The 52,659-nt window shown below is 70.5% G+C and carries 37 protein-coding genes and 2 rRNA genes (1 of these 39 running past the window's edge); 19 read left to right on the plus strand and 20 right to left on the minus strand.

The window, feature by feature from the left end; all coding sequences use genetic code 11:
- Positions 1–581 carry the 3' portion of a UDP-glucose 4-epimerase GalE gene (gene galE, locus J2N69_RS13775; RefSeq protein ID WP_230901009.1) on the plus strand. Its footprint begins 418 nt before the window's first position, so the window shows 581 of its 999 coding nt (coding positions 419–999); its start codon lies off the left edge, out of view; its stop codon occupies positions 579–581.
- A gap of 191 nt (positions 582–772) precedes the next feature.
- On the opposite strand, the gene J2N69_RS13780 is transcribed toward galE, so the two are convergent.
- Complete coding sequence (locus J2N69_RS13780) at positions 773–1,441, minus strand: TetR/AcrR family transcriptional regulator (RefSeq protein ID WP_230901010.1); 669 nt, start codon at positions 1,439–1,441, stop codon at positions 773–775.
- Positions 1,442–1,593: 152 nt separating this feature from the next.
- Between J2N69_RS13780 and J2N69_RS13785 the strand changes: the two genes are divergently transcribed.
- From J2N69_RS13785 to J2N69_RS13805, 5 genes are all read left to right on the plus strand, one after another.
- The gene (locus J2N69_RS13785; RefSeq protein WP_230901011.1) at positions 1,594–2,514 is read left to right on the plus strand and encodes an ABC transporter permease; all 921 of its coding nucleotides are present in this window, start codon (positions 1,594–1,596) and stop codon (positions 2,512–2,514) included.
- Positions 2,507–3,298 carry an ABC transporter ATP-binding protein gene (locus J2N69_RS13790; RefSeq protein ID WP_230901012.1) on the plus strand — a complete coding sequence of 264 codons (792 nt, stop codon included), beginning with the start codon at positions 2,507–2,509 and terminating at the stop codon, positions 3,296–3,298. The genes J2N69_RS13785 and J2N69_RS13790 overlap by 8 nt, the downstream gene beginning before the upstream one ends.
- 129 nt (positions 3,299–3,427) lie before the next feature.
- Entirely contained in the window at positions 3,428–7,060 is a 3,633-nt protein-coding gene (locus tag J2N69_RS13795; protein ID WP_230901013.1) for a bifunctional glycosyltransferase/CDP-glycerol:glycerophosphate glycerophosphotransferase, read from the plus strand.
- Positions 7,061–7,083: 23 nt separating this feature from the next.
- Complete coding sequence (locus J2N69_RS13800; RefSeq protein ID WP_230904719.1) at positions 7,084–9,321, plus strand: CDP-glycerol glycerophosphotransferase family protein; 2,238 nt, start codon at positions 7,084–7,086, stop codon at positions 9,319–9,321.
- The gene (locus tag J2N69_RS13805) at positions 9,318–10,994 is read left to right on the plus strand and encodes a glycosyltransferase family 2 protein (RefSeq protein WP_230901014.1); all 1,677 of its coding nucleotides are present in this window, start codon (positions 9,318–9,320) and stop codon (positions 10,992–10,994) included. The genes J2N69_RS13800 and J2N69_RS13805 overlap by 4 nt, the downstream gene beginning before the upstream one ends.
- Positions 10,995–11,108: 114 nt before the next feature.
- On the opposite strand, the gene J2N69_RS13810 is transcribed toward J2N69_RS13805, so the two are convergent.
- Together J2N69_RS13810 and J2N69_RS13815 are read right to left on the minus strand one after the other, a co-directional pair.
- The gene (locus J2N69_RS13810; protein WP_230901015.1) at positions 11,109–11,306 is read right to left on the minus strand and encodes a hypothetical protein; all 198 of its coding nucleotides are present in this window, start codon (positions 11,304–11,306) and stop codon (positions 11,109–11,111) included.
- The gene (locus tag J2N69_RS13815; protein WP_230901016.1) at positions 11,303–11,551 is read right to left on the minus strand and encodes a hypothetical protein; all 249 of its coding nucleotides are present in this window, start codon (positions 11,549–11,551) and stop codon (positions 11,303–11,305) included. The genes J2N69_RS13810 and J2N69_RS13815 overlap by 4 nt, the downstream gene beginning before the upstream one ends.
- Before the next feature lie 254 nt (positions 11,552–11,805).
- Between J2N69_RS13815 and J2N69_RS13820 the strand changes: the two genes are divergently transcribed.
- From J2N69_RS13820 to J2N69_RS13830, 3 genes are read left to right on the plus strand one after another with little or no spacing between them, the layout of a single operon-like run.
- The gene (locus J2N69_RS13820) at positions 11,806–13,167 is read left to right on the plus strand and encodes a hypothetical protein (RefSeq protein ID WP_230901017.1); all 1,362 of its coding nucleotides are present in this window, start codon (positions 11,806–11,808) and stop codon (positions 13,165–13,167) included.
- Positions 13,168–13,177: 10 nt separating this feature from the next.
- Positions 13,178–13,756, plus strand: a complete 579-nt coding sequence (locus tag J2N69_RS13825; RefSeq protein ID WP_230901018.1) for a GNAT family N-acetyltransferase — start codon at positions 13,178–13,180, stop codon at positions 13,754–13,756.
- Entirely contained in the window at positions 13,749–14,078 is a 330-nt protein-coding gene (locus J2N69_RS13830) for a UTRA domain-containing protein (protein WP_230901019.1), read from the plus strand. The genes J2N69_RS13825 and J2N69_RS13830 overlap by 8 nt, the downstream gene beginning before the upstream one ends.
- 57 nt (positions 14,079–14,135) lie before the next feature.
- On the opposite strand, the gene J2N69_RS13835 is transcribed toward J2N69_RS13830, so the two are convergent.
- From J2N69_RS13835 to J2N69_RS13850, 4 genes are read right to left on the minus strand one after another with little or no spacing between them, the layout of a single operon-like run.
- The gene (locus J2N69_RS13835; protein ID WP_230901020.1) at positions 14,136–14,720 is read right to left on the minus strand and encodes an SMI1/KNR4 family protein; all 585 of its coding nucleotides are present in this window, start codon (positions 14,718–14,720) and stop codon (positions 14,136–14,138) included.
- Positions 14,721–14,737: 17 nt separating this feature from the next.
- Complete coding sequence (locus tag J2N69_RS13840; protein ID WP_230901021.1) at positions 14,738–16,243, minus strand: hypothetical protein; 1,506 nt, start codon at positions 16,241–16,243, stop codon at positions 14,738–14,740.
- Positions 16,227–16,727, minus strand: a complete 501-nt coding sequence (locus J2N69_RS13845; protein ID WP_230901022.1) for a GtrA family protein — start codon at positions 16,725–16,727, stop codon at positions 16,227–16,229. Before J2N69_RS13845 ends, J2N69_RS13840 begins: the two co-directional genes overlap by 17 nt.
- Positions 16,724–17,542: a polyprenol monophosphomannose synthase gene (locus J2N69_RS13850; RefSeq protein ID WP_223774944.1), complete on the minus strand. Its 819-nt coding sequence runs from the start codon at positions 17,540–17,542 to the stop codon at positions 16,724–16,726. The genes J2N69_RS13845 and J2N69_RS13850 overlap by 4 nt, the downstream gene beginning before the upstream one ends.
- Positions 17,543–17,954: 412 nt before the next feature.
- On the opposite strand from J2N69_RS13850, the gene J2N69_RS13855 reads away from it, so the two are divergent.
- Entirely contained in the window at positions 17,955–19,013 is a 1,059-nt protein-coding gene (locus J2N69_RS13855) for a serine/threonine-protein kinase (RefSeq protein WP_230901023.1), read from the plus strand.
- A gap of 194 nt (positions 19,014–19,207) precedes the next feature.
- Positions 19,208–20,929, plus strand: coding sequence for a serine/threonine-protein kinase (locus J2N69_RS13860; protein ID WP_269075610.1), 1,722 nt, complete (start codon positions 19,208–19,210; stop codon positions 20,927–20,929).
- Positions 20,930–21,003: 74 nt separating this feature from the next.
- Here the strand turns inward: J2N69_RS13860 and J2N69_RS13865 are convergent, their stop codons facing one another.
- The 3 genes from J2N69_RS13865 to J2N69_RS13875 all read right to left on the minus strand — a co-directional run bounded on the left by J2N69_RS13865 (position 21,004) and on the right by J2N69_RS13875 (position 27,944).
- Entirely contained in the window at positions 21,004–25,947 is a 4,944-nt protein-coding gene (locus J2N69_RS13865; RefSeq protein ID WP_230901024.1) for an NAD-glutamate dehydrogenase, read from the minus strand.
- 455 nt (positions 25,948–26,402) lie between these two features.
- Complete coding sequence (locus J2N69_RS13870; protein ID WP_230901025.1) at positions 26,403–27,077, minus strand: HAD family hydrolase; 675 nt, start codon at positions 27,075–27,077, stop codon at positions 26,403–26,405.
- A gap of 360 nt (positions 27,078–27,437) precedes the next feature.
- A complete protein-coding gene (locus J2N69_RS13875; protein WP_230901026.1) occupies positions 27,438–27,944 on the minus strand; it encodes a DUF6912 family protein in 507 nt (168 codons plus the stop codon).
- 326 nt (positions 27,945–28,270) lie between these two features.
- Here J2N69_RS13875 and J2N69_RS13880 point away from each other — a divergent pair, with 326 nt between their 5' ends.
- Positions 28,271–28,753, plus strand: a complete 483-nt coding sequence (locus J2N69_RS13880; protein WP_230901027.1) for an Rv3235 family protein — start codon at positions 28,271–28,273, stop codon at positions 28,751–28,753.
- Between the two features lie 161 nt (positions 28,754–28,914).
- Here J2N69_RS13880 and secA read toward each other — a convergent pair whose 3' ends face one another.
- Positions 28,915–31,761, minus strand: coding sequence for a preprotein translocase subunit SecA (gene secA, locus J2N69_RS13885; RefSeq protein ID WP_230901028.1), 2,847 nt, complete (start codon positions 31,759–31,761; stop codon positions 28,915–28,917).
- A 212-nt stretch (positions 31,762–31,973) separates the two neighbouring features.
- Here secA and J2N69_RS13890 point away from each other — a divergent pair, with 212 nt between their 5' ends.
- Both J2N69_RS13890 and J2N69_RS13895 read left to right on the plus strand, forming a co-directional pair.
- Positions 31,974–32,546 carry a GNAT family N-acetyltransferase gene (locus J2N69_RS13890; RefSeq protein ID WP_230901029.1) on the plus strand — a complete coding sequence of 191 codons (573 nt, stop codon included), beginning with the start codon at positions 31,974–31,976 and terminating at the stop codon, positions 32,544–32,546.
- Between the two features lie 52 nt (positions 32,547–32,598).
- Complete coding sequence (locus J2N69_RS13895) at positions 32,599–33,762, plus strand: winged helix-turn-helix domain-containing protein (protein WP_230901030.1); 1,164 nt, start codon at positions 32,599–32,601, stop codon at positions 33,760–33,762.
- Positions 33,763–33,773: 11 nt separating this feature from the next.
- Here the strand turns inward: J2N69_RS13895 and J2N69_RS13900 are convergent, their stop codons facing one another.
- The 7 genes from J2N69_RS13900 to mtnA form a co-directional block, all read right to left on the minus strand.
- Positions 33,774–34,517, minus strand: coding sequence for a response regulator (locus J2N69_RS13900; RefSeq protein ID WP_127912053.1), 744 nt, complete (start codon positions 34,515–34,517; stop codon positions 33,774–33,776).
- Positions 34,518–34,715: 198 nt separating this feature from the next.
- The gene (gene hpf, locus J2N69_RS13905) at positions 34,716–35,408 is read right to left on the minus strand and encodes a ribosome hibernation-promoting factor, HPF/YfiA family (RefSeq protein ID WP_391939849.1); all 693 of its coding nucleotides are present in this window, start codon (positions 35,406–35,408) and stop codon (positions 34,716–34,718) included.
- A 331-nt stretch (positions 35,409–35,739) separates the two neighbouring features.
- Complete coding sequence (locus J2N69_RS13910) at positions 35,740–36,663, minus strand: ComF family protein (protein WP_230901032.1); 924 nt, start codon at positions 36,661–36,663, stop codon at positions 35,740–35,742.
- Between the two features lie 132 nt (positions 36,664–36,795).
- The gene (locus J2N69_RS13915; protein WP_408056724.1) at positions 36,796–38,688 is read right to left on the minus strand and encodes an LpqB family beta-propeller domain-containing protein; all 1,893 of its coding nucleotides are present in this window, start codon (positions 38,686–38,688) and stop codon (positions 36,796–36,798) included.
- Positions 38,678–40,948, minus strand: coding sequence for an MtrAB system histidine kinase MtrB (mtrB, locus tag J2N69_RS13920; protein ID WP_230901033.1), 2,271 nt, complete (start codon positions 40,946–40,948; stop codon positions 38,678–38,680). Before mtrB ends, J2N69_RS13915 begins: the two co-directional genes overlap by 11 nt.
- Before the next feature lies 1 nt (position 40,949).
- Complete coding sequence (mtrA, locus tag J2N69_RS13925) at positions 40,950–41,639, minus strand: two-component system response regulator MtrA (RefSeq protein WP_189176211.1); 690 nt, start codon at positions 41,637–41,639, stop codon at positions 40,950–40,952.
- Between the two features lie 500 nt (positions 41,640–42,139).
- Positions 42,140–43,306, minus strand: a complete 1,167-nt coding sequence (gene mtnA, locus J2N69_RS13930) for an S-methyl-5-thioribose-1-phosphate isomerase (RefSeq protein ID WP_230901034.1) — start codon at positions 43,304–43,306, stop codon at positions 42,140–42,142.
- Positions 43,307–43,446: 140 nt separating this feature from the next.
- Between mtnA and J2N69_RS13935 the strand changes: the two genes are divergently transcribed.
- The 5 genes from J2N69_RS13935 to J2N69_RS13955 are packed head-to-tail and all read left to right on the plus strand — an operon-like array spanning position 43,447 to position 49,066.
- Positions 43,447–44,754: a DUF7847 domain-containing protein gene (locus tag J2N69_RS13935; protein WP_230901035.1), complete on the plus strand. Its 1,308-nt coding sequence runs from the start codon at positions 43,447–43,449 to the stop codon at positions 44,752–44,754.
- Positions 44,755–44,782: 28 nt separating this feature from the next.
- Entirely contained in the window at positions 44,783–45,484 is a 702-nt protein-coding gene (locus J2N69_RS13940) for a DUF4129 domain-containing protein (protein ID WP_230901036.1), read from the plus strand.
- Positions 45,481–46,734, plus strand: coding sequence for a DUF4350 domain-containing protein (locus tag J2N69_RS13945; protein ID WP_230901037.1), 1,254 nt, complete (start codon positions 45,481–45,483; stop codon positions 46,732–46,734). Before J2N69_RS13940 ends, J2N69_RS13945 begins: the two co-directional genes overlap by 4 nt.
- Entirely contained in the window at positions 46,734–47,756 is a 1,023-nt protein-coding gene (locus tag J2N69_RS13950) for an AAA family ATPase (protein WP_408056725.1), read from the plus strand. The genes J2N69_RS13945 and J2N69_RS13950 overlap by 1 nt, the downstream gene beginning before the upstream one ends.
- Positions 47,756–49,066, plus strand: a complete 1,311-nt coding sequence (locus tag J2N69_RS13955; protein WP_230901039.1) for a DUF58 domain-containing protein — start codon at positions 47,756–47,758, stop codon at positions 49,064–49,066. The genes J2N69_RS13950 and J2N69_RS13955 overlap by 1 nt, the downstream gene beginning before the upstream one ends.
- 88 nt (positions 49,067–49,154) lie before the next feature.
- Here J2N69_RS13955 and rrf read toward each other — a convergent pair.
- Positions 49,155–49,271, minus strand: a 5S ribosomal RNA gene (gene rrf / locus J2N69_RS13960).
- An 87-nt stretch (positions 49,272–49,358) separates the two neighbouring features.
- Positions 49,359–52,481: ribosomal RNA gene (locus J2N69_RS13965) — 23S ribosomal RNA — on the minus strand.
- Between the last annotated feature and the right edge of the window lie 178 nt (positions 52,482–52,659).

Consider the following 52,659-nt stretch of genomic DNA (forward strand, 5'->3'; position numbering starts at 1 on the left):
TGAGCCCCTACGGCGAGACGAAGCTGGCGGGCGAGTGGCTGGTGCGGGCCACCGGGCGCGCGCACGGCCTGGCGACCGCCTCCTTGCGCTACTTCAATGTGGCGGGCGCGGCCTCGCCCGAGCTGGCGGACACCGGCGTCTACAACCTCGTCCCGATGGTCTTCGAGAAACTCACCGCGGGTGCGGCCCCCCGCGTCTTCGGCGCGGACTACGCCACCCCGGACGGCACCTGCGTACGCGACTACATCCACGTCGTCGACGTGGCCGAGGCCCATGTGGCGACGGCCCGCAGGCTCGCGGCGGCGGCGCCCGGCACTGACCTGACCCTCAACGTCGGCCGCGGCGAGGGGGTTTCGGTACGCGAGATGACCGACCTCATCAACGACGTGACGGGGTACGCCATCCCCGCCGAGGTCACCGGCCGCCGCCCCGGCGACCCGGCCCGCGTGGTGGCCGCGGCGGACCGCGTCGCCACGGAACTGGGCTGGACGGCCAAGCGCGACGTGCGGGAGATGGTCGCCTCGGCGTGGGCGGGGTGGGTGCGGCTGCATCCGGAGGCGGGGGCCCGCCCGGGGGTGTAGCGGGCGGCGGCCGTGCGGGAGGCGGGGGCCGGGCCCGACGCGCTCTCGCTCATCGACGGCGTCGGCCTCGGTGGCTCGGTGAGGCGGCGCTGACCTCACCCTGGCGGTGACGGCGAACGTGAGGCCGGCACACTCCCGGCCGAGGCGGGCGGCAGCTCCTGAGCAGCCGCCTGCGCAGAACGGCGCGCCGCTCAGAGCGCCCGCAGCCCCGCCGCCGTGGCCGCCGCGAGCCGGGCCAGGTACCCCTTGGGCGGCTTCGCCCGCACCACCACCGAGCGCCAGTAGAGCGGCCCCGACACCAGGTCGAGGGCCAGCTCCTGGTCGGCGCCCTCCCGCAGCTCGCCCCGTTCGACGGCGGCCCGCACGATGCCGCTCGCCACCCCGTGCTGCCCTTCGCGCAGCGCCTTCTGGAGCGCCTCGGCGATCTCGGGGTTGCGGGCCGCCTCCGCCTGGAGGTCGGGGATGATCTGCGAGGCCACGGGGTGCCGCAGGGCGCGCGAGGTCACCTCGTACAGCAGCCGCAGGTCGCCCTCCAGGGAGCCGGTGTCCGGCGCGGGGAGCCCCTGGACCGCTATGGCCGACACCAGGTCGAGCACGAGGTGCAGCTTGGAGCGCCAGCGGCGGTAGACGGCGGTCTTGCCGACGCCCGCGCGGCGGGCGATGCCCTCGATGGACATGCGCGCGTACCCGACGGAGGCCAGCTCCTCGAAGACGGCGTCGCGGATGGCCTGGGTCACGTCCTCCCGGAGCACGGCGGCTCCGGCGGGGGCCCTGCGGCGCGGTCGTGCGCCCGTGGGCGTGCCCTGCCGCCCGCCCTCCGGCCCGCCCGCCTGTTCACCCTGTGGCCCGCTCGTCGTCATACGGACAGCATAAGCAGGGGCGAGCGTGACGACGATACGGTTGCGTTCCGACGTAGCGAGGTCCTACGCTCGGCGTTGCGACGATACGGTCCCGTCCCGACGTACGCCGCAGCCTCCGAAGCCTCCCCGAGCCCCGAGCGAAAGCGACGGACGTGAGCCAGGTCCTCGACGCATCCCCGCCCCCACCCCCCACCACGGCGGCGCCCCTCGCCCCCGCCGAACTCGCCGCCCGCCACGGCCTGACCGTCAGCGGCGCCCGCCCCTCCCTGCCCGCGTACGTCCGGCAGCTGTGGCGGCGCCGCCACTTCATCACCGCCTTCGCGACCGCCAAGCTGACGGCGCAGTACAGCCAGGCCAAGCTCGGCCAGCTCTGGCAGGTGATGACCCCGCTGCTGAACGCGGCGGTCTACTACTTCATCTTCGGCGTCCTGATGAACACCAAGCGGGACGTGGAGGACTACGTCCCGTTCCTGGTCACCGGCGTCTTCGTCTTCACGTTCACGCAGCAGTCCGTCATGGCCGGCACCCGCGCCATATCGGGCAGCCTCGGCCTGGTGCGCGCCCTGCACTTCCCGCGCGCCTCGCTGCCCATCTCGTACTGCCTGCAACAGCTCCAGCAGCTGCTGTTCTCCATGGGCGCGCTGGTGGTGATCCTGCTCTGCTTCGGCGTCCCGCCCACCGCGTCGTGGCTCCTGGTGGCGCCGGTCCTCGTCCTCCAGTTCACGTTCAACACGGGCCTCGCGCTCGTCATGGCCCGGCTCGGCAGCAAGACGCCGGACATCGCGCAGCTGATGCCGTTCGTGCTGCGGACGTGGATGTACGCGTCCGGGGTGATGTGGAGCATCGACGCGGTCCTGAAGGACCGGGGCCTGCCGCACGCCGTCCAGGTCCTCCTGGAGTGCAATCCGGCGGCTGTCTACATCGACCTGATGCGCTTCGCCCTCATCGACACCTTCCGCGCGGACCAGCTCCCGCCCCACGTGTGGGCGTGGGCCCTGGGCTGGGCGCTGCTCGCCGGGGTCGGCGGGTTCATCTACTTCTGGAAGGCAGAGGAGACCTACGGCCGTGGCTGAGACAGAGACCGCCCCCACCGTCATCGTCGACCAGGTCGACATCGTCTACCGCGTGCACGGCACCGGCGCGGGCCGCGGCACCGCCACCGCCGCCCTCAACCGCATCATCGGCGGCCGCAGGAAGACCGAGGCGCGGGCGGGCGTGCGCACGGTGCACGCCGTCAAGAACGTCTCCTTCACCGCTCGCAAGGGCGAGGCGATCGGCCTGATCGGCACCAACGGCTCGGGGAAGTCGACGCTGCTCAAGGCGGTCGCGGGCCTGCTGCCGGTGGAGCGGGGCCGCATCTTCACCGACGGCCAGCCCTCCCTGCTCGGCGTGAACGCGGCGATGATGAACGACCTGACGGGCGAGCGCAACGTACGCCTCGGCGGTCTCGCCATGGGCATGAGCCGCGAGCAGGTGGCGGAGCGCTACGACGACATCGTCGAGTTCTCCGGCATCAACGAAAAGGGCGACTTCATCACGCTGCCGATGCGCACGTACTCCTCCGGCATGGCGGCCCGCCTGCGCTTCTCCATCGCCGCCGCCAAGGACCACGACGTCCTGCTCATCGATGAGGCGCTGGCCACCGGCGACCGCTCCTTCCAGAAGCGCTCCGAGGCCCGCATCCGGGAGCTGCGCGAGCGCGCGGGCACGGTCTTCCTGGTCAGCCACAACAACAAGTCGATCCGCGACACCTGCGACCGGGTGCTGTGGCTTGAGCGCGGTGAGCTGCGGATGGACGGGCCGACGGCGGACGTGCTGAAGGAGTACGAGCGGTTCACGGGCGGCGGCAAGAGCTGACCGCGCCTGCCGCGCCGACCGCCCCGGGTATCCCGTACCGCCGTTCCAAAACCGGACAGGTAACCCTTTTGTCGCACCAATACGCGCATCCTTACACTATGGGAGCGTTTAGCAACAGAAGGAGTGCGCGTGCAGCCACGGCTGAGTGTTGTCGTCCCCGTCTACAACGTCGAGCTCTACCTCGACGAGTGCCTGGAGTCCCTGGCGGCCCAGACCTTCACGGACTTCGAAGTGGTCATGGTCGACGACGGGTCGACGGACGGCAGCGCGGCGATCGCCGGGCGCTTCGCGGCGGCCGACCCCCGCTTCCGCCTCATATCCCAGGAGAACAAGGGCCTGGGCGCGGCGCGCAACACGGGCGTACGGGAGATGTCCCCGCACAGCGAGTACCTCGCGTTCGTCGACAGTGACGACACGCTGCCCGCCACGGCGTACGCCCTGATGATCGAGACGCTCGACGAGACCGGCTCCGACTTCGCGGCGGGCAACGTCACCCGCTTCCGCTCCGCCGGGTACGTCCAGTCGCCCGTGCACCGCGTGCCGTTCGCGACGACCCGGCTGCGGACGCACGTCTCGAAGTTCCGCCCGCTGCTGACCGACCGCACCGCGTGGAACAAGGTGTACCGCCGCTCCTTCTGGGAGAAGCACCGGCTCGCGTACCCGGAGGCCATGCTCTACGAGGACGCCCCCGTCAGCGTCCCCGCGCACTACCTCGCGGACGCCGTGGACGTGCTGAGCGAGCCGATCTACAACTGGCGCGAGCGCGAGATCGGCGAGCGCTCCATCACGCAGAACCGCACCAACCCGCAGGGCCTGATCGACCGCGTGAAGTCGATCCGCATGGTGCGCGAGTTCCTGCTCGCCCGCGTCGGCGACGACCCGATGTACGCCGAGCACCTGCGGGTCTACGACAACAACGCGCTCGCCGAGGAGATCCCGCTCTTCTGGCGCGTGCTGCCCGGCTCCGACGCCGCGTACCAGGAGGCGTTCCTGGAGCACGTGGGCCGCCTCGTCCGGGAGATCGGGCAGGACGCGGTGCGCGCGCTGCACGTGCCGCACAAGCTGAAGCTGTACCTGACCGTGCACCGGCGCCTGGACGAGCTGATCGCGCAGCTGGAGTTCGAGAAGGAGCACGGCGGCTCGATCCCGGTCACCGGGACGCTGCACCCCAAGGCCGACTACCCCTTCCTCGACCCGACCGCCCCCGTGCCGGACGCGGTGCTGCGCCTCGACCCCGAACTGCGGCTGCGCAGCCGCCTCGACCAGGCCGCCTGGCACGACGGCAAGCTGTGGCTGTCCGGCTGGGCGTTCCCGCGCCAGCTCGGCGCCGAGTCGCGGAGCAAGGCGCTCAAGTCGCTGATCCTGAAGGAGAAGGGCAGCCGCCGTACGGTGCTGGTGCCCGCGCGCAGCCACCTGGACCCGGAGGCCACCGTGGCCTCGGGGGCGGAGTTCCGGCACGCCGACTGGGCGGGCTTCGGGGCGCTGGTGAACCCGGCGCGGCTGCGGCACCGCGGCAGGTACGTGGACGGTCTGTGGTACGTGCGGGTCGCCGTGGCGGGCACGGGTTCGACGCCCCGGCGCGGGCCGCTGTACGGCGCGGGCACCGGCTCCGGCCAGACGCCGCCCGCGCACTGGGTCACCGAGGACGTCCGCGTCGCCCCGCAGATCCAGGACGGCGAGCTGGCCATCCGCGTGGAGACGGCGCACGCGCGTGCCCTGGAGGTCCGCGCCGAGGGCACCGGTCTCCTCGTACGCGGTGTGCTGCGCACGGCGCCCCAGGGCGCGGCCCGGCTGCGCATGCGCCACCGCGAGTCCGGCACGATCCGCACGGTTCCGCTGGACCTCGGCGTCGCGCGCGAGGGCCGCGTCCCGTTCACCGCCCAGGTGGACACGGCGGTCCTGACGGAGGTCCGCGAGGACCACGAGCGGTTGCGGCCGACGCAGGCGGAGCGGTCGATCGGCCGGTGGGACATGTCGGTGGAGATCGTCACCGGGACCGGGGCTGGGGCCGAGGCTGGGGCTGGGGCTGGGGCTGGGGCTGGGGCCAAGTCGACCCGTCTCGCCCTCATCCTGGACGACCGCGAAGGCTTCTCCGGCGCCCAGTTCCCGCACGGCGACCGCGCGATGTACGCCCGCCGCAGCCCCGGCGGCTACCTCCAGCTCTGCGACCAGCCCGCGCAGCCGCTGGTCGACCGCGTCTCCGTGGCCCCCGACGGCACCGTCACCCTCACCGGCAGCTACCCCGCGCAGGGCGCCTGCGACCTCGAACTGGTCCTGCGCCAGACCTGGTCGGGCCACGAGTACACGTTCCCCGCCCACGCCAGGAACGGCCGCTTCGAGGCGAGCTTCGTCCCCGCCCCCACCCACGCCCACGCCGGCGGCATCCCGCTGCGGGCCGGCTTCTGGTGGCCGTCCGTGCAGAGGCCGGACGGCTCCCGCACCGCCGTGCAGCTCGCCCCGCCCGTCCACGCGCACCTGCCCCTGGAGGTCGTGGCGCACGGCAAGCGCGTCGAGCTGCAGGCCCGGCAGTACGACCAGCTGGCGCTGATGGCCCACTCCGAGCTGCGCCCCGACGAGCGCAGCCGCTACCGCCAGACCCGCCTGCGCACCGAGGCCTACCCCGCCGCCCGCCACGAGCCGCTGCGCGAGGCCGTCCTGTACGACGTCTTCGGCGGCCGCATGTACGGCGACTCGCCCCGCGCCATCCACGAGGAGATGGTCCGCCGCGGCCTGCCGGTCGAACACCTGTGGGTCGTCAAGGACGGGCAGTGCGAGGTCCCGCCGACCGCGAAGGCGGTGCGCGTGCACAGCCCCGAGTACTACGAGGCGATGGCCCGCTCCCGCTACATCGTCGGCAACACGCACTTCCCGCGCTGGCTGGAGCGGCGCGAGGGCCAGCAGATCGTCCAGACCTGGCACGGCACCCCGCTGAAGCGGATCGGCTTCGACTTCGACAACGACCACTTCGCGAGCACCCAGTACCTGCTGGACCTGGACCGCGAGCGCCACCAGTGGACGATGCTGCTCTCCCCCAACCGCTTCAGCACGCCGATCATGCGCAGCGCCTTCCGGTTCGGCGACGACGGTGACGACGCGGCCGGCGAGCTCCTGGAGGCGGGCTACCCCCGCAACGACGTGCTGCTCGCCCCCGACCGCGCCGAGCGCGCCGCCCGCGTGCGCCGCGCCCTCGGCCTGCCCGACGGCAAGAAGGTGATCCTCTACGCCCCCACCTGGCGCGAGGACAAGCAGCGCCACCGCGGCGGCTTCCTCCTCGACCTGCGCGTCGACCTGGAGAAGGCGCGCCACGAACTGGGCGACGACCACGTGCTCCTGGTCCGGCCGCACGCGCACATCGTGGAGCCGGTGCCGGGCGCGGGCGACGGCTTCGTGTGGGACGTCGCGAGCTACCCGGACATCATGGACCTGCTCCTGATCGCCGACGTCCTGGTCACCGACTACTCCTCGGTGATGTTCGACTTCGCCGTGACGGGCCGTCCGATGCTGTTCTTCACGTACGACCTGGAGCACTACCGCGACCGCCTGCGCGGCTTCTACTTCGACTTCGAGAAGCGCGCGCCGGGCCCGCTGGTCACCACCTCCGACGAGCTGATCGCCGCGCTGCGGGACGTGGACGCGGTGCGCGAGCCGTACGGACAGGCGTACGAGGAGTTCCGCGCCGCGTTCTGCGACCTGGACGACGGGCAGGCCGCGCGCCGCGTGGTGGACCGGATGCTGGCCCACCGAGGGACGACGACCGCATGAGTACGGAAGAGGGGGGCACCGCCATGCCCGAGGAACAGCAGGACACCACCGCCGGGCCGCCCGTGCTGAGCGTGGTCGTGTACGGCCGCGACGTCCAGGGCCACCTGGCCGCGGGCCTCGACGCCCTGGCCGCGCAGGCCTCGCCCGGCGTCGAGGTGATCGTCGCCGCGGTGGGCGCCTCGGCGCGGGCGGCCGCCTCGGACCGGCCCGGCTTCACCGTCGTCCCGCTGCCCGAGGGCACGGCCGACGCGGCGGCGCGGGTGGCGGGCGGCGAGCGGGCGGGCGGCCGGTGGCTGCACTTCGTGCACAGCAAGGACACCGTGCCGACGGGCGCGCCGCGCACGGTGGGCGACCGTGTGGCGGACCTCGGGGAGGACGTCGACGTACTCGTGGTCGACCACGTCCGCTCCACATGGCGCCACCAGGGCATGCCGAGCCCCGACAGCAAGCACCTCGCCCGGCAGGGCCGCCGCGACCTGCCGCTCGCGGACTGCCCGGATCTGCTGCGGGTGACGCCGCTGCTCGGCAACCGTGTGCTGCGGGCGGACTTCTGGCGGGAGCACGCGGAACACCTGGCGGGGGACGACGAGACGTACGCGGCGTACGCGGCGCTGCTCCTGGCGGGCCGCATCGCGACGCTCGACCAAGTGGCGCTGAACGTACGCGAGTTGCGCACGGAGAGCCTGCCGCCCGGCCGCCCCGAGGAGCGCTTCGGCGTCATCGACCGCCATGAGTCGCTGCTCACCCTCGCCGCGGACCTCGGCCTGCCTCCCGCCCCGCGGACCGCGCTCTACGACGTCATGGTCGGCGACTGCCTGCGGATCATTGCCCGCGAGAAGCTGCCGGACCCCGTCCGCAAGGAGTTCTTCCACCGTTCCTCGCGGGCGGCCGTCGCGTGGCGCCCCGAGGGGTACCGGCGGCCGGGCGGCCTGGAGGGTGTGCGGCGCCGCATCCTCGAAGAGGACGCGTACACGAAGTACCGCACGTTCCAGACCGCCAACCAGCAGCGGCGCAAGCTGCGTTCGGCGGTCGTGGCGCGCAAGCACAAGGTGGGCCTGAAGGTCCGCGACCTGCGCTACCGCAGAGACCTGGAACGTCCCGTCGACCCCGGCCTCGCCGTCTTCACGGCCTACTGGGACCGGGGCGTGGCCTGCAACCCGGCCGCCATCGCGGCGAAGCTCGCCGAACTCGCCCCGCACATCCGCCCGGTGTGGGTCGTCGCGGCGGCGAACGTCCCGCTGCTGCCGCCCGGCACCGACCACGTCGTGCCCGGCACGCCCCGCTACTGGGAGGTGATGGCGCGCGCCAAGTACCTGGTCAACAACGTCAACTTCCCCAACGCGGTCGTCAAGCGCCCCGACGCGGTCCACGTCCAGACCCACCACGGCACGCCGCTCAAGCGGATGGGCCTGGACCAGCTCGACTACCCGGCCGCGTCCAAGGGCCTTAACTTCCACAGTCTGCTGGCCCGCGTCGACAAGTGGACGTACAGCGTCTCGGCGAACAGCCACTCGACGCGGATGTGGGAACGCGCGTACCCGTCGCGGTACGAGTCCCTCGACTACGGCTATCCGCGCAACGACGTCTTCTACAGCGCGACGGCCGCCGACATCCGCGCGATCCGCGACCGGCTCGGCATCGCGCCCGGCAAGCGGGCCATCCTCTACGCGCCGACCCACCGCGACTACGAGGCGGCCTGGACCCCGCGTCTGGACCTGGCGACGCTCGCCGAACGCCTCGGCGAGGACACGGTCCTGCTCGTGCGCGGCCACTACTTCTACGGCGGCGCGACCTCGCCGCTGGCGGGCCTGCGCAAGAGCGGCCGGATCATCGACGTCTCTTCCTACGACCCGGTGGAGGACCTCTCCCTGGCGGCGGACGCGCTGATCACGGACTACTCGTCGATCATGTTCGACTACGCCAACCTGAACCGCCCGATCGTCATCTACGCCGACGACTGGGAGACGTACGCGAAGACGCGCGGCGTCTACTTCGACCTGATGACCCAGGCGCCGGGCAAGGTCGCGCATACGCAGGAGGAGCTGACGGAGATCTTCACCTCGGGCGCGTGGCGCGACGAGGAAGCGGCCAAGGCCCGCAAGGTGTTCCGCGAGCGCTTCTGCGAGTACGACGACGGGCGCGCCGCCGAGCGGGTCGTGCGCCGCGTCTTCCTCGGCGAGAGCGAGGAGTCCCTGCCGCCCGTGACCCCGGTCGACGAGCGCACGCCGGCCCCGACGCCCGAGGAGGCGACGACCCGATGACGCAGATACCCGACGTCACCGTGACGGTGATCGTCTACAACGACGCGGAGCGGCTGCCGCGCGCGGTGGCGTCCCTGCGCCGCCAGACGCACGCGAACATCGAGATCATCATCAGCGACGACCACTCCACGGACAACACCCCAGAAGTGGCCCGCCGGCTGGCGGCGGAGGACGCCCGCATCACGTACCTGCGCCTGCCGGAGAACAGCGGCGGGTGCAGCGCGCCCCGCAACCGCGCCCTGGAGATCGCGCGCGCCCCGTACCTGATGTTCCTGGACAGCGACGACGAACTTCCGGAGCGGGCGGTGGAGTTGCTGCTGGCGGCGCACCGCGAGCGCGAGGTGGACTTCGCGATGGGGGCGGTTGAGCGGGTCCGGGTGGACACGGGCCGCACGTCGACGTGGATGCCGCACCTGGTGGCGGAACGCCGCACGGTGGAGGGAATCGAGACGGACCCCTCCCTCCTCTTCGAACACCTCTCGACGAGCAAGATGTACCGCCGGGAGTTCCTGGACCGCAACGACCTCCGCTTCCCGGAGGGCATCCACTACGAGGACCAGCTGTTCTCGGCGCAGGCGTACTGCCTGGCGCGGGCCTTCACGGTGATCCCGGACCCGGTCTACCGCTGGTACATAGCGCCGTACGAGGCGGCGGAGTCGGCGTCGATCTCGAACCAGCGCCACAAGCTGTCGAACGTACGGGACCGCATCCATGTGCAGCGCCTGATAGACGCCTTCTTGCAGACGAGCGGCCACGAGGGCATCAAGGAAGCGAAGGACTACAAGTTCCTGAAGCACGACTTCCGGATGTACGCGGGTGACCTGCCGTTCCGTGACGAGGAGTGGCTGACGGGCTTCGCGGAACTCGTGAACCCGTACCTGGCGGAACTGTCCCCCGGCGCGTACGCCCGCCTGCCCCGGGCCGAGCGGGTCGTCCTCCAGCTGATCCGCGACGACCGCCTGGCGGACGCGCGACTGGCGGCGCGGGGCCTGGGCCACGGGGTGGCGCCACGGGAGACGTCGATGGACGCGGAGGGCCGGGTGTACTGGGGCGCGTACGTCCCGGAGTCGGAGAGGTCCCGCGCCGAACTGGACCTGACGGACCAGGGCCTGGACTCCCGCCCCTTCCCCAGCGCGCAGTTCCGCCACGAGATCACCCGGGTCGACCGTGGCCCGGGAGCCACGGTCGTCCTCACGATCCGCACGTACGACCCGGGCCTGCGGCTGCCGGTGGGCCCCCAGGTGGCGACGCTCCTGCTGGCCCCCGGCCGGCGCCGCATGAAGACCCCGTTCCGCCTGACCCCGGTCCGCCCCGGCGTCTTCGAAGGCACGGCCCACCTGGACCTGACGGCGGCCCCCCTCCCGCTCAACGGCTTCGAGGGCACCCGCCACCCGGTCCTCCAACTCACCTCGGGTCCCCTCCGCAACACGTCCCTGCTCCTGGCCCCCCTGACGTTCCCGCCCCTGCGGGCCCGCATCGACTACCGGGGCGGCACGACCCCCCACGAGGTCACGGTGGAACCAGAAGCCCGCGCCTCGGGCCGCCTCCAACTCCGCTGGACCCCGGTGGGGGTGACGGCAAAGGTCGTACGTCCCTTGGCGCGCGGGGTGGGGAGGAGGGCGGGGGCGCGGGTGCGGGGGGTTGCGCGGTTGGTGGCGAGTGTGGCGCGGTGAGACCCTGGGGGGCGGAGGGCCCCGGCAGTCCGCGGCCACGCCGCAGACTGACGCCCTTCCCCCACCCACCGCCCCACCCAGTGGGCGCCTCCCCGGAGGGCCGGGGGGTAACACTCACCACCAGTCGCCATCCGCCCGCCGCTCCTCCCTGAGCTTCGTGCCCCGGAGCCCTTCAGGGTCGGCGGCGGGCCACTGAAGGCCCCCAGGGCCGCGCAGGACCGGTACTCCTTCACGTACGCCGGTCACGACGGCCCGGCAGCCCGGCGCGTACTCCACCTCGTCCCCCACCCTCGGCTTCCGTCCGTCGCTCATTCCGCGGCCTCGATCGCGTCCGGAGAGGTGGTCCACTCCAGGCCGCCGGCTTCCGGCGCGAGCCAGACCACGGGCGGCGTGTGCGGAATGCTGATCACCGGGCGAAGAGCGCCCTTGTCCACCTCGGGGGCGAACGCGCGGAAGACGCCGACGCGGTCTCCATGCGCGTGGTCGACGACCTTCCGGCCGAGCAGCGGATGCGACCAGTGGCCCATACCGAGGGGCCGAGTGCGGGGCTGAGTCATGGCGGAGGGAACTCCCTGCTGTGTCACGGGTGTTCGGGCTGCTACGTTCAGTGACGATGCGGAAGAGCGTGCCGCCGGGGGCGGACGCGCCTCTACCGCCATGGCACCGTCAGATTCCTCGGCACGGGTGACGAGAGCCGCCATCGGACCGCCAACGGACCGTCAGCTTCGGTCTGAACGGCAGGAGTGGCGAGCGGACAGGCGAGCACGGGCCTACCGTCTGCTCAGGGCACCTCGCCGGATCGGAGGTCACCATGCGCACACTGCTCCAGTTGCTCACCGCTCAACGGGACTGGCAGTCCTACCCCACGTTCAAGGCACAGTTCGAGCGGTCAGCGCGTGAGCTGGCCAAGATCGAGGGCACCCCTCACCTCGCCAACCTCGCTCCGTCAGAACGCACCTACGAGCGTTGGTATTTGGGCGAGTCGAAGCCGGTCCCTGACGCGCGTCGCGTCCTGGCCCACATGTTCGGCCACACCATCAGCGAACTCTTGGCGCCCCCGGTCCCTGGAGTGCACCACCCGGTAACGGCACCTTCCGCTCCCGCGCGCCGACCGGCGCGCACCGAGCACTCCTCCCCGGACGCGGATGCCCAACACATGGGAAGGCAGGCAGCAATGGCGGCAAGCAGGGCACTGCGGTACGCGGTGATGGCGGAGACCAACTCGATCGGCCCGGAGACCTTCGATCACCTCCGGGACGAGGTGACGCGGATCGGGGCGGCGTATCCCCGTGTCGCTCTGCACGAGATCCTTTCGGACCTCACCGAAGTCCACGACCTGATCTTCCGGCTCCTGGAGTCCGGGCGGGCCACCCCGGCGCAAGGGGTCGACCTCCAACTCCTGGCTTCCATGGCCTCCGGCATGCTGGCCAAGGATTCCCACGACCTCTCCGACCCCAAGTCAGCCATGGTGCTGGCCCGCGCCGCATACGTCTGTGCCGATCAGGCCGGGCACAACGGCATGCGCGCCTGGGTCCGGGGCCTCCAGTCCCTCATCGCCTATTGGGCCGGGCGTCCCGCCGATGCCGCCGCGTACGCGGCCCGTGGCGCCGCCGCCCTCACCACCCCGGCAGGCAGTGTCAGCGTATGGCTCGCCGCCCTGGAAGCCCGGGCCCATGCACTTCTCGGCGACTCAGAAGGAGTGCAGTCCGCCGTCGTGCGAATCGATGACACACGAGGTGCCACAGTCCGCGATGATCTCGACAGCATCGGTGGCATCCTCACCTTTCCCGCGCCACGCCAGGCCTACTACGTCGCCGAAGCTCACGTTCTCCTTGGAGGGACCGGCGCGGAGGCGGAATGGTCGGCACTGGAAGCGGTGCAGGCCTACGCCACCGCTCCCGACGACGAGTGGGGGTTCGGTGACATGGCCGGCGCCCACACCAACCTCGCCCTCGCCCGCATCGCCCGACGTGACCTCGAAGGCGCCACCGAAGCCGTCCACCCCGTCCTCGACCTACCACCGTCCCAGCACAACCACGGCATCGTCGTATCCGCCCGCCGCGTACACGAAGCCCTCACCGCAAGCCCGCTGCGCGCGGAGAACCAGGCTCGGGAGCTACGTGCCGAACTGGAGCTGTTCACCTCGACCCCGACCCCCGCGCTGCCCAGGTAGGGTCCCGCCCATGTATCCGGTCGAGCACACCAGCACCCGCCTGGCCCTCCGGGAGATCGGTATCGACGACGTGGACGCGGTGCATGCCATCTACGGCGACGCGAAGGCGACGAAGTACCTATCCTTCGAACCACGCACGCGCGACCAAGTGGGCCAGATCATCGCCCGCTCCATGGTTTCGGCCACCGCCGAGCCCCGGGACGAGTACTGCCTCGCCGTCGCCGAGCGCGACAGCGGCCGGTTGATCGGCTACGCCCGCCTCGCCCTCGACCCGCACCAGCCGAAGGGCGCAACGATGGGCTTCGCCCTCCGTCCCTCCGCCTGGGGCGTCGGTTACGGCACGGAGACTGTACGTACCGTTCTGACTCTCGCCTTCGACACCCTGGGTCTGCACCGCGTCTGGGCCGCCCGCGCCCCTTTGAACACCGCCTCGCACAAGACGCTGCTGCGGGCCGGGATGCAGGAGGAAGGGCGGATCAGGCAGCACGTCTTCGTGCGCGGCGCTTGGCGCGACTCGATCACGTACTCGATCGTCGACGACGAATGGAAGGTTGGCCAAAGAGACCTCGCAGGAGAACGCCGTGAGTGACAGCACCTGGGTCAGTACCTCAATGCCGTACCTGACGCCCCGGGAGAAGGGTCAGCCCGACGCCTGGGGCGAAGAAGCCGCCTCCCAGGGCGGCAAGGGCGGGCGGCGCATCGTGTATGCCGGTGAGGGACTCACACCGGAGGAGGTCGCCGCCCGCATGCCCACGGTCGATGAACGCGAAGCCCTGCGCCTGGGCGGCGACGAACCGCTCCTCCGGCTGAACAGGGTCACCCTGGACGGCGACGACCGGCCGATCCAGACCGACCCGATGGTCATGCCCGCCCACCGCCAGCGGCTCCACTACGGGATCAGGATCGGGTGACGGTGCCCCGCACCGCCGACGGCGCGGCGGAAACCACCGCTCCCCCAGGCAGGCCCCTCAGAGGATCTCCCAATCGAGTTCGCCCTCGTCGACCACGACGGGCAGGTACCCGTCCACGGCTTCACCGGTCTCCAGTGCGGTAGCGGTCGCGTCCAGCAGGGTCGTCAGAGAAGCCCACATGGGGTGGGACCGGAAGGAGCACCCCGTTTCGTGGTCGGCGTTCCCGATCCGCCCCCGGCGGCGGTAGGACCGCTGGTCGATGACGAGGTTGTCTCCCGCCCCGTCAGCGGCGAAGGGCGTCCACTGGGCATGCCACCAGGGCCCGTACTCGTCGTCGGGGTCACCTTCCTCGGCGTCAGCCAGCTCCTCACCGTAGATCCGCATACGCAGTTGCCAGCCGGCGACGATGATCTGCGTGCTGAGCAGCATCCAGAACGGAGGCAGCAGGACGTAGTCGCCAGTCCCGTCGTGCCACAGCAAGGACTCCGTCAGGGCATCGGGAAACGGTCGGCCGATGGCCTGCTCCGCCGCGGCGATGGCCGAGCGGTCCGCCGGGGGTTCGAGCGCGGCGAATGTCCTCGGAGCGTGCCGGGCCAGCCACGTCTCGATACGGGTCCAGGACTCGGATATCGGGGTCGTCATGCGGGGGATGATCCCCCTCACCCCACCACCTCATACAACACCTGCCCCCGCGGACCGACGGACGTCCTCCGCAGCGCGGGATCACCGGCGCGCAACCCCCCGTCCCCCGGATACGCCACAACCCACCGCACCCCATACCGCCGCAGGACAGCCAACCGCTCCGCCCGTGCCGTGCCCGGCGCGAAGTACTCCCGTACCGCAGCCACCCGCTCCCCCTCATCCGGCAGGAAGAAGTCCGGGTAGCCGGGGGCCACCGTGTAGGGACCGTACGCCGGGATCTGGCGGGCAGGGAACGTCTTCGCCATGACCACGTCGCCGTAACGCACCCGCACCCGCGACGACGTCAGCCAGGCGTAACCGGTCCACGGCGGCCGGTACTTCGCGGCCACCGGCCCGGGCAGCGCCCCCCGCGGCACCACATACCCCACCGTTCCCGCCTGCGTCCACGCGCCCAGCAGCAGCGCCGCGCCCAGCAGGGCGGCGAAGGCCCTGCGTGCGGCGCCCGCCTCGAAGACCTCCAGCGCCGCCGCCACCTGCGCCGGGAGCAGGGCGGCCGGCAGCACCCTGCCCCACGAGTAGTGGCCGGTCAGGCCGCCCGCCGCGAACATCGCCGCGCCGAGCGCGAAGAAGATCACCAGGGGGTCGCGGCGGTCCCTGCGCCACCGTGCCGCCAGCGCCGCGACGCCCAGCAGCGCAAGGCCGAAGTGCGGCAGCAGGTTCCGGTACAGGGAGCGGTGGATCTCCTCCAGGCCGCCGCCCGCGCCGAACAGGTCGAAGAAGGAGTAGTACGGCCAGAGCGCCAACACCCCGAACCCGAGCGCCAGTCCACCCGCCACCCGCAGCAGCACCGCCCGCCCCGGCCACGGCCGCGCCCCGAGCACCATCGCCAGCGCCCCGAACGACGCGACCACCCCCGTGAACTGGTGGGACAGGAGGATCACCGCCCACAGCACCCCGAGCCCCAGGAACACCCGCCACCCCGCGGCCGAGCGCAACGCCCTCCGCAGCAGCGCCCAGAAGTGGAAGGAGAGACCGAGCGCGAACGTACTCGGATACGAGACCGTCAGCGCCAGGGAGTTCAGCCCCAGGAAACCGCTCCAGTTGAACAGCCCCGGGCCCCAGAGCAGCAGCAGGCACAGCACCGCCAGCGGCATCACCCCGCGGCGCGTACTGAACGTACGTACGAAGTGCCCGACGCCCGTCACCAGCAGCGCCATGCCCACCAGGGCCGCCACCCGCAGCACCACGAACGTGCCGAGCCCGGTCGCCTTCGCCAGGCAGCCGAGCAGCAGGGTCCAGGGCGAGTAGTAGGGGCTCGGGGTGTCCGCGTCGACCAGGGGGTTGCCGGGGTGCAGCGGATCGTGCCGCAGGCGTTCGATCGTCGCCGCGTGGATGCCGAGGTCACCCGCCCAGGGCAGCCGGACGATCACCAGGAGGAGCAGGGCGACACAGAGCAGGGCGCAGGCGTGCGGTACGAGAGCACGCGGCGGGGTCCGTATGACCCCCTTAGTGGCGACGCGCATCGTGCTGGAAGACCCACGTCCGGTAGACCAGGAAGCGGAACGCCGACGCGAGGACGATCGACAGCGCCTTGGCGATGTTCGAGCCGATCGGTCCGCTCATGTCCGCGCCGTGGTACGCCGCGTAGAACAGAACGCTCTCCATCGCGACGCCGATCCCGCTGAAGACGAAGAACAGGGCGATCTGCCGCTTGGTGCGCGAGGCGCGGTCGCGGTACGCGAAGAAGCGGAAACCCAGGTAATTGGTGCCCATGGCCACGCAGCTGGCCAGGACCGTCGCCGTCATCGGGGGCGAATCGAAGCCGTGCAGAAGGAGGTTGAAGACGAGGAGGTTGACGGCGACCCCGCTGCCGCCGACCACCCCGAACTTCACCAGCTCCAGGGCCAGCCTGCGCAGCCGCGCGAGGGGGGAGGCGGGCGCGGCGGGCGGTTCCGGCGGGACGGGCGGGGCGGCGGGCGGCGCCTCGTGCAGCGTGGGCGCCGTCATCCGCGCGCCCCGGAGCCGCGCGCGGAGGCTCTCGCGTCGAGCCGCAGCTTCCACGGCATGACGATCGACTCCAGCTGCACCATCAGGTTCATCTTCGACTCGCCGACCGTGCGGTCCTCGAAGTGGATCGGCACCTCCATGACACCGAAGCCGCGCCGCAGCGCGCGGTATTTCATCTCGACCTGGAAGCTGTAGCCCGCGCTGTCCACGGAGGCCAGGTCGATGGCGCGCAGGGCGTCCGCGCGCCAGAGGTTGAAGCCGCCGGTGATGTCGCGGACGCGGGTGCCGAGGATGGTGCCCGCGTAGGCGTTGGCCCAGCGGGAGAGCAGCTTGCGGTGGGCGCCCCAGGCATCGGAGAGCGTGCCGCCCTGGACGTACCGGCTGCCCATGACGACGCCCGCGTCGGTGGCGAGGGCGACGCCGAGCAGTTCGGCGACCTTGGCCACGGGGTGGCTGCCGTCCGCGTCCATCTGGAGGACGTAGTGCGCGCCCTCGGCGACCGCCCGCGCCATCCCGGCCGCGTAGGCCCGGCCGAGGCCGTCCTTCTCGGTGCGGTGCAGGACGCTCATACGGGCGCTGCCGTACCGCTCGGCGAAGCGCTCGGCGATCTCACCGGTGCCGTCCGGGCTGGAGTCGTCGACGACGAGGAGGCGCAGGCCGGTGAGCGGGAGCGCCATCAGGGCCTCGGCCATGCCGGGCAGGTTCCCCGCCTCGTTGTACGTCGGCATGACGACGGTCAGCGGGGTGGCGGCCCAGGCCTCGGGCAGCCGTGCGGCGAGGTCCTGGGAGAGGTTCTCGGGGGTGTTCACGGTCATGGCTGGAGCCCTTCGGTGGTCCGCGGTCGATGGGTGGTCCGGTTACCTGCGCCTGCGCCAGGGGAGATCCGGTCTCCGTAGCGGATTGCCGTTGTGGTTCTCCGCGGTGGATCTCCGCTGGGGATTTCCGCTGTGTTCTCGTACCTCCGTCAGACAATCTCACCCACCTTAGACCAAATGCCCGAATTGAACGGGTATGGCGAATCTCATCACCCATTCCGCGCCACGGAGGCAACCAATCAGGCCAGGAAGAACTCGGCCCGGGGTGGCCCATACCCCCACCGGACCCGATCGGCGACACGAGCACCGCCATCGAAGACGCCGGGAAGCCCGCCCACGTTGCCCGGCGGCGCCCCCGCACCCCCGCGCGATACGCTCGCCCCGCACACGGCCATGCGACAGGGGGCGACACATGCGCGGCGCGGTTCCGAAGCCGCCGGCGGTTCCGCAGCCGCTGCGGGACGACGACCCCCGGGAGGTGGCCGGCTATCCCCTGCTCGCGCGGATCGGCCAGGGCGGCATGGGCACCGTCTACCTCTCCCGCACCCGCGGCGGCCAGCCCGTCGCGCTGAAGCTGATCCGCCCCGAGTACACCCGCGGCCCGCAGGGGCCCGCCTTCCGCGAGCGTTTCGCCCGCGAGGTGGCCACGGCCCGCCGCGTCTTCGGCTACCACCTCGTCCCCGTCGTCGACCACGACGCCGCGGCGGAACTCCCCTGGCTCGCCACCCACTACGTCCCCGGCCTCCCGCTCGACGACGCCCTCAGGGACCACGGCCCGCTGCCCGTCCCCGCCGCGCTGCGGCTCGCCGCCTGCGCCGCGCACGCCGTGGCCGCCGTGCACACCGCGGGCGTCATCCACCGCGACGTGAAGCCGGGCAACATCCTGCTGGCCTCCGACGGGCCCTGGCTCCTCGACTTCGGCATCGCCCGGGCCGCGGGCGCCGCCACGATCACCACCGTGGGCCGCCTCGTGGGCACCCCCCGCCACATGTCGCCCGAGCACGCGCTGGGCCGCCCGGTCACCCCCGCCTCCGACGTCTTCACCCTCGGCCTGGTCATCGCCGAGGCCGCCTGCGGCCACCACCCCTACGGCCGGGGCAACGGCCTGGCCATCGCCGCGCGCATCGCGGGCACCGACCGCGAGCCCCCGGCCCTGGACGACGTACCCGAACCGCTGCGCACCATCGCCGCCCGCTGCCTGGCCCCGCGCCCCGAGGACCGCCCGACGGCCGCCGAGACGGCCCGCCTCTGCGAGGCCGAGGCGGCGACCCCGCGCCCCCTGCGCGACTTCACCGGATGGCTCCCGGCACCCGTGGCCGAGGACGTACGGCGCATCGAGGCGGCCGCGTCCCGGCCGCCGGGCGCGGGCGTGCCGCTGGCGGAGGCGGAGACGGTCCGCGCCGTGCCGCCGACGGCGCCGCTGACGGTCCGGGACGAGGAGTGGTCACGCCGCGTACGCCGCGCCCCCTGAGCGACCGGAACACGCAGGACGGCCAGAGCGCAGGACGGCGAGCGAAGCCCCCATGTCGCGACCCCCGCGCCGAAGCCCCGCACCGAAGTCCCCGCCTTAGACGGGAACTTCCCCCCGCATAAGCGTGTCGTAAGCTCTGAACGCTTCACGCGCCGCAGGCGACGCGCATCCACCGGGGGAGGCTCCCAACCACCATGAGCAGCACCGACATCCTCAGCCCCCTGGGGCCCCAGGACCCGAGAGAGGCCGCGGGCTACCGCCTCCTCGCCAGGATCGGCGAGGGCGGCATGGGCACCGTCTACCTCTCCCACACCCGTGGCGGCCAGCCCGTCGCGCTCAAGGTGATCCGCCGCGAGTACGGCCAGGACCCCGACTTCCGGCGCCGCTTCGAGCAGGAGGTCCAGGCGGCCCGCCGCGTCCAGGGCTACCACCTCGTCCCGGTCGTGGACCACGACACGAACGGCGAACTGTCCTGGCTCGCCACCGCGTTCATCCCCGGCATCCCCCTGCACGACGCGCTCGCGGCGCACGGCCCGCTGCCGCTGCCCGCCGTCTTCCAGCTGGTCGGCTGCGCGGCCCGCGCCCTGACGGCGATCCACGCCGCGGGCGTCATCCACCGCGACCTCAAGCCCAGCAACATCCTGCTGGGCCCCACGGGCCCGTACGTCATCGACTTCGGCATCGCCCGCGCCGCCGACGCCACCCAGCTCACCCAGTCCGGCGGCCTGATCGGCACCCCGCAGTACATGTCGCCCGAGCACGCGCTCGGCGAGCGGGTCGGCCCGGCCACCGACGTCTTCTCGCTCGGCCTCATCGCGGCCGTCGCGGCCACCGGACGCCACCCCTACGGCGACGGCGGCGCCATCACCATCGCCGCGCAGATCGCGAACACCGCCCACCGCCCGCCGCAACTCACCTCGTACGACGACGAGTTGCGGCCCCTGCTGGAGCGCTTCCTCGCCGCGGACCCGGCGGACCGGATCGGCGCGGGTGAGCTGGCCGAGTGGTGCGAGCGGGCGGCCGGGCGGCCCCTGGCCCAGTTCGACGGCTGGCTCCCGCAGCCCGTCACCGCCGAGATCGCCCGCCGCGAGCAGTCGGCGCAGAACCCGCCGCCGCCGACACCCCAGCAGGCCCCGGCCGCACCCCCCACGGCCCCGCCCCCGCCGGCCACCGGCTACGGCTACCCGCAGACCCACGGCACCCAGCCCCCGCAGCCCGGCCCCCACACCTTCGACCTGTCCCCGCAGCCCGCGGCCCCCGCGCCGAAGCGCCGCGGCCGCGCCCGCCTCGTCCTGATCGCCGCCGCCCTGGTCATCGCGGTCGGCGCGGGCGCGGCCGCCGCGGTGTGGGTGGTGAACAAGAGCGACAAGGGCGACGACGCCGCGAAGAAGCCCGACCGGCAGACCTCGGCGTCGCCCGACACGGACAAGAAGCCCGACGGCGGCGACCCGGTGACCGACCCCACGGCGGACCCGACCGCCCCGCCCGCCGACACGACGTACACGCTCGTCTTCGAGAACAAGCCGATGACGCTGCGCACCCCGTCCAACTCCCTGGCCTACACGTACGTCGACCTCGACGCCCCGAAGGTCGACCCGACGGCCTCCATGGACAGCGAGGAGACCGACTTCCGCGCGGCCTACCAGGAGCTGACGTTCGAGCACCCGATGGGCAAGGCGTCGGGCGCCACCCCCGAGCAGTGCCAGGAGGGCGCGGAGCAGAACCCGTTCCGGGAGACGCTGTCGGGCGACGCGATCAACAGGAACGGGCAGATCGTCAAGGGCGACCGTCTCTGCATGGTCACCGGCGAGGGCAACCTCGCCATGTGGACGATCACCGACGTCGAGGCCCCGGGCGACCCGGACTACCTCCCCGACCTCAAGGGCAGCGTCACCCTCTGGAAGCCGGGCGGCTGAACCGCCGTACGACGAAGGGGGCGCCCCGAGCCGCAAGGCCCGGGGCGCCCCCTTTCACGTACCGTCGATGAGGGCTACGAATGCGTGCGCAGCAGCGTCCGCATCGTCCGCATCGCCACCGACAGGTTCGCCAGGTCGAACGCGTCCGAGCTCTGGATCTCCTCCAGCGTCGCCCGCGCGCGGCTCAGGATCGGCGCGTTCTTCTCCTCCCACGCCTTGAAGCGCTCCTCCGGCGTGGCGGCGCCGTCGCCGGCGGCGAGGACATCCGCCGTCAGCGCGGCGTGCGCCGCGTACAGGTCCTCGCGGATGGAGGCGCGCGCCATGGACTGCCAGCGGTCGGCCCGCGGCAGTTCGATGATGCGGTCCATGAGCTGGGTGATGCGCAGCCGGTCGGCGAGGTCGTAGTAGACCTCGGAGACCGCCATCGGCTCCTTGCCCACCCGGTCGGCGACCGCGACGATGTCGAGCGTCGGGAAGGCGGAGGAGAACCCGGCGACGCGCTGGGCGAGTTCGTCGGGGACGCCCGCGGCCGTCAGCTCGTCGCGGATGCCCTGGTACCACTCCAGGTCGGAGCCGCGCAGCAGGTTCGGCAGCTCGTCCCAGACCTGGGCGACGCCCTGGCTGAAGAAGGCGATGGTCTCGGCGAGCTGGAGCGGCTGCGGCCGGTTGTTGAGCAGCCACCGCGCGCCGCGCTCGACGAGACGGCGCGAGTGCAGCCGTACGCGGGTCTGGACGTCGGCGGCGACGACATTGTCGAGCGCTTCGACGGCGTCCCAGACCTCGCTGAGGCCGAAGATCTCGCGGGCGGCCAGCTGGGCCCGCACGATCTCCTCCAGCGAGGCGCCCGTCTCCTCCCGCAGCCGGTGCAGGAACGTCGAACCACCGGTGTTGACCGTGTCGTTGACGAGGACGGTCGTGATGATCTCGCGGCGCAGCGCGTGTCCGTCGACCTGCTCGGGGAACTTCTCGCGCAGCGCCTTCGGGAAGTACGCGTGCAGCAGCCGCCGCAGGTACGGGTCGTCGGGCAGCGTCGTCTGGATCAGCTCGTCGGCGGCCGTGATCTTCGTGTAGGCGAGGAGGACCGCCAGCTCGGGCTGGGTCAGGCCGCGCCCGGAGTTGAGCAGCTCGCGGATCTGCCGGTCGTTGGGCAGGAACTCCAGGCTCCGGTCGAGGTGGCCCTGCTTGCCCAGGCGCCGCATGAAGCGCTGGTGGGCGTGGAGCAGGGACGGCGACTGGGCGACGGCGTTGGCCAGCGCGGTGTTCTGCGCGTAGTTGTTGCGCAGCACGAGCTGCCCGACCTCGTCGGTCATCTCGGCGAGCAGCTTGTTGCGCTGCTTGACGGTCATGTCGCCGTCGGTGACGACCGCGTTGAGCAGGATCTTGATGTTCACCTCGTGGTCGGAGGTGTCCACGCCCGCGCTGTTGTCGATGGCGTCGGTGTTGATGCGGCCGCCGGCGCGCGCGAACTCGATGCGGCCCAGCTGGGTCAGGCCGAGGTTGCCGCCCTCGCCGACGACCTTCACGCGCAGGTCGGAGCCGTTGACGCGGATCGCGTCGTTCGCCTTGTCGCCGACGTCGGCGTTCGACTCGGCGGACGACTTCACGTACGTGCCGATGCCGCCGTTCCACAGCAGGTCCACGGGGGCCTGGAGGATGGCGCGCATCAGGTCGGCCGGGGTCATCTTGGCGACGCCGGACTCGATGCCGAGGGCCTCGCGGATGTGGGCGTTGAGCTGGATCGCCTTGGCGGAGCGGGGGAAGACGCCGCCGCCGTTGGAGAGCAGCTTCTTGTCGTAGTCGGCCCAGGAGGAGCGCGGCAGCTCGAAGAGGCGGCGCCGCTCGGCGTAGGACGTCGCGGCGTCCGGCTTCGGGTCGATGAAGATGTGCCGGTGGTCGAATGCGGCGACCAGGCGGATGTGCTCGGAAAGCAGCATGCCGTTGCCGAACACGTCACCGGACATGTCGCCGACGCCGACGACCGTGAAGTCCTCGGACTGGGTGTCGCAGCCCAGCTCCCGGAAGTGCCGCTTGACGGACTCCCAGGCGCCGCGGGCGGTGATGCCCATGCCCTTGTGGTCGTACCCGGCGGAGCCGCCGGAGGCGAAGGCGTCGCCGAGCCAGAAGTCGTACGACTCCGCGACCTGGTTGGCGATGTCCGAGAACGTCGCCGTGCCCTTGTCGGCGGCGACGACGAGATAGGTGTCGTCCCCGTCGTGGCGCACCACCTGGGCGGGCGGCACGACCTCACCGGCGACGAGGTTGTCGGTGATGTCGAGGAGGGCGGAGATGAACGTCTTGTAGCAGGCGATGCCCTCCGCCAGCCACGCGTCGCGGTCCACCGACGGGTCGGGCAGCTGCTTGGCGACGAAGCCGCCCTTGGCGCCGACGGGCACGATGACGGTGTTCTTCACCATCTGCGCCTTGACCAGGCCGAGGATCTCCGTACGGAAGTCCTCGCGCCGGTCGGACCAGCGCAGACCGCCGCGCGCGACCTTGCCGAAGCGCAGGTGGACGCCCTCGACGCGGGGCGAGTACACCCAGATCTCGTACGCGGGGCGGGGCGCGGGCAGGTCGGGGATGGCCTGCGGGTCGAACTTCATGGAGACGTAGGTGTGCGGCTCGCCGCTCTCCGTCTTCTGGAAGAAGTTCGTGCGCAGCGTCGCCTTGATGACGGTGAGGAAGGAGCGCAGGATGCGGTCCTCGTCCAGCGAGGCGACCTGGTCGAGCGCGCCGTCCAGCTCCTCCAGGAGGCCGTCGGTCAGCTCGGTCCCGGCGCGCTGGTGGTCGGGCGACATGCGCGCCTCGAAGAGCGAGACGAGCAGCCGGGTGGTGTGGACGTTGTTGCGGAGGGTGTCCTCCATGTAGTCCTGGCTGAAGGTCGCCCCCGCCTGGCGCAGGTACTTGGCGTAGGCCCGCAGGACCATCGCCTGGCGCCAGTTGAGGCCCGCGCGCAGCACCAGCGAGTTGAAGCCGTCGACCTCGGCCGCGCCGGTCCAGGCGGCGGCGAAGGCCTCCTGGAAGCGCTCGCGGCCGTCGTCGGCGAGGTAGTCGCCGCCGCCGTTCGGGGACTTCGGCATGCGCAGCCCGAAGTCGTAGATCCACGCGTTCGAACGGTCGGCGCAGCGCAGCTCGTACGGGCGCTCGTCGGTGACCTCGACGCCGAGCCGCTGGAGGACGGGAAGGACCGCGGAGAGGGAGACCTGCTCGCCGGAGCGGTAGATCTTGAAGCGGCGCTCACCGGGGCCGGCGCCCACCGGCTCGTACAGGGAGAGCGCGAAGTCCTTGTCGCCGTGGCCGAGCTGCTCCAGGTGCTGGAGGTCGGCGACGGCGGCACGCGGCGAGTGGTCGGCCTTGTACCCCTCGGGGAAGGCGGACCCGTACCGGCGAAGGAGTTCGGCGGCGCGCTCCTCGCCGCACTCGGCGGTCAGCGCCTCGGCGAAGCCGTCGGCCCAGGAGCGGGCGGCGTCGACGAGCCGCTGCTCGATGCGCTCGACGTCGGCGTCGGAGAGGTCGGGGACCTCGGCGCCCTTGGGCACCCGCACCACGAAGTGGATGCGGGACAGGATCGACTCGGTGTTCCAGGCGGTGAAGTCGACGCTGGCGCCGTTCAGCTCTTCCTTGAGGATGTCGATGATCCGCAGCCGGACGCCGGTGGTGTAGCGGTCGCGCGGCAGGTAGACGAGCGCGGAGTAGTAGCGGCCGTACTCGTCCTTGCGCAGGTAGAGCCGCAGCCGGCGGCGCTCCTGGAGGTAGAGCACACTCGTGACGATGGACCGCAGCTCATCGGCGGGCGTCTGGAACAGCTCGTCGCGCGGGTAGGTCTCCAGGATCTGGAGCAGGTCGCGCCCGTCGTGGCTGTTGGCCGAGAAGCCGGCGCCCTTCAGCACCTCGGCGACCTTGCGGCGGATGACCGGCACGCGGCGCACGGACTCGGTGTACGCGGCGGACGAGAAGAGCCCGAGGAAGCGCCGCTCACCCACGACGTTGCCCTCGGCGTCGAACTTCTTCACGCCGACGTAGTCGAGGTAGCTGGGGCGGTGGACGGTCGCCCGGCTGTTGGCCTTGGTCAGGACGAGCAGCTTGTGCTCGCGGGCCTTGGCGCGCGCGTCGGCGGGCAGCCGGTTGAAGGAGGGGCTGACCGGGTGGTGGTCGTCGCCGTGGTGCGGGTCGGCGCGCAGGATGCCGAGACCGGTGCCGGGGACGGCGGCGAGGGAGTCGTCCTCCGTGAGGCGGTACTCGCGGAAGCCGAGGAAGGTGAAGTGGTTGTCGGCGAGCCACCGCAGCAGCTCACGGGCCTCCTCCACCTCCTGGTCGCGCAGGTCGTCCGCGGTGGGCTCGGAGGGCAGCTCGTCGGCGATGCGCAGCGCGGCGTCGCGCATCTTCTCCCAGTCCTCGACCGTCTCGCGCACGTCGGAGAGGATGCGCAGCAGGTCGGCGGTGATCTGCTTCAGGTCGGCGCGGTCGGTCTCGCGGTCCATCTCGACGTGGATCCACGACTCGACGAGCGCGTCGTGCGGCCGCTCGACGCCCGCCTCGGTGGGCAGGACCTCCAGGAGCTTGCCGGTCACGTCACGGCGTACGACCACCTGGGGATGGATCACGACGTGGATGCCGCGGCCCTGGCGGGACAGCTCGTTGGTGACGGAGTCGACGAGGAAGGGCATGTCGTCGGTGACCACCTCGACGACGGAGTGGCTGCACGTCCAGCCGTTCTCCTCGACCGTCGGGGTGTGCACGCGTACGTTCGCCGTGCCCTGGGGGCGGTTCTCGGCGAGCCGGTAGTGGGAGAAGGCGGCGCCGAAGACATCGACCGGGTCGCGGTCGGCCAGGTCCTCGGGGGCGGTGTGCAGGTAGTAGCGCTGGAGGAACGCGAGGGCCATGTCCTGGTCTGGCGCGGCCCCGCTCGTCGTCCCGGTCGGCGCGCCACTCTGCGGGCGCCCCCCGACCGGGCTGTTCTCAGCTACCCGGGCGGCCCGCGCGAGCAGCTCGGTCTTGGCTTCGTCCAGCTTGGTCTGCATTGTCCTCTGACTCCTGTCGCGCGCCGTTGCGTGACGTAGAAGGAAGTGATGTGACGTAACGCCGCGGCACGGGGTCTCCGGCCGGCATCGACGTTATGCCGCGGTGGGGGAAGAGCGGTCGGCTTTCCGCCATTTTCAGCACTTGGGCTGACAATCGGCCTGCCCGGTCCTGTCGGCCGCACCGCGAAGAAGCGTCAGCGAGGGCCCGGGCGCGGATGTCCTCCGTGTTCCCCGGGCGCAGGGCGGAGGCACCTATGCCTCCGCGAAATATCGCGCTGATCACGGGTCAAGGCTATCGCTCCGCACCGGGGAGCAGTCATGAGCCGTATGTGTACAAAAGCGGGGGCAGAACATGGACACTCTGCACAGTGCGGCCGGGCGCCACCCCTGCTGTCGCCTCCAGCTTCTCCGGGCGAACCGAACACAACAGCATCAGCCGGGTACCGCAACACCGCTCAGGCGACGAACTGCTCCGCCACGACCACGGCCTCCTCCAGACTGTCGACCACGGGCACCCCCGCCGTCTCCAGGCTGGCCCGGCTGTGCGAACCCCCGGTGTAGAGCACGGCCCGCGCGCCGACGTGCGCGGCGGCGACCGCGTCGTCGACGGCGTCCCCGATCACGACGACCCGCTCGACGGCGGCGGTGACGCCCTCCAGCGCGGCGAGGTGCCGCACCATCCGCTCGGCCTTGCCCGCGTGCGAGTCGTCGGTCCGCCCGTCGATCCGCACGAAGTGCTCCTCGATCCCGTGCCGCCGCACGAGGGGCACGAGGTGCTCGTGCGGAGCCAGCGACAACAACGACTGCGTACGCCCCTCCGCCCGCCGCGCGGCGAGCAGCCGCGCGGCGCCTTCGGCGAGCCCGCAGCCCTCGGCCCGCGCCCAGTAGTGCTTGTGGAAGACGGCGTCCATGAGCCGCCACTCCGTGTCACTCGGCAGCCGCCCCATGAGCCGCTCGTAGAACCGCGGAATCGGCACGCAGTACAGCTCGCGGTACCGCTCCAGAGTGATCGGTTCGAGCCCGATCTCCGCGAAGGAGGCGTTGGTCGCCTCGATCACCGCATGGATGTCATGCAGGAGCGTCCCATTCCAGTCCCAGACGATATGCGCCCCGCGCCCCGTTGTTCCCATCCCCAAAACGTACCCTCCCCCACCACCACCCGAAGCCCACGCCGCCGAACCCTCGCACGGCCCCCAAGCGAAGACCCCACCCACCTACCCGCAGCCGCGAACGCACGGGAGGGGACGACATACCCCCGCGGCCCCACCAGCAACACCGGCCACCACACCGAAACGCGGAACGGCCGGCAGCCGCGAACGCACGGGAGGGGACGTGGGGGTATGTGCGCGCGCAGCACAGTGGTGGTGTGCCCCCAGCCGATAAGCACCCAGGGTCCAAGGCCAAGATGGCGAGCACGGACATACCCCCGCGGCCCCGCACCCACAGACACCCCAAGGCACCCCAAGGCGCACCGAGCCGCCCCCGCACGCTCAGCCGATCAACCCAGGAATCTCCTGCGTCGCAAACCACAGCAGCTCATGATCCTCCGCCCCATCCACCACAAACCGCGCATCCTCGTCCCCCATATCCGCGGCCCCCAAGGCAGCCGCAGCCGCAGCCACATCCCCCTCCGCATCCCCCGAGTCCACATGCACCGCCGCCACCTTCCCCAGCGAAAGCCCCGCAGGAACCCGCACCTCCCCAAGCGCCCCCTGATCAAGCCCCCGGTCAGGGTCCGCCACAGCCGCCCCATCCGGCACATCCGCCGCGAGCACGACCCGCCGCCGCGTCGCCCCGGGGTCCCCCGCCACCAACCGCAGCGACGCCGCGGCCGCCCGGTTCAACGCCGCGTACTCCAGCTCCTCGATGTCGTCCGAGACGTACCACTCCCGCAGCGCGGGGGTCACGGCGTAGGCGACCAACGGCCCGGGCCCCACCTCCCCCGCCTTGTACGCCTCAGCGAGCCGGGGCAGGGTCAGAGGAACGTAGACGCGCATATACGGAACCGCTTTCGCTCGCGTCCGCCGAAACGGACCTTCGTGGCCGTAGAAGACCTTCAGGATACGTGCGGGAGTCCCCGATCGAGCTGCCCCCAGCACCCCCGGAGCCGTCCACACCCGTCCACGGATTCACCCGGCGCCACCCCGAGAACACCGCGTTCCGAGGCCCCCGCCGCCCCTGATAGGTGAATCCCGGCGGCCTCCCCCACCCCGCCCCCCGCCGCTTGCGTACCGCACCCCGACCCCCGTACAAGATCCCCTACGGAAAGTTACTCACCGGTACCGGTACCAACCTGCGCCGCAGGCGACGAAGGAGGCATCTCATGCGCAAGGTCATGACCAGGCCCCGCCCCCGCCCGTCCACGTCCCGCCCGCCCACGGGCCGCCCGTCCTCCTCCCGCCCGTCCACGGGCCGCCCGCCGACCCGCGGTGACTCCCGCCGCCCCGCGGACCGCCGGCCGAGGACGGTCCCGGCCCAGCCGCCCCCGCACCCCACGGAGGTCTTCGCGGAACGCCTTCTCCTCGTCCTCAGCGGCCAACGCCCGCTGCACTGGGCGGCCCGCCACATCGCCAACACGGCCTACGACGACCTGGCCCGCCTCGCGGAGATCAACCCGCTCTCCACGGACGGCCACCGCCCCACGATCCAGCGCGTCGGCCACTACCAGCCGCACCCGGAGGCATACGAGGTCTTCGCCCGCGTGGCGACGGGCCCGAGGCTGCGCGCACTGGCGTTCCGGCTGGTCCTGGGGGCGGACAGGAGGTGGCGCTGCACGGCGGTGGAACTGGAACCAACAAGGCCCTGACCACCGCCAACCGCACGCCGCCTCAGCCCAGCCCAGCCCCAACCCCGGCCACCAGAAGCCCCCCACAAAAAAGGGCAACAGCCAAGACAGGCCAAAGGGGCCGGAAGCATCTCCCGGCCCCTCCCACCACGTCACTCGCCCGCGGGCACTACGCCCCGCGGTTACTTCTTGCGACGCCGGCCACCCTTCTGAGCCTTGCGCCGCTCCGCCCGGGTCATCCCGTCCGCCTCGGACCGCACACCCGAACCATCCGTGGTGAAGTCACCCTCGTCGACGCCGCCCTCGGCGTTCGGCGCCTGGAAGTGCAGCCGGTCGGGCCGCTGCGGCGCTTCGAGGCCCTTGGCACGGATCTCGGGCCGCGACCCCGCGCCCGCACCCGCCGGAACCGCGTCCTGCACACCGCCCTTGGTGAGCGAGGTGGCCGCCGCCGCGTCCTCGACCGGGACCTCCTCGACCTGCTGCTCGACCTGGACCTCCAGGTTGAACAGGTAGCCGACGGACTCCTCCTTGATGCCGTCCATCATGGCGTTGAACATGTCGAAGCCCTCGCGCTGGTACTCGACCAGCGGGTCCTTCTGCGCCATGGCACGGAGGCCGATGCCCTCCTGGAGGTAGTCCATCTCGTAGAGGTGCTCACGCCACTTGCGGTCCAGGACCGACAGGACGACGCGGCGCTCCAGCTCACGCATGATCTCGGAGCCGAGCTGCTCCTCACGCGCGGCGTACTGCTCGTGGATGTCGTCCTTGATGGATTCGGAGATGAACTCGGCGGTCAGACCCGCGCGGTCGCCCGCCGCCTCCTCCAACTCCTCGACGGTGACCTTGACGGGGTAGAGCTGCTTGAAGGCGCCCCACAGCCGGTCGAGGTCCCACTCCTCGGCGAAGCCCTCGGCGGTCTCGGCGGCGATGTACGCGTCGATGGTGTCGTCCATGAAGTGCGCGATCTGCTCGTGCAGGTCCTCGCCCTCCAGGACGCGGCGACGCTCTCCGTAGATGACCTCGCGCTGCCGGTTGAGGACCTCGTCGTACTTCAGGACGTTCTTACGGGTCTCGAAGTTCTGCTGCTCGACCTGCGACTGCGCGGAGGCGATGGCGCGCGTCACCATCTTGTTCTCGATCGGCACGTCGTCGGGGACGTTGGCCATCGACATGACGCGCTCGACCATCTGCGCCTTGAAGAGCCGCATCAGGTCGTCGCCCAGCGACAGGTAGAAGCGGGACTCACCGGGGTCGCCCTGACGGCCGGAACGACCGCGCAGCTGATTGTCGATACGGCGCGACTCGTGCCGCTCGGTGCCGAGGACGTACAGCCCGCCCAGGGCCTTGACCTCCTCGAACTCCGCCTTGACGGCCCGCTCGGCCTTCTCCAGGGCGGCCGGCAGCGCGGCGGCCCACTCCTCGGCGTGCTCCACGGGGTCGAGGCCGCGCTGGCGCAGCTCCGCCTCGGCGAGGTCGTCGGGGTTGCCGCCGAGCTTGATGTCCGTACCACGACCGGCCATGTTCGTGGCCACCGTCACGGCGCCCTTGCGGCCAGCCTGGGCGACGATGGTCGCCTCACGGTCGTGCTGCTTGGCGTTGAGCACCTCGTGCTGGATGCCCCGCTTGGAGAGCTGCTGCGAGAGGTACTCCGACTTCTCCACGGAGGTCGTGCCGACCAGGATCGGCTGGCCCTTCTCGTGCTTCTCCGCGATGTCGTCGACGACGGCGGCGAACTTCGCGACCTCGGTGCGGTAGATCAGGTCGGACTGGTCGACGCGGACCATCGGCCGGTTCGTCGGGATCGGCACGACGCCCAGCTTGTAGATCTGGTGGAACTCGGCGGCCTCGGTCATCGCCGTACCGGTCATGCCGGAGAGGCCGCTGTCGTAACCGTCGCGCTTGTAGAGGCGGAAGAAGTTCTGGAGGGTGATGGTGGCGAGGGTCTGGTTCTCGTCCTTGATGTCCACCCCTTCCTTCGCCTCGATCGCCTGGTGCATGCCCTCGTTGTAGCGGCGGCCGGCGAGGATACGGCCGGTGTGCTCGTCGACGATCATGACTTCGCCGTCGATGACGACGTAGTCCTTGTCCTTCTTGAAGAGTTCCTTGGCCTTGATGGCGTTGTTGAGGTAGCCCACCAGTGGCGTGTTCACCGACTCGTAGAGGTTGTCGATGCCGAGCCAGTCCTCGACCTTGCTCACGCCGGACTCGTGGATGGCGACGGTGCGCTTCTTCTCGTCGACCTCGTAGTCGCCGGTCTCCTCGATGCCCTTGAGGGGGTTGCCGGGCTCACCCTTGGTGAGGCGGGTGACCAGCTTGGCGAAGTCGCCGTACCACTTGGTGGCCTGGTCGGCGGGGCCGGAGATGATCAGCGGCGTACGGGCCTCGTCGACGAGGATCGAGTCGACCTCGTCGACGATCGCGAAGTTGTGGCCGCGCTGCACCAGCTCGTCCTGCGACCACGCCATGTTGTCGCGGAGGTAGTCGAAGCCGAACTCGTTGTTCGTGCCGTACGTGATGTCGCAGTTGTACTGCTCGCGGCGCTGGGCCGGCGTCATGTTGGCGAGGATGCAGCCGACGCTCAGGCCCAGGAACTTGTGGACCCGGCCCATCATCTCGGAGTCGCGCTCGGCCAGGTAGTCGTTGACCGTGATCAGGTGGACGCCCTTGCCGGAGAGCGCGTTCAGATACGCGGGCAGGGTGCCGACGAGGGTCTTGCCCTCACCGGTCTTCATCTCGGCGACATAGCCCATGTGCAGCGCGGCGCCGCCCATCATCTGGACGTCGTAGTGACGCTGGCCCAGGACACGCTTGGCGGCCTCACGGACCGTCGCGAAGGCCTCGGGGAGGAGGTCGTCGAGCGTCTCGCCGTCGGCGTAACGCTCCTTGTATTCCTCGGTCAGCGCGCGCAGCTCGGCGTCGGAGAGGCTGACGAAGTCCTCTTCGATGGAGTTGACCTGGTCCGCGATGCGGTGCAGCTTGCGCAGGATCTTGCCTTCGCCTGCACGCATGATCTTCGAGAGGACGGACACGGGGGTTGGTCTCCTTGCCGGTCGGGCCTGGCATGGTCGGTTTTACTCGTTGGGCAACGGCCATCGTATGCGAGGACCCGGCTGCGCCGGGAGGTCTGCCATGAGGTCAACGGGCGAGGGGCGCCGAAGGTGCCGGATCGTCCCCACGAGGTGGTGCCGGCAGGCCGGTAAAAACACTGGCTACCGGAACAGCACCCCCGCATCATCGCTTGATGGAGCCCGTCACACTCACCACCGAACGCCTGAGCCTGCACGTCTTCACCCCCGAGGACATCGACGAGGTCCACGAGGCCTGCCAGGACCCCGACATCCAGCGCTGGACCTCGATCCCCTCGCCCTACGCGCGCGTGGACGCCGAGAACTTCATCCTGCGCGTCGTGCCGAGTCAGTGGCAGGCCGACTCCGAGTACGCCTTCGCCGTACGCCCCCGCGACGGCGGCCCCCTGATCGCCGCGGCCAGCCTGCACCACCCGCGCTCGGGCACCTGGGAGGTCGGCTACTGGACGGCCAAGGAGCAGCGGGGCCGCGGCCACACGACGGAGATCGTGCTCGGCCTCGCCCGCTGGGCGTTCACGGAGCTGCGCTGCACCCGCCTGGAGTGGCGCGCGGAGGTCGGCAACACGGGCTCCCGGGCGGTCGCGGAGAAGGCCGGCTTCACGGTGGAGGGCGTGCACCGCGCGGGCCTGCTGAACAAGGGCACCCTCCGTGACTGCTGGGTGGGCGCTCTGCTCCCCTCCGACCTCGGCATGGAGTCCCCGCTCCCGTACCTGCCCGCACGCCTGTGAGGCGACGGAAATTCCGTCCGCGTTGTCAGTGCCGCCGCCTATCGTTTCGACCATGACGAGCCTGCCGCGCCCCGCCATCGAACTCTCCGCCGACGAGGCCCGCCGCATCGCGCTGCGGGCCCAGGGTTTCCTGGGCGCCCCGGACCGCAGGTCCGGCGTCCGGGGCGTCCTGCGTCACCTCGGCGCGGTCCAGCTCGACACCATCTCCGTCCTCGCCCGCTCGCACGAACTCATCCCGTACGCACGCCTGGGCGCGGTGGGCCGCGACACCGTCGAGGCCGCGTACTGGACCGAGACCCACGCCTTTGAGTACTGGTCGCACGCCGCGTGCATCCTGCCCGTCGAGGAGTGGCCGCACTTCGCCTTCCGCCGCCGCGCCTACCGCTCCCGCCCGCACTGGCACCACGACCTGCCCGACGGTGCGTACGACCAGGTCATCAAGCAACTGCGCGCCGAAGGCCCCCTGACCGCGACCGAGTTGGGCGGCGCGAAGAACAAGGGCGAGTGGTGGGACTGGTCCGAGTCGAAGATCGCCGTCGAGCGCGCGCTGATGTACGGCGAGGTGGTCTGCACCGAGCGCCGCTCCTGGAAGCGGGTGTACGACCTCGCGGAGCGCGCGATCCCAAACGCGCTGCTCCACGACGACCTGAGTGACGCCGAGTGCCTGCGCCGCCTGGTGCGCCTGGCCGGTGAGGCGCTGGGCGTCGGCACGCGCGCGGACATCGCCGACTACCACCGCCTCAAGGGTGAGCAGTTCGACGCGGTGGTCGCGGAGTCGGGCCTCGTACCGGTGACGGTCCAGGGCTGGGAGAAGCCCGCCTGGGCGGACCCGAAGGCCCTGGAGACGACACCTCGCGGCCGGCACCGTACGACGCTGCTGTCGCCCTTCGACTCCCTGATCTGGGAGCGGGCGCGCACGGAGCGGATCTTCGGCTTCACCCACCGCCTTGAGGCGTACGTGCCCAAGCCCAAGCGGATACACGGCTACTTCGCGATGCCGCTGCTCGCGGGCGGCAGGCTCCTCGGCCGGGTGGACCCCGCGCGCGAGGGCACCACGCTGGTGGCCAAGCAGGTCGCGCTCGACACCCCGAAGGCGGTCGCACCGATGGCCCAGGCGCTGCTGGAGGCGGCGTCCTGGGTCGGCTGCGACTCCGTACGGGTGGAGCGGGTGAACCGTCCGGAGCTGACGGCCGACTTGACGCGCGCCCTGAACTGACCCCGGCCGCCTCAGCGGATCTCGAGGATCTTCTCCCGCATCGCGTAGACGACGGCTTCCATCCGGGAATGCAGCTGCAACTTCTCCAGGATGTTGCGCACGTGGTTCTTCACGGTGTTCTCGGAGATGAACAACTCCTTGGCGATATCGCGGTTGTTCATTCCGGTGGCGACCAGCTTCAGGACTTCCAGCTCGCGGTCCGTCAGCCGGGGCGCGGGCAGCAGCCTGCGCTCGTCCGTGCGCTGGATCATCGACTTGAACTCGGTGAGCAGTTTGGAGGCCATCGAGGGGCTGATCTGCGACTGCCCGTCGGCCACCGCGCGGATCGCGGTGGCCACCTCGTCCGTGGAGATCTCCTTGAGGAGGTATCCGGTGGCGCCCGCCTTGATCGCGTCGTAGAGGTCGGCCTCCTCGTCGCTGATCGTCAGCATGATGATCTTCGCGCTGGGCGCCACCTCCTTGATGGAGGTGCACGCCTCGATGCCGCCGCGCTTGGGCATGCGCACGTCCATCAGCACGATGTCGGGCAGCAGGTCGGCGGCCTTGTCCACCGCCTCGGCGCCGTCGCCCGCCTCGCCCACGACCTGGATGTCCTCTTCGGCGGCGAGGACGATCTCCAGGCCGCGGCGGAAAAGGGCGTGGTCGTCCACCACGAGCACCCGGATGGGCTCCTTGCGTGGGGCGCCCTCGTCCGTGCCGATGCCGATGCCCTGGCCGGCATCCTGGTGACGCATCGGTCCGAAGCTGTCCGCCATCGTTCCTCCCCCATGAAGGCCGTGGCCTGGGTGTGCCTATGCTGCGCCAACCCGTGGCGGCAGCACGCCGGTTGGCCGGCCCGCCCATGATTTCATGCCCGACGCCGCTCCGGTGCGCACACTGGTCGCACGAAGGTGCCCCTGGGGGCGCACACGCGCTCCAGGGGCACCACTCACGGCGGTCAGGGGGTCGGCGGGTCAGCCGCCGAGAGCCCCGCCTCCGCCACCCGTCTCGGCGTTGGCCACCATGGGGTCGGTGTTGAGGCGGATGACGCCGTAGTCGTAGGCGTGCCGCCGGTAGACGACGCTCGGTTCCTTGGACTCGGAGTCGACGAACAAGTAGAAGTCGTGTCCGACCAGTTCCATCTCGTAGAGGGCCTGGTCGAGCGACATGGGCGCCGCGACGTGCGTCTTCTCGCGGACCACGAGGGGGCCTTCGCCCTGGATCTCCAGCGAGCCGATCTTCTTGACCGGTACGCCGTCGGGCTCTTCTTCGCGTGCGAGGGTGCCGTCTCCGTTGAGCGTCGCCGCGTCCGGGACGCGCTCGGCGACTTCAGCGGCCGAAATCCGGCCGTTGCCGCGCCGGTTGTGGCGCTTCTCGTGCTGCTTGCGCAGGCTGGCGTCGAGCTTGGCCGTGGCCAGGTCCAGCGCCGCGTACGGATCGGCTGCCGCTGCTTCCGCGCGGATCACGGGCCCGCGGCCGCGGAGGGTGATCTCCACGCGGTCGGAACGGTCGGCCTGACGCGGGTTGGTTTCCTTGGACACCTCGACGTCGAGGCTGATCACCTTGCCGTCGAGCTTCTGGATCTTGTCCAGCTTCAGCTTCTCGGCCACGTGCTTGCGGAACCGCTCGGGCACCTCGGTCTTGCGGCCCTTGACGACGATGTCCACGCAGAACTCCGTTCCCGGATCACTCCGCTTCGGTGGCGGAGCATCTCCCTTTTGCACCAGGCCCCGGTGACCCCGGAGCCTCGGACTCGGTGACTTCCACCTCCTCCTCCCCCGTGGGCGAGATCTCCACCCCACCGGCCCGGGTGATTGCGAAAACTCAGGCAACCCCAAAGCAGCCGGCGACCGGCGTTCCGATATGCGAGGTGCGGCGTTCGCCATTCCTCACAACCGAACATATCTCGCCCGGGCGGATGTCGTCACCCTTTACTGCGGCGTACCTCCATTCAGGTGTATCCGCCCTCTCATCACCTGCAACGAAGCACCTTCTCCATCAGTTCCGGTTTATTCCGAAAGAATCCGGTGGGGCGGCGACTACGGCTGCGGTGATCGTGTTCTGGCCGCTCATGAACGGCCTTCGCACGGTATCCGTACCCCGGTCCCGCACGGCCTCCACTCGGGTGTTCTTTTCCTTGTGCACATCATGTATCGCGTCCCTGTATGCGTCATGTACCGCGCGCACGGCCTCCGCCAGTGAGGCGCCGGTGGTCATGAGGTCGTCCACGACCACGATCCGCCCCGCGCCCGCTGCCAGGAGCAGCCGGCCGCCCCCGGCGGTCACCTCCAGGGCGCCTGCCAGGTTGGCCTGCCGCTGCCGGGAGTCGAGCCCCGCCTGATCGGCCACCGCGCGACGCTGACGCAGCACCGCGAGCACCCGCGCCGGTATCCCCGCTCGCCGCAGCTCACCCGCAGCGGCGAGCGCGATCCGCCGCGCCGGGTCCTGACCACGCGCCCGCACCGAGGCACGCGACGACGGAATGGGGACGAGCGCCAACGGCGCCGTGCGGCCCTGTGATCCGCCGTGTGTGCCGTCTACCCACGATCGAGCGGCCGTATCACTCCGATGCGGTGATTCCGGTGGTTCCCGTGGGCCTGGTGGTTCTCGTGGTGGTCCGTGCGCTCCGCCCCGCGCCCCGGCCCGCACGGCTTCGGCCAGCGCTGTCCCCAGAGGCCCGGCGAGCCCCAGGGCGCCCCGCTCCTTGTGCGCGAGCAGTACGGCCCGTACGGAGTCCGCATACGGCGCCGCCGCGTGCACCACCGGCAGCCCCGGCGGCTCAGGCACCGGCCGCACCCGGCACGGCGCGCTCCCGCACAGGGCGGCTCGGCACGCGGCGCAGAGCAGCGCCCGGGGCCGCCCGCAGCCCTCGCACTCGGCCGGCAGCACCAGGTCGGTGAGGTCCCGCCACCATCCCCGCATGCCTCAACTGTCCCAAGGCGCGGTCAGCCCGGCCACCCCTGTGGAAAACCCCCTGTGGAAAACCCTGTGGCCAGCCGACCCGGGCTTCCGATCAGCCCCATCTGCCCAGGTCACCGAGGCCGAGGCGTTGCCTCACCCCGGGTAGACCGGGGAGGACCCTTCCTTCACCACCGTCTGCCACTGCGAGCCCGTCGGCAGCCGCACGATCCCGTCGTCGGAGTGCGCCACCAGCGGCTGCTGCTCGCTCTCGGACGCCGCGATCTCCTTGACGCCCGTCAGCCCCGGCAGCGTGGTACCCGAGAGCACCGAACCGTCGCACCGCACGTACCGCATCTGCTGCACTCCACCGGACTCGCGTCCCACCACCACGAGGCGGCTGCCGCCCGCCCACGACATGGCGGTGACCTCCTCCATCCGGGGAGCCGCCTGGATCGGGTCGAGCACCGAGACCCGGGGCTGTGCCGCGTCGCCCTGCTCGCCCCGCTCGCCCTGTTCACCCCGCTCATCCCGCTCGACCCGGCCGATCCACAGGGACGTCTTGTCGTCCTTCTCCACCAGCAGCGCGATACGGACGCCGTCGGCCGACACCCGCACCGCCTCGATGCGCCCGTCGAGGCCGGGCACCTCGACCTCGACCGGTTCGCCCTCGCCCCGGTCGAGCCAGAGCAACCGCGGCCGCTTGGGGTCCCGGTCGGCCACCCACAGGTCGCCCCGCCCGTCCCAACTGGGCGTGGACAGGCGGTCGTCCTCCGCCTTCGCCTTGCTGCGCACCTGCGCCTTTCCGAGCGTGTCCTCCCCGAACAGCGACCCCGTGTACAGCGACTTCCCGTCGAGCGACACCCCGGCCGCACGCTTCTCGTCGCGAGAGACCGCCGCCGAGCGCAGCGGCTGGTCCCCGGTGCCGAAGCTGCCGTTCACCGGCTCCGGGGCGGCCGTGCTCCCGGCGTTGGCCGGCATCCGCACCAGCCGGTGCTTGTCGTCGATGAAGTACTGGTAACCGGGCCGCTCCGCGTTGCGATGCACCGCGACGCTCTCGGCGTGGCTCTGACTCAACACGCACAGCATCGAGCCGTTGGAACGCTGCAACGTCACCTGTTCGACCCCCGAAGGCGTCAGATCCTGCAACGTGAAGAGCAGTTGCGCCGCCATCTCCCGGCACCGCGTCTGACTTGCGCCATCGGCCCGGCTGTTGAGCTGCACGGTCAGCCGGTTCTGGTCATCCGGCGTCAGCGACTTGCCGGGGTCCTTGAGCCGCGTGCCGCTGTCGAACCTCGAATCGACCACCTGGTCGAGCCAGTTGGTGGGCCCGTCAAGCAGCGCCTTCACCGTCTGTGTCAGCGGGTCTATCCGCTGGCGGATGTAGATGGGGTCGGCGACGAGCCCCGCCGCTCCACCCGCGCCCGCACCCGAAGGACCGGCGTAGTAATACTTGTTGACGGACCGGTAGATGCGCTGGAAGTCCGACTCACCGAGTACCACTCCCGGCGGCGGCCTGTCGATGCGCCACTCCTTGCGGCCGGGGCCGCCCACCAGGCTCAGGTGCACGGACTGGCTGTAGGCCGCCTCTTCGGGCCGGTACGCGTGCTGCTCGTCCACCTTGGCGACCTGCTGGCCCGTCAGGGAGAAGCGGCGGCTGCCGTCGGCCTCGTTGCCCGCGTTGCCCGCGTCCGTGTTCGGGCCGTCCGCCAGGACGGTCGTGGAGCCTTCCGGGTCCCAGACCTTCGACGCGCTCTTGGTCAGATACTTGCGGGCCATCGTGAACTGCGGATCGTCACTGGTCAGCGCCTCAAGAAAGCCCTGCACGATCTCCACGGGCCGCGCTCCCTCGCGCGGCGGCAGCGCGTAGACCCGGACCTGCGACTGCGAGTCCGGCCGCTGTGAGGCGTCGACGGACTCCAGGTTCCCGCTGTCGGGCATCGAGGCACAGCCCGCCAGGAGCGCCCCGCACCCGCCCAGCAGCAGTCCGGTACGCAGCGGGCGCCCGCGACGCGTCGCACGGCCGCGCCCTTCCAGGTCAGCGCCCACGAGTGCTCTCCCCTTCCCTCGCCGAACCGGCTTCCGACTCAGCCGCCGGTCCCGTCACCGACTCCGCCTGCGTTCGCGCCTGCGCGCGGCTGTCTCCCAACGGCTGCGACTCCGGCTGTGACTGGGGTTGTGACCGCGGCTGCGGTGGCCCGGTCCTCGGGTGCGCAGCCGGCCCCGGGCCCGGCTGCCCGGCCCCGGCCCCGTGGTCCCCACGCAGCTCCTCGCCACCCGCCACGTCACCCTGGGGCTCGCCGCCCGCCAGATCGCTCTCCGGCTCGTCGTCCACCGGCCGACGCGACACGACCCGCGCCCCGCTGCCCGGCAACGCCGTCGGGTCCACGGCCCCGGCCTGCGCCAGCCTCGGCGCTATGGGCCCCTTCGCCGGCACGGGCGGCGACGACACCCTCTCGGTCGCCGCGGAGCCCTGCGCGGGCACCGTCGCAAGCTTGTTCCCGCCGTCGACCGGCAGCCCCGCGTCGTTCAGCCCGCGGTGGCGCCGGGAGTCCTCGGGCTCCAGCGGGATCGGCGATCCCCGAAGCGGCTCGTCCGCCGTCCTCGGCAACGTAAGCCTGAACTGCGAACCGCCCCCCGGCTCACCCCACGCCTGGAGCCAGCCGCCGTGCAGCCGCGCGTCCTCCAGGGCGATGGACAGGCCGAGCCCCGTGCCACCGGTGGTACGCGCGCGTGCCGGGTCCGCCCGCCAGAAGCGGCTGAACACGCGGGTCGCCTCGCCAGGCTTGAGCCCCACTCCGTAGTCCCGCACCGCGACGGCCACCGCGCCACCCGCGGCGGCGAGCCGCACCACCACGTCCTTGCCCTCGCCGTGCTCCACGGCGTTGACCACGAGGTTGCGCAGCACCCGCTCCACCCGGCGGGCGTCGGCCTCGGCGACCACGGGCTGCTGGTCCCCGACGACCCGTATGTGCGTTCCCTTGCGCTCGGCGAGCATCTCCGCGCCGCCGACGACCCTGCGCACGACCTCGCGCAGGTCTATCGCCTCCGCCTCCAGCGCCGCCGCACCCGCGTCGAACCGGCTGATCTCCAGCAGATCCGCGAGCAGCGACTCGAACCGGTCCAGCTGATCGGCGAGCAACTCCGCCGACCGCGCGGTCACCGGATCGAAGTCCACCCGCGCCTCATGAATGACATCGGCCGCCATCCGCACCGTCGTGAGCGGCGTACGCAACTCATGCGACACGTCGGAGACAAACCGCCGCTGCATCCGCGACAACTCCTCCAGCTGCTGGATCTTCAGCTGAAGGTTCTGCGCCATCTTGTTGAAGGCCTCACCGAGGCGCGCAATGTCGTCCTCCCCGGTCACCTTCATACGTTCCTGAAGGCGCCCGGCGGACAGCCGCTCCGCGATGCCCGCCGCCATGCGTACGGGCGTGACCACCTGGCGCACCACCAGCCAGGCGATGGCGCCGAGGAGCACCACCACGAAGAGCCCGGCGGTCGCGAGGGTGGTCCTGACGAGATTGAGCGACTCCTCCTCCTGCGTCAGCGGGAAGAGGTAGTAGAGCTGGTACGGATCGCCGTTGAGGTCGTTGAGCCGCTTGCCGATCACCAGGCCCGGCTGCGGCTCACGCCCGTCGTCGTAGACGATGCGCGTATTGGCCTGGAGGACCTCGGTGCCCTTGTCGACCCGGCCGCGCAGTTCCTCCGGCACGCTCAGGATGGGCTCCACGCCGCCCGAGGCCCGCGATCCGCGCACACTCCCCGCGTCGCTCGTGGACGTCAGCGTCACCACGGCGAACGCGTTCTGACCGCCGCTGGACAGCTGCTCGACGAGGTCCGACATCCATACAGCGGCGTTCCGCCCGTCGAGCGCGCCGCCGTCCTGCCCCTGGCCCTGCCCCTGCTCCGTGCTCTGCCGGGCGGCGTTGACACTGTCCTGGGCGGCCCGGAAACCTCCGTCGGCCTGGCTCTGCGACGCCTTGACCTTGGCCTTGAGCAGGCCGTTGTTCACCGAACTCAAGACGGCGAATCCCAGCATGAGCACCACGCCGAGCGACATCAGCAAGGTCGTGACGACGACCTTCAGCTGGATGTTGCGCCGCCACAGCCGCACGGCGGGCAGCAACGGCCGACGCACCCAGCGTACGAAGAGACGCAGCACAGGGCTGCCCTGCACCCCGCCCTGCAACAGCAGCCCGCCATCGACGAGCCGCCCGAACCGGGACGCGCGCCGCGCCGGTCCAGTCCGCCCCGAGCGAGCCCCCGAATTCCCGGACGCCGTGGAGGAACTGTCCCGGGACACGTCAGCTCGGTCCGGCCTTGTAACCGACACCCCGGACGGTCACCACGATCTCCGGCCGCTCCGGGTCCCGCTCGACCTTGGACCGCAGCCGCTGGACGTGCACGTTCACCAGACGGGTGTCCGCCGCGTGCCGGTAGCCCCAGACCTGCTCGAGGAGCACCTCACGCGTGAACACCTGCCACGGCTTGCGCGCCAGCGCCACCAGCAGATCGAACTCCAGCGGCGTCAGCGCGATCGACTGCCCGTCCCGCTTCACGGAGTGCCCCGCCACATCGATGACCAGGTCACCTATGGCCAGCTGCTCCGGGGCGGGCTCCTCCGACCTCCGCAGCCGCGCCCGGATGCGGGCCACCAGCTCCTTCGGCTTGAACGGCTTGACGATGTAGTCATCGGCTCCCGACTCCAGACCGACCACCACGTCCACGGTGTCGCTCTTGGCGGTGAGCATGACGATCGGCACCCCGGACTCCGCCCGGATCAGGCGGCACACCTCGATGCCGTCGCGACCCGGCAGCATCAAGTCGAGCAGCACAAGATCCGGCTTGGCCTCCCGGAAAGCGGCCAGCGCCTTGTCGCCATCAGCTACGAACGACGGCTCAAAACCTTCACCACGCAGCACAATCCCGAGCATCTCGGCCAGTGCGGTGTCGTCGTCGACGACAAGGACTCGTCCCTTCATGCCTGACATCATCCCATTCTCGTAACAGTGACCGGGCTGCTGGTGAGGCAGTTCACTGACCTGTGACGATAGTCGTATCAAGCCACTACTGTCTGCGGTGATCCCCTGTCGGCCCCTGGCCGACCACAGCGGTAACGGACGCCGGGCGGTACCACCCGTGACACGTCAGCCCGGGACGTCAGCCCGAGATGTCAGCCCCGGGACGACCGGCAGGAACCGGCGTCCCAGTCCCGGCCCAAGCCCCAGCCCCAGTCCCCAGCAGGCCCCCATCCGTCGGCTGCACCGTACAGGCCGCCCGCACAGGCCCCACACCAGAGCCGGAGCCGGGACCGGAGCTCGGAACTCGAACCGGCGCTTGGAGGGCGGAGCCGGAACCGGCGCGTGGAGCCGGAACCGGGAGGCCGCACGTACGCCCTCCCGCGTCCCGGCCCCGAGCCGCGACGGCAACCCCGGCCGACGGCTCAGCACCGCCCCACCAGCCTCAGCGCCGCCCTAACACCCCCCACCGGGCCTCACTCCATGCGCACCCGGCCATCCCGGGACCCGCCCCACAACCCGGCTATCCCCTCAGCCGTCACCGGCGACAGCACCCCCTCCTCCGTGACGATCGCCGTCACCAATTCCGGCGGCGTCACATCGAACGCCGGGTTGTACGCCTGCGTCCCCAGGGGCGCCACCGGGATGCCGCCCCCCGCCTCGATCCCGAACCCCGGCCCCTGGGGCAGCGCGGTGAGCTCCGTCACCTCATGACTGGACCGCTGCTCCACCTCGATGGACGCCCCGTCCGGGGTGTCCGGGTCGACGGTCGTCACCGGCGCCACCACGATGAACGGCACGTGGTGATACCGCGCGAGCACCGCGAGCGGATAACTCCCCACCTTGTTCGCCACCGATCCGTCGGCCGCGACCCGGTCGGCGCCGATCAGCACGGCATCGACCTCCCCGGCCGCGAACAGCGACCCCGCCGCGTTGTCCGTGAGCAGCGTGTACGCCATGCCGTTCCGCGCCGCCTCGTACGCGGTGAGCCTCGCGCCCTGCAGCAGGGGCCGCGTCTCGTCCACCCACAGCCTGCGCAGACGGCCCGCCCGGTGCGCCTTGAGCGCCACCGCGAACGCCGTGCCCTCCCCTCCCGAGACCAGCGCCCCGGTGTTGCAGTGCGTCAGAATCCGGTGCCCGCCGCCGGGCAGCAGCTCGTCGAGCAGCGCCAGACCGTGCGCCGCCATCGTGGCGCTGGCCCTGGCATCCTCGGCGTGCAGCGCCCGCGCCGCCTCGAGCGCGGCCCCGGCCGCCCGCTCGTCGCCCGCGCCGCCCGACACCGCGGTGCGGTACGCCGCCTGGGCCCGACGCGCGCCGTACGCGAGGTTGACCGCGGTGGGCCGCGCCCCCGCCAACGCGTCCGCCGCCTCGTCCACGTCGAAACCCCGGGCCGCGGCCAGCGCGACCCCGTACGCCCCCGCGATGCCCAGAAGCGGCGCCCCGCGCACCGCGAGCGTGCGGATGGCCTCCACCAGAGCCTGTGCGTCGGTGCACACCAGCTCGATCTCCTCGCCCGGCAGCCTGGTCTGGTCGAGGACGACCAGGACGGGGCCTTCGGGTGGCTCGTCCCAACGGATGGCGGGGATCGCCGGGACCCCGGTCGGCCGTATGTCCTCGCTGGATTGCGCGTACTGATCAGCCATCCGCCCAGTCTGCCCCGTACCCGGCGGACAATTGAAGGTGTCCTGCCGCTACCGCACCCGGTCACCCGGCCGGTACCCCGTGGCACGATGGCTGGCAACCTGCCGCCGCACCCGCGGACGGGCACCGTGAAGGAGCGACGATGAACGACACTCCGGGCTGGGCTTCGCCCGGATCTGCCCCCTCCGACGGACAGGACTCCGGCAAGCCGGACGCCTCCGAGCCCGCGGACGCCGGCCAACAGGGCGGCTCGTCCAAGTGGTCCAAGGAGCAGCCGCCGCCCGCCCAGTGGTCCCCGCCCGGCACGGCGGGCCCCGGCCAGACCCCGCCGCCCCCACCGCCTCCGCCCGGTCAGGGCGGTGGCTGGGGCGGCCCGCCTGCCGGCCCCGGCGGTCCCGGAGCCCCCGGCCCGGGCGGCCCCGGCGGCTACCGCGGCTGGGGCGCGTGGCAGGGCCCGCCTCCCGCCGCCAAGCCCGGCGTCATCCCGCTGCGCCCACTCGGCGTCGGCGAGATCCTCGACGGCGCCGTGTCGACGATGCGCGCCCACTGGCGCACGGTCCTCGGCATCTCCCTGACCGTGGCCGTGCTGACCGAGATCGTCATCGTCCTCCTGCAAGGACTCGTCCTGAACGAGTCCGTGGACACCGATGCCCTCAACGACCCGAGCGCGACCGTCGGTGAGCTGACCCGCGCCATGGGCGACACCCTGCTGAACTCCGGAGTGGTCCTCGTGATCACCCTGCTCGGCACGATCGTCGCCACCGCTCTGCTCACGATGGTCACCAGCCGCGCCGTGCTGGGCAAGCCGGTGACCATCAGCGAGGCCTGGCGGGACTCCCGCCCCCGCTTGGCGAAGCTGTTCGGCCTGACCTTGCTCATCCCGCTCATCGGCGCCGCGGTCATCGGCGTCGGCATCCTGCCGGGCGTACTGGTGGCGGTGGCGGGGGCGTCCGAGGCCGGCGCGAGCCTCACCGTGCTCGGCGGCCTCGCCGCGGGCGTCGCCGCCATCTGGATCATGATCCGCTTCTCGCTCGCCTCTCCCGCGCTCATGCTGGAGAAGCAGGGCGTCAAGAAGTCCCTGGCCCGCTCCGCGAAGCTGGTCAACGGCTCCTGGTGGCGCGTCTTCGGCATCCAGCTGCTCGCCGCGATCATCGCGAACGTTGTGGCGTCGATCATCGTCATCCCGTTCACCTTCCTCGCCGGCGCGCTCAGCGGCGAAGGGGTCAACGGCTTCCTCAACGGCGCCGGCGACCTCGGCTGGACGTTTCTGATCATCAGCGGCGTCGGCTCCGTGATCGGCTCCATGCTGACGTTCCCCATCACGGCCGGGGTCACCGTGCTCCTCTACATCGACCAGCGGATTCGGCGCGAGGCCCTCGACCTCATACTCACCCGCGCCGCCGGCACCCCCGGGCAGGGGCCCGACCCGTCCAGCACGCCGGGGAGCTGATGCGGTGACCGCGGCGGGGGCAGTGCTCATGAGGTTCGCGGCGGCGCCGCTCCTGCCGCGCACCGGCGACGACCCACCGGTGACGATCTCGCGCGACCCCGCGCGCGAGGCGGCCGAACGCGAACTGTCCAAGCCGATGTACCACGAGCACGACCCGAGCCTCCTCCAGCGCGCCCTGAACACCTTCTGGGACTGGGTCGACGACGTGTTCTCCGCCGCCGCGGGAGCCACCCCCGGCGGCGGATTCGGGCTCCTTGTCATCATCGTGGCCGTGGTGCTCCTGGGCGTCGCCCTCTGGTGGCGTCTGGGCACCCCGCAGCGCATCCCCACGTCCGCTCCGGCCCTCTTCGACGACCGCCCCCGCAGCGCCGCCGAACACCGCGCCGCCTCCGAGGCCCACGCCGCCCGGGCCCACTGGAACCAGGCCGTCCAGGAACGCATGCGTGCCATCGTCCGCGCCCTGGAGGAACGCGCGCTCCTCGCCCCCCACCCCGGCCGCACCGCCGACGAAGCCGCGGCAGAGGCGGGCCGGACCCTCCCCGCCCACAGTGGTCGACTCCGCGCCGCCGCCCACGAGTTCGACGACGTCACATACGGCGGCCGCACCGCCGACGAGTCCGCATACCTCCGCCTGGCCGAACTCGACCACGACCTGGACCGCACCAAGCCGCTGCTGACCAACACCGCCCACACCACCCCCAGCAGCAACAACCAGGGAGCCGCTACGTGACCGGCTCCCCCCGCACGGGCCAGGCGCCTCAGCCCACTTCGCCCTCCGCCACCCACCGGCCCGGCACCCCGCCCGCTCCGACCTCCCTCTCGCCCACACCCCGCCGGCTCTGGACCCGGTCCCGGGGCATCGCCCTCGCCGTGGTCGTCCTGCTCGCGGCGGCCGTCACCATCGCCGCGCTCCGCACCGGCGCCCAGCACGGCCGCCTGGACCCCCGCTCGGCCGACCCCCAGGGCAGCCGGGCCGTGGCCGAACTCCTCGCCGACCGAGGGGTGTCCACCCGCGTGGTCACCACCACCGAACAGGCCGCCTCCGCGGCCGGCGCCCACACCACGCTCCTGGTGGCCAACCCCGACCTGCTGACCGACAGCCAGCGCTCCCACCTCCGCGCCGCCACCAAGGACGCCGGAGGCCGCACCGTCCTCGTCGCCCCCGGCACCCCGTCGGTCGGCGACCTCGCCCCAGGGGTGACCGCGGACGCCACCCCCAGCGCGGACTCGGCGCTCTCCCCGTCCTGCTCCCTCCCGGCCGCCCGCCGAGCCGGCACCGCCGACATGGGCGGCATCCGCTACGACACCCTCGCTCCGCACGCCGAGGCCTGTTACCTCAGCGACGGCCTGCCCAGCCTTCTGCATCTCCCCGCCCCCCGTGGAAAAGGCGACAGCCTCGTCCTCGGCGCCCCCGACATCCTTTACAACGACCGTCTCGACGAGCAGGGCAACGCCTCACTCGCCCTGCAACTCCTCGGCTCACGGCCCCGCTTGGTCTGGTACCTCCCCTCGCTCTCCGACGACCGGGCAGCGACCGACTCCGAACGCCGCGGCTTCTTCGACCTGATCCCTTCCGGCTGGCGCTGGGGCGCGCTCCAACTCACCGTCGCCGCCGTGCTCGCCGCGCTCTGGCGCGCCCGCCGTCTCGGCCCCCTCGTCACCGAACGCCTCCCCGTGGTCATCCGCGCCTCAGAGACGGTCGAAGGCCGCGCCCGCCTCTATCGCAGGGCCAACGCCCGCGACCGCGCCGCGTCCGCCCTGCGCACCGCCACCCGCTCCCGCCTCGCCACCCTCCTCGGCGTGCCCCCGGCCCAGGCCCACGCTCCCGAGACCCTGCTCCCCGCACTCTCCACGCGCCTCAGCACCCCCGCCCAAGACCTCCACCCCCTCCTCTACGGCCCGCCCCCGGGCAACGACGCAGCGCTCATCGCCCTGGCCGATCAACTCGACGCCCTCGAAAGTGAGGTACGCCACCCATGATGGACCCGACCACTGACAACGGGCCCACCGGAGACACCGGGCCCAACGGAGACAAGGGGTCCGACCAGTCCCCCCGCGACGCACGCGCTTCCCTCGAAGCCCTGCGCGCCGAGATCTCCAAGGCCGTGGTCGGCCAGGACCCCGCCGTCACCGGCCTCGTCGTCGCCCTCCTCTGCCGCGGCCACGTCCTGCTGGAAGGCGTCCCCGGCGTGGCCAAAACACTGCTCGTCCGAGCCCTCGCCGCAAGCCTCGAACTCGACACCAAACGCGTCCAGTTCACCCCCGACCTCATGCCGAGCGACGTCACGGGCTCCCTCGTCTACGACGCCCGCACCACGGAGTTCTCCTTCCAGCCCGGCCCTGTCTTCACGAACCTCCTCCTCGCCGACGAGATCAACCGCACCCCGCCCAAGACCCAGTCCTCCCTCCTCGAAGCGATGGAAGAACGCCAGGTCACGGTCGACGGCACCCCGCGCCCACTCCCCGAGCCCTTCCTCGTGGCGGCCACCCAGAACCCCGTCGAGTACGAGGGCACGTACCCCCTCCCCGAAGCCCAACTGGACCGTTTCCTGCTCAAACTGACGGTCCCTCTCCCCTCTCGCCAGGACGAGATCGACGTCCTCACCCGCCACGCCGAGGGCTTCAACCCACGCGACCTGCGCGCCGCCGGCGTACGCCCCGTAGCGGGCCCCGCCGATCTCGAAGCCGCCCGCGCCGCCGTCGCCAAGACCTCCATCTCCCCCGAGATCACCGCCTACGTCGTCGACGTGTGCCGCACGACCCGCGATTCGCCCTCCCTCACCCTGGGCGTCTCCCCCCGGGGCGCCACCGCGCTGCTCTCCACCGCACGCGCCTGGGCCTGGCTCACCGGCCGCGACTACGTCATCCCCGACGACGTCAAGGCCTTGGCCCTCCCCACCCTCCGCCACCGCGTCCAACTGCGCCCGGAGGCCGAAATGGAAGGCGTGACCGCGGACGCCGTGATCAACGCGATCCTCGCCCACGTCCCGGTCCCCCGCTGATGGCTCTCACCGGACGCGCCGCCCTCCTGGCAGCCCTCGGCACCCTCCCCGTAGGCCTCTGGGACCCCAGCTGGACCGGCATCCTCACCGTCAATACAGCCCTGGCCCTCGCCTGCGCCTGCGACTTCGCCCTGGCCGCGCCCGTACGCCGCCTCACCCTGACCCGCTCAGGCGAGACCTCCGTACGCCTCGGTGAAGCCGCCGATGTCGACATCACCGTCGCGAACCCCTCCGGCCGCCCGCTGCGCGCCGACCTCCGCGACGCCTGGCCGCCCAGCAGCCGGCAGCCGGGCACCGAGACGGCCGCCTCCCGCCACCACCTGACGGTCCCGCCCGGCGAACGCCGCCGCATCACGACCCGCCTGCGCCCCACCCGGCGCGGCGACCACCATGCTGACCGCGTGACCATTCGCTCGTACGGCCCGCTGCGCCTCTTCGCCCGCCAGGGTGCCCACAACGTCCCCTGGACCGTACGAGTCGTGCCGCCCTTCACCAGCCGAAAGCATCTCCCCTCGAAACTGGCCCGCCTGCGCGAACTCGACGGCCGCACCAGCGTCCTGACGCGCGGCCAGGGCACCGAGTTCGACAGCCTCCGGGATTACGTCCCCGGGGACGACACCCGCTCCATCGACTGGCGGGCCACCGCCCGTCGGTCCACCGTCGCGATCCGCACCTGGCGCCCGGAACGCGACCGACGCATCCTCCTGGTACTCGACACCGGCCGCACCTCGGCCGGCCGCGTCGGTGACGCCCCCCGCCTCGACGCCGCCATGGACGCCGCCCTGCTCCTCACCGCCCTGGCCGCCCGCGCCGGAGACCGCGTGGACCTCCTCGCGTACGACCGTCGAGTACGGGCCTTGGTCCAAGGCCGATCAGCAGGCGACGTCCTGCCCTCCTTGGTCAACGCCCTGGCGAACCTGGAGCCCGAACTCATCGAGACGGACGCCCGGGGCCTGACGTCCACAGTCCTGCGGACAGCGCCGCGCAGCTCCCTGATCGTCCTGCTCACCAGCCTCGACAAGGCTCCGGTCGAAGAAGGCCTACTTCCCGTACTTTCCCGGCTCACCAAGCGTCATAAGGTTCTGGTCGCATCGGTGGCCGACCCGCACATCGAGGAAATGGCGACGAGCCGCGGAACGGTGGAAGCGGTATACGACGCGGCAGCGGCCGCACAGTCCCAGTCGGAACGCCGCCACACGGCTGAGCAACTCATCCGCCGCGGGGTAACCGTCGTGGACGCTCCCCCCGACGATCTGGCGCCCGCCCTGGCCGACGCCTATCTCTCCCTCAAAGCGGCTGGCCGTCTTTGAAGGAGAGGCATCGCGCCACGAACGACAAACGCAAAAAAGCCTCAGTCCCCGGACAATGTCCGGGGACTGAGGCTTTTTATCAAGATTAGTTCGGCGGCGTCCTACTCTCCCACAGGGTCCCCCCTGCAGTACCATCGGCGCTGTGAGGCTTAGCTTCCGGGTTCGGAATGTAACCGGGCGTTTCCCTCACGCTATGACCACCGAAACACTATGAAACTGTCAACCGCACCATGCGTGACCTTGCATGGGGTTGTTCGTGGTTTCAGAACCAACACAGTGGACGCGAGCAACTGAGGACAAGCCCTCGGCCTATTAGTACCAGTCACCTCCACCCGTTACCGGGCTTCCAGATCTGGCCTATCAACCCAGTCGTCTACTGGGAGCCTTAACCCCTCAAAGGGGGTGGGAATACTCATCTCGAAGCAGGCTTCCCGCTTAGATGCTTTCAGCGGTTATCCTTTCCGAACGTAGCCAACCAGCCATGCCCTTGGCAGGACAACTGGCACACCAGAGGTTCGTCCGTCCCGGTCCTCTCGTACTAGGGACAGCCCTTCTCAATATTCCTACGCGCACAGAGGATAGGGACCGAACTGTCTCACGACGTTCTAAACCCAGCTCGCGTACCGCTTTAATGGGCGAACAGCCCAACCCTTGGGACCGACTCCAGCCCCAGGATGCGACGAGCCGACATCGAGGTGCCAAACCATCCCGTCGATATGGACTCTTGGGGAAGATCAGCCTGTTATCCCCGGGGTACCTTTTATCCGTTGAGCGACGGCGCTTCCACAAGCCACCGCCGGATCACTAGTCCCGACTTTCGTCCCTGCTCGACCCGTCGGTCTCACAGTCAAGCTCCCTTGTGCACTTACACTCAACACCTGATTACCAACCAGGCTGAGGGAACCTTTGGGCGCCTCCGTTACTCTTTGGGAGGCAACCGCCCCAGTTAAACTACCCATCAGACACTGTCCCTGATCCGGATCACGGACCGAGGTTAGACATCCAGCACGACCAGAGTGGTATTTCAACGGCGACTCCACACACACTGGCGTGCATGCTTCACAGTCTCCCACCTATCCTACACAAGCCGAACCGAACACCAATATCAAACTGTAGTAAAGGTCCCGGGGTCTTTCCGTCCTTCTGCGCGAAACGAGCATCTTTACTCGTAGTGCAATTTCACCGGGCCTATGGTTGAGACAGTCGAGAAGTCGTTACGCCATTCGTGCAGGTCGGAACTTACCCGACAAGGAATTTCGCTACCTTAGGATGGTTATAGTTACCACCGCCGTTTACTGGCGCTTAAGTTCTCAGCTTCGCACACCCGAAAGTGCACTAACCGGTCCCCTTAACGTTCCAGCACCGGGCAGGCGTCAGTCCGTATACATCGCCTTACGGCTTCGCACGGACCTGTGTTTTTAGTAAACAGTCGCTTCTCGCTGGTCTCTGCGGCCACCCCCAGCTCAGAGTGCAAGACTCATCACCGGTGATGGCCCCCCTTCTCCCGAAGTTACGGGGGCATTTTGCCGAGTTCCTTAACCATAGTTCACCCGAACGCCTCGGTATTCTCTACCTGACCACCTGAGTCGGTTTAGGGTACGGGCCGCCATGAAACTCGCTAGAGGCTTTTCTCGACAGCATAGGATCATCCACTTCACCACAATCGGCTCGGCATCAGGTCTCAGCCTTATGTGCGACGGATTTACCTACCGCACGGCCTACACCCTTACCCCGGGACAACCACCGCCCGGGCTGGACTACCTTCCTGCGTCACCCCATCACTCACCTACTACCACCTTGGGTCAGCGGCTCCACCACTTTCCTTTCCCCGAAGGGTCCGGAACGGCTTCACGGCCTTAGCATTAATGGGCTCGATGTTTGACGCTTCACAGCGGGTACCGGAATATCAACCGGTTATCCATCGACTACGCCTGTCGGCCTCGCCTTAGGTCCCGACTTACCCTGGGCAGATCAGCTTGACCCAGGAACCCTTAGTCAATCGGCGCACACGTTTCTCACGTATGTATCGCTACTCATGCCTGCATTCTCACTCGTGAACCGTCCACCACTGCCTTCCGGCGCAGCTTCACCCGGCACACGACGCTCCCCTACCCATCCACACAGGCGTTGGCCCTATTGTGTGAATGACACGACTTCGGCGGTACGCTTGAGCCCCGCTACATTGTCGGCGCGGAATCACTAGACCAGTGAGCTATTACGCACTCTTTCAAGGGTGGCTGCTTCTAAGCCAACCTCCTGGTTGTCTGTGCGACTCCACATCCTTTCCCACTTAGCGTACGCTTAGGGGCCTTAGTCGATGCTCTGGGCTGTTTCCCTCTCGACCATGGAGCTTATCCCCCACAGTCTCACTGCCGCGCTCTCACTTACCGGCATTCGGAGTTTGGCTAAGGTCAGTAACCCGGTAGGGCCCATCGCCTATCCAGTGCTCTACCTCCGGCAAGAAACACACGACGCTGCACCTAAATGCATTTCGGGGAGAACCAGCTATCACGGAGTTTGATTGGCCTTTCACCCCTAACCACAGGTCATCCCCCAGGTTTTCAACCCTGGTGGGTTCGGTCCTCCACGACCTCTTACAGCCGCTTCAACCTGCCCATGGCTAGATCACTCCGCTTCGGGTCTTGAGCGCGCTACTATATCGCCCTATTCGGACTCGCTTTCGCTACGGCTTCCCCACACGGGTTAACCTCGCAACACACCGCAAACTCGCAGGCTCATTCTTCAAAAGGCACGCAGTCACGAGATGCTGGACAAGTCCAACATCCGACGCTCCCACGGCTTGTAGGCACACGGTTTCAGGTACTATTTCACTCCGCTCCCGCGGTACTTTTCACCATTCCCTCACGGTACTATCCGCTATCGGTCACCAGGGAATATTTAGGCTTAACGGGTGGTCCCGCCAGATTCACACGGGATTTCTCGGGCCCCGTGCTACTTGGGTGTCTCTCAAACGAGCCGCTGATGTTTCGACTACGGGGGTCTTACCCTCTACGCCGGACCTTTCGCATGTCCTTCGCCTACATCAACGGTTTCTGACTCGTCTCACAGCCGGCAGACTGTGAAAGAGAGATCCCACAACCCCGTATACGCAACCCCTGCCGGGTCTCACACGTATACGGTTTGGCCTCATCCGGTTTCGCTCGCCACTACTCCCGGAATCACGGTTGTTTTCTCTTCCTGCGGGTACTGAGATGTTTCACTTCCCCGCGTTCCCTCCACACTGCCTATGTGTTCAGCAGCGGGTGACAGCCCATGACGACTGCCGGGTTTCCCCATTCGGAAACCCCCGGATCAAAGCCTGGTTGACGACTCCCCGGGGACTATCGTGGCCTCCCACGTCCTTCATCGGTTCCTGGTGCCAAGGCATCCACCGTGCGCCCTTAAAAACTTGGCCACAGATGCTCGCGTCCACTGTGCAGTTCTCAAACAACGACCAACCACCCATCACCCCACCAGCAAAACCAGTGAGTGTACCGGGGTCGGCATTGAGGTCGGGAACAAGTCCGTACCCTCAGATACCCAACAGCGTGCCCGACACCCTCACCGCTTCCCTCAACTTTCCACGCTCCGAA

Source organism: Streptomyces huasconensis (assembly GCF_021028635.1).
Classification (GTDB): domain Bacteria; phylum Actinomycetota; class Actinomycetes; order Streptomycetales; family Streptomycetaceae; genus Streptomyces; species Streptomyces huasconensis.

Bases quoted from the DNA above. Each gene is read 5' to 3' on its own strand.
- J2N69_RS13780 (WP_230901010.1), bottom strand. From the start codon at position 1,441: ATGACGACGAGCGGGCCACAGGGTGAACAGGCGGGCGGGCCGGAGGGC.
- J2N69_RS13800 (WP_230904719.1), top strand. From the start codon at position 7,084: ATGCCCGAGGAACAGCAGGACACCACCGCCGGGCCGCCCGTGCTGAGC.
- J2N69_RS13805 (WP_230901014.1), top strand. From the start codon at position 9,318: ATGACGCAGATACCCGACGTCACCGTGACGGTGATCGTCTACAACGAC.
- J2N69_RS13810 (WP_230901015.1), bottom strand. From the start codon at position 11,306: ATGAGCGACGGACGGAAGCCGAGGGTGGGGGACGAGGTGGAGTACGCG.
- J2N69_RS13815 (WP_230901016.1), bottom strand. From the start codon at position 11,551: ATGACTCAGCCCCGCACTCGGCCCCTCGGTATGGGCCACTGGTCGCAT.
- J2N69_RS13820 (WP_230901017.1), top strand. From the start codon at position 11,806: ATGCGCACACTGCTCCAGTTGCTCACCGCTCAACGGGACTGGCAGTCC.
- J2N69_RS13825 (WP_230901018.1), top strand. From the start codon at position 13,178: ATGTATCCGGTCGAGCACACCAGCACCCGCCTGGCCCTCCGGGAGATC.
- J2N69_RS13835 (WP_230901020.1), bottom strand. From the start codon at position 14,720: ATGACGACCCCGATATCCGAGTCCTGGACCCGTATCGAGACGTGGCTG.
- J2N69_RS13840 (WP_230901021.1), bottom strand. From the start codon at position 16,243: ATGCGCGTCGCCACTAAGGGGGTCATACGGACCCCGCCGCGTGCTCTC.
- J2N69_RS13845 (WP_230901022.1), bottom strand. From the start codon at position 16,727: ATGACGGCGCCCACGCTGCACGAGGCGCCGCCCGCCGCCCCGCCCGTC.
- J2N69_RS13850 (WP_223774944.1), bottom strand. From the start codon at position 17,542: ATGACCGTGAACACCCCCGAGAACCTCTCCCAGGACCTCGCCGCACGG.
- J2N69_RS13855 (WP_230901023.1), top strand. From the start codon at position 17,955: ATGCGCGGCGCGGTTCCGAAGCCGCCGGCGGTTCCGCAGCCGCTGCGG.
- J2N69_RS13860 (WP_269075610.1), top strand. From the start codon at position 19,208: ATGAGCAGCACCGACATCCTCAGCCCCCTGGGGCCCCAGGACCCGAGA.
- J2N69_RS13865 (WP_230901024.1), bottom strand. From the start codon at position 25,947: ATGCAGACCAAGCTGGACGAAGCCAAGACCGAGCTGCTCGCGCGGGCC.
- J2N69_RS13870 (WP_230901025.1), bottom strand. From the start codon at position 27,077: ATGGGAACAACGGGGCGCGGGGCGCATATCGTCTGGGACTGGAATGGG.
- J2N69_RS13875 (WP_230901026.1), bottom strand. From the start codon at position 27,944: ATGCGCGTCTACGTTCCTCTGACCCTGCCCCGGCTCGCTGAGGCGTAC.
- J2N69_RS13880 (WP_230901027.1), top strand. From the start codon at position 28,271: ATGCGCAAGGTCATGACCAGGCCCCGCCCCCGCCCGTCCACGTCCCGC.
- J2N69_RS13890 (WP_230901029.1), top strand. From the start codon at position 31,974: ATGGAGCCCGTCACACTCACCACCGAACGCCTGAGCCTGCACGTCTTC.
- J2N69_RS13895 (WP_230901030.1), top strand. From the start codon at position 32,599: ATGACGAGCCTGCCGCGCCCCGCCATCGAACTCTCCGCCGACGAGGCC.
- J2N69_RS13900 (WP_127912053.1), bottom strand. From the start codon at position 34,517: ATGGCGGACAGCTTCGGACCGATGCGTCACCAGGATGCCGGCCAGGGC.
- J2N69_RS13910 (WP_230901032.1), bottom strand. From the start codon at position 36,663: ATGCGGGGATGGTGGCGGGACCTCACCGACCTGGTGCTGCCGGCCGAG.
- mtrA (WP_189176211.1), bottom strand. From the start codon at position 41,639: ATGATGTCAGGCATGAAGGGACGAGTCCTTGTCGTCGACGACGACACC.
- mtnA (WP_230901034.1), bottom strand. From the start codon at position 43,306: ATGGCTGATCAGTACGCGCAATCCAGCGAGGACATACGGCCGACCGGG.
- J2N69_RS13935 (WP_230901035.1), top strand. From the start codon at position 43,447: ATGAACGACACTCCGGGCTGGGCTTCGCCCGGATCTGCCCCCTCCGAC.
- J2N69_RS13940 (WP_230901036.1), top strand. From the start codon at position 44,783: ATGAGGTTCGCGGCGGCGCCGCTCCTGCCGCGCACCGGCGACGACCCA.
- J2N69_RS13950 (WP_408056725.1), top strand. From the start codon at position 46,734: ATGGACCCGACCACTGACAACGGGCCCACCGGAGACACCGGGCCCAAC.
- J2N69_RS13955 (WP_230901039.1), top strand. From the start codon at position 47,756: ATGGCTCTCACCGGACGCGCCGCCCTCCTGGCAGCCCTCGGCACCCTC.